Raw genomic sequence first — 56,456 nt, 5'->3', positions numbered from 1 at the left:
GCTGAGCATCCCGGTCGACAGGCCGAGATCGGCCCGGATGGCCGGCAGCGCCACGTTCAGCATCGCCACGTCGATGCCCTCCAGGAAGACTGCTCCCGCCAGGACGAACAGCACGCTCCAGGCGCGTGCGTCCATACGGGTCTGCGATGTGGACATCGTCGGTTTCCTCTCAGCAAGGAGGGACCGGAGCCTCGGTATTCAAAGTGCCTGCCAGTTCCCTCTTGTAACCAAGCAGCATGCTGGAGGATCCTGGGGGCATGGAAGACGGCACATCAGAATTCCCCGGTTACTGCGGGGATACCGGCGGCGACTACGACGTTCTTCAGTGGGACATACGGGAGGGCTGCGAGGTCCGGCAGATCCTCGACCGCGTCGCGGACAAGTGGTCGCTGCTCGTCATCGCGCTGCTCGACAAGCGCAGCCTCCGCTTCACCGAGCTCCGCCGCATGATCGACGGGGTCAGCCAGCGCATGCTCACCCGCACCCTGCGGCATCTGGAGCGCGACGGGCTGGTGAGCCGCACCGTGCACGCCACCGTGCCACCGCGGGTCGACTACGCGCTCACCCCGCTGGGCGCGACCCTGCACGAGACCATCCGCGCGCTGGTCACCTGGACCGAGGGCCACCAGAACGAGATCGCCGCCGCCCGTGCGGCCTACGACGTGCGCGTGGCGGCCGAGCAGCAGGCGACGGCGGAGGAGACGGCCCGGCGGGAGGCCGTCGCCAGGGGCGTGCTCACAGCCGGGCGCTGACCCTGTCGGCGGCGTCCGCGGCGTCCGTGGAGTCCGCGGCGAGATAGCCCGCGAGCAGGCTCTCGGCGACCGCCTCCACGCTGGAGTCGTCGGGCAGGAAGTCGGGGCTGTGCAGCCCGGCCTCGGTGTCGACGCCGACGAACATCATCAGCGACGGCACCACCGCGCCGTACTGGGCGAAGTCGTCCCCGCCGCACGAGCGCAGCTCCTCGCTGACCGTACGGCCCTGCTCCCGCAGCAGCTCCCCGGCCCGTACGGCCAGCGCAGCGTCGTTGACGAGCACCGGCTCGCCGGGGAAGACCTGCACGTCCGCCTCGCAGCCGTGTGCCGCGGCCACGTTCCGCACCTGCTCGGTGAACCGCGCGTGCAGGGTCTCGCGCCAGCTCCGCGACAGCGTCCGCAGCGTCCCCCTGGCCACGGCCTCGCCGGGGATGGCGTTGGGCGCGGTGCCGGCATGCACCGTGCCGAAGGTCACCACGGTCGGCACCATCGGGTCGGTCACCCGGCTGACGAGCTGCTGGGCGGCCACGATGACCTGCGCCATGGCGGCCACCGGGTCGCGGGCGAGGTGCGGGTAGGCGGCGTGCCCGTCCCTGCCCCTGATGGTCACCCGGAACTCGTCGGCGGAGGCGTTGACCGGGCCGGGCGTGCAGGCGATCACGCCCGGCTCCAGCACGGGCTGCACGTGGGCGCCGATCATGGCGTGCACCCGGTGGCGTTCGAGCGCGCCCGCCTTGACGATGTCCCGGGCGCCCGACGGGAAGCTCTCCTCGCGCGGCTGCAGCACCACCATCAGCGGCGCGACCCGGCCGGTGCCGTCCGCGACGGATTCCAGGCCGCCGTCACGGGTCCCCCGCCTGCCCCGCAGGATGGCCCCGACCCGGTCGACCGCCCGGGCCAGCGCCACCACGGCGGCCAGGTGGACGTCATGGCCGCAGGCGTGCATGGCGCCGTTCGTGGCGGCCCACGCGACGCCGGTCCGCTCGACGATGGGCAGCGCGTCGAGCTCGCCGCGCACGCCGACCGCCGGGCCGCTGCCGCCCACGCGCAGCATCGCGCCCGTGCCCGCCACGTACTCCACCTGCCCGTCGGGGAGCGCTTCGAGCACGCGCTTGAGCGTCGGCCCCTCCTTGCCCGAGACTCGTGGCTGGGCGTGCAGCTCCCGCCTGAGCTCCTGGGCGGCGTGCAGCTCCCCGCGGAGCACCTCGCGCAGGAGCACGTCCCTGTGATGCGATCCCGTCACGCGGCAGCCTCCAGGCCGTAGACGCGGCGCGCGTTGCCGGCGCCGACCATGGTGACGACGCGCACCGCCTGCTCGGAGGAGAAGTCGCCGTCGGCGACGAAACGGCCCAGCACCCGGGCCATCGCCCGCCGCCACAGCACCGCCCCGAGGTGGTGCAGCTCGGCCGGCCCCCATCCGTCGGAGGAGAACAGCAGCTTGGCGAAGGGCGCGACCTCCAGGCACTCCGCGACCACCGCGTCGCTCCTGGCGCCGGTGTAGTGCACGGCCAGGCCGGCGTCGAAGTAGACATGCGGGTACGCCTGCGCCAGGTAGCCGGCCTGGCGCTGGTAGGGGTAGCAGTGGAGCAGGACCATCGGCACGCCCGCCGGCTCGGCCAGCTCGATCAGGCCCCGCAGCAGCAGCGGGTCGGAGCGGCGCAGGTCCAGGTCCGGGTCGCCGTAGCCGATGTGGAACTGCAGCGGCAGCCCGCGGTCCAGGCCGGTCCAGATCAGGTGCCGCAGCAGCACCGGGTCGTCCAGGCGGGCACCGCCCGCGGCCAGCCAGCGGCCCGCCGCCTCGGTCACCTCGGCGGGCTCGGGCGGTGCGGGGTCGAAGTCGAGGCCGTGCCGGTAGGCGACGATGGTTTTGAGGCCGCGCGCCGACCTGGTGCGCTCCCACAGCACTTCGGCGAAGCGGGCGGCGAACCCGCCGGCCGCCACCCCTGCCGCGGCGACCTGCTCGGCGACGGTCTCCAGGCGCACCACCTCGTCGACGGGGACGCCGGTGACCTCGGCCATGCCGGAGGTGCCGAGGATCTCCTCGGCGCGGTAGCCGGTCTCGATCAGGTAGTGGCCGACGCCCGAGGCGCCGAGCAGCCGCCGGTTCACCTCGTCCGCGCCCAGTCTGGCGCGGCGGGCCAGATACGCCTCGGGCGGGACGTGCGGCTCCAGGCCGAGCACGGGGGCGCAGTGGCGCAGGATCGCGTAGCCCACCTGGGAGTCGAACTGGGTCATCCACTCCGGCACCGGCCGGTCCGACTCGGTGATCAGCTGCTCGAACGCGGTGCGCGAGAGGTCGTGCCCGCTCGCGCCGTGCGCGTGCTGGTCGACCAGCGGCAGCTCCTCGATGACCCGGAACAGGCCGGCGGGGATGTCGAGATCAGCGGACACGGGCGCCCTTCCGGTGGCTTCCCGCGCGCGCCGGATGGTTGAACACGTCGGTCATAGAGGAACGTCCTACCCCAGTGGAGAACAGCGGCATCACCCTGACCGTGCCCGCCACCGGGGCCGATGAACGTGGGGACGGGCACGAGATCCGCGCCCGCCCCCTCGCCTCAGGCGGCCGCCCTGGCCGCGATCGCCACGCCGGCCTGCCGGGTCTCGCCGCTCACCGTGACGGCCACGGTGACGTTCCCCGCACGCAGGGCGGTCAGCGTGCCGCTGCCGGGATCGAGCACGGCCACGTGCCAGGGCTTGGCCGTGGCGCGCGGCCCGACGTGCAGGTTGGGCGAGCCCGACCAGCGCGCCGACACCGGGTGGACCGCCGGGACCACGCGGGCGCCCTGCCGGACGGTGGCCGTCACCTTCGCCGGGGCGCCGACCGCGACCGTGGCGGGGACCGTCAGCGTGAGGTCGTCCACGTGCGGGCGGACCTGGGCGCCGATCCACGAGGGCGCGTCGGCGAACCAGTTGCGCCTGACGTGCTCGGCCTCCTTGGCCGTCACGGGGTCCACGCCCCACAGCGACCAGCCGGTGAAGCCGCCGTCGTCGGGCGGGGTGGCCGGGTTCTTACCGGAGTTGCCGTTGATGAAGTACGGCACCGCGTCCACGCGGGCGGCGTTGAACGTGCCGACGTGCGCGCCGATGTAGGCGGCGCCCTTGCCGGTCTCCCGCTGGAAGTCGGCCAGCCAGCCTTCGACCAGCGCCGCCTCCTTGCGGTCGCCGAGCTGGCTGCCCTTGCCGGGCGTCGGGTCGCGCGGCGGCACGTGGAACAGCACCGCCACCGAACCGACCGCGTCGTCCTCGGCCGCCTTGTCGAGCTCGGAGCGCAGCAGGGCGATCTGCTCGAAGCCACCGCCCCGCAGGTTGAGCCGGGAGGTGTCGAGGGTGATGAAGCGGGTGCCCTTGTGGTCGAAGCTCTTGTACGTCTCGCCGAAGGCGGCCTTGAAGTTGTCGATCTTGCCGCCCATCACCTCATGGTTACCCGGGATGTAGTGATATTTCAGCTCACCGCCGAGTTCCTCATCGAGGATCCTCTTCGCCAGCGCGAAGTCCTCCGGGGACGCCTCGTCCACCAGGTCACCGTTGATCAGCAGGAAGTCGGGCTTGGCGGCCTTGATCTCCCGCAGGGTGCGGCGGGCGTTGCGGACGATGTCGCTGTCGGGGTCCCTGGCCACGAACTGGGCGTCGGACATGACCGCGAACCGCCACGGCATGTCCGCCACCTGCGGCCTGACCACCGGGTCGGCCACCTTGGCCGGCTGCGGCGTCTCGACCGACGGCGGCACCTTGGCGACCAGCCCGTCGATCACGATCTCGTTGGTGTACTTCGCGTCGGCCTTGGTCTCCGCGACATAGAAGCGCCGCAGCTTGAGCGGGTAGCTCACACCGGGCGGCACCGCGAACTCGACGTACTTCCAGCCGGTCCACGTCATGTACGGCCCGCGCAGGATCTGCGACTGCCCGAGCGCGTCGTAGAACTCGAGGCTGGGCCACTCCCCCTTGCCGGTCGAGTGGATCCACAGCCCGAAGGCCTGCGGCTGCCCCTCCACCACGATCTGCTGCGGCGGGCTGGCGTAGGCGGCGCGGGTGGCGGTGGACTGGGTGAAGTCGTAGGCGAGCTTGAGCCCGCCGCCGTCCTGCCCCGGCGCGGCCGACAGCGAGCCGGTGGCGCGCGCGGCGGCGAAGGTCCACGAGGCGGCGTCGTCGAAGCCGGCGACCGCCCTGTCCTCGAAGCCGACCGTGACGGGCACGGCCGTGCTCAGCTTGCCGACCTTGGCGGTGATGAGTCCCGATCCGGTGGCCTTCTTGGCCTTGACGGTGAAGAAGCCCTGCTCGGCCGGGGTCACCTCGAACAGCTCGCGGTCGTAGTCGAGGGTGAGGTCGCCCGGTTCGATGGGGGCGGAGTTGCCGTTGCGGTCGTAGCCGACCACGCCGAACGCGGCCGTCCCGTCGGCGCCGGGCAGGCCGACGCGGTCGGTGGTGGCGCCGAGCCGCTGCAGGGGCTGCAGCACGGTCAGCTCCAGGGAGCCCTTGGCCTGGCCCTTGGAGGCGGTGACCTCCGCCTGGCCGGGCACCAGGGCATGGAACCTGCCGTCCCGGACGACGCCGTGCACGGCCGGGGTCGAGCGCCAGCTGGGCGTCCCGGCGGCCGGGCCGTACGTCTCGTCGTAGCCGGCCGCGGTCAGCCGGCGGGTGAGGCCGGGGAAGACGCGGTCGGGGCGGCCGCCACCGGCCGGGGAGACGCCCGGCGCCTTGGCCGGGTCGCTCGCGGTCTCCAGCCAGAAACCCTTGAGCTTGCCGCTGCCTTCGGGCGCGTAGAGGGCCAGGCCGTTCGGCACGTGCCGGAGGCCACCGTCGGACGGGGTGTTCTCCACCTGGGCGCCGGCCTGGCCGGGCTCGCGGGCGAGCATGGTGGACGAGCCGCCGCCGTCGAGGTTGAGAGCGTTGGCGGCGCCCAGCTCGACCATCATGGCGGCGAGCTCGTCGAGCGTGACGCCCCGGCTGTCGACCTGGCGGCCGTCCACGGTGAGCAGGTACATCTTCGTGCCGTCGGCGGAGAAGCCGACCGCGGTGCGCGGGTGGGCGGCCTGGTCGGTGGAGTGCTGCGCCTGGCCGTCCTTGACCAGCACGTAGTTGCCGCCGACGGCGGCCTTGACGTCGCTGCCGTCGGAGCTCTTGGGCCGGTAGGCCACCTCGACCGCGTCCCCGGGCTTCAGCGCCGCCAGGGCGGCGGCCCCGGCGTCGCGGCCGAGCAGGATCGTGGTGCCGGCCGGGATCGGGCCGCTGCCGGCCGCCTGTCGCACGGCGGCGACGACCCCGTCGACGAGCTCGACCTCGGTGACGGAGGTGGCGCCCTCGACGGCGCGGGCCCTGGTGTAGGAGCCCCACAGCGGCGTGAACAGCCCGACGCCGTCGTTCTGCACGATCTGGTTGAACTGGGTCAGCTTGACCGGCGAGCCGCCGCCCGGCGTGGCGGTGCCCTCGAAGTACATCTTCAGCACCCTGCCGACACCGTCACCGGTGATCGCGACGGCGTTCTCGTGGCCGGCGACGGGCGACTGGACGAGCGTGCCGTTCTGCACGCCGATGCCCTGGGCGGCACCGGAGTTGTTGATGTCGAAGAAGTCGCCGTTGACGGCCGCGACGGCGCGCGAGCGGGTGGCGGGCCCGGACAGGGGCTCGGTCTTGGACACCTCGCCGGAGAACACGTAGTCGGCCTTCGTACCGCCGCCGAGGTCGGCGGTGAGGGCGTCGGCCCTGAGCCAGCCGAGCGAGTCGTAGCGATCGAAGGAGGTCAGGGAGATGCCGGGGGCGACCGGCCTGGTCTTCTTCGCCGTGTCCAGGCCGTCGCCCGGCGCGGCGGCGGCGAGCAGCGTCGAGGGGGGCGGGTAGGACGACGCCTTCGGCGCGTCCTCTGCGGGGGGTGCGGGATCGGCCTGCGCGGGGGCTGCGGTCAGGGCCATGGGGCCTAACACGAGCGCCGCGGCGGCCAGTAAACGGAGGGTCTGCACGACCGAACTCAATCGCCCATGGATATAAGTTTCAAGGCTTGCGGATGAACTAAAAGAAAATTTCAGCCCTGAACGCCCGCCGTCCCGCCCCTACACCTTTTCGGCGACGACGCCGGCATGGCCGCCGCTCTCGTCCGCCACGTCCTCCTCCGGGTCGTCCGCCGGTTCGGCGGCCGTCGGCCGCGCCTCGTCCGGAGCCGAGTTGATCCCGGCGTAGAGGACCAGCGGCACGGCCAGCGCGACCACCATGGACAGCACGGCGGTGCCCGAGTCGTTGACCAGCATGCCCACGACACCGCTGACCAGCGCGCCGATCAGCCCGGCCCGCAGCATCGGGGCCCGGGCGAACGCCAGCGGCACCACCCCCGCGCTGATCTTGCCCGGCCGCATGATCGCGAAGATCAGGAACGCCAGGCCGGCGATCACGATCGGCATGAGGTTCGGCGAGAGCATGGTGTTGAGCATCGCGCCCAGCTTGCGGGCGATCATCGGCAGGAACGTCCCGTCGATCACCTGGCCGACGAACCTGCCCAGGTGCGTCTGAGACGCGGGAGGCCGCAGGAAGTCCAGCACCGCGATCACCGACACGGCCACCCCGCCGAGCGCGCAGAAGCCGATGAACTTCGCCACCGACACCCGCTGGCCCGCCACGAGCAGCGCGGTGACCGCGATACCCGGCACGAACGCGATCACGCCGCCGAAGTCGCTGCCGATCCCCGGCCAGCCCGCCAGCAGCATCGCCACCACGCCGAGCCCCGTCACCAGCCCGACCGCGACCCGCCTGCGCCCGGCCCGGACCAGATGGTCGGCGGCGACGGCCGTCGTCATCAGCACCGCGGTGGCGAGCAGCGCGAAGGGGATGTTGGCCAGCCCGTAGTAGCGGCCGCCCACCACGGCGGTGTAGCCCATGAGGCTGTTGAACTGCATCGTCGTCCCGCTCAGCAGGTCGGCCACGAGCACCGCGCCGGTGATCGCCGCCACCACCGCCGGCGGCCCGAGCGCGGTGCGCCGCCACGGACCGGCCATGGCCAGGCCCATGATGGCCGCGGCGATGGCGAGCACCCCGCCGACCAGCAGCGCCACCGGGTAGTCGCCGCGCACCCACGGCAGCAGGTTGACCAGGTAGGTGGAGACGGGGATGGCGGCGATGCCGAGCGCGGCCACCCCGACCGCGGTGGCCTTCCTGCGCCGCGACAGCACGTAGTAGGCGATCGAGTAGAAGGCCACCTGCAGGATCGCGAACCCGGTGAAGAACAGGCCGGTCGTGCTGCGCACGCTCGTGCCCATCAGGTCCGAGCGGCGCAGCTCGGCCACCGACTCCGCCAGGGACGCGGACTCGCCGGCCCGCCACGGCACGCCGATGACCGTCGGCGGGATCTCGATGCCCGCGGCGCTCAGCACGGTGGGTGTGATGTCGGTGAGGATCACGATGTCGTCGCGCCGGGTCGAGCTGGTGCCGAGATAGGCGCCCGTGGCCTCGGCCCTCTTCCACATCGCCACCCGCAGGTGCGGCGACGACCCGTGGTCGCCGATCCCGGCCAGCACCACCTGGGTGCCGGCGGGCAGCTTGGCGAGCACCGCGCCCACCTCGGCGTCGGCGGCGCGCACCGCCTCGCGGCGCGCGGCGGGAGCCAGCGCCTCCGGCTCCTTGGGCAGTCTGCCGTCGGCGAGGTACGGCGTGATCAGCTCGTCGACGTCCACGGCCAGCACCTGGCAGCGCGTCCAGTCGGCCAGGGCTGCGGGCTCCTCCGCGTACACGTCGACCTTGCCGTCACGGTCGGCCAGGGCGAGCGCCGCGCCCCTGCCCACCGCCGTGGTGCACTGGCCCGCGGCGTGCACGGCGGAGCCGAGCGTGCCCACGTACCCGCCGTCACGCTTGGCGAGCAACTCGGCGAAACCGGGCACCCGCGCTCCCTCGCCCTGCCTCTCGGGGACGGGCGGCAGGCCGCACTGCTGACCGTAGGCGGAGCGCATGCCCGCCGAGACGGTCATCCAGCCGTCGAACGGGCAGGCTACGGTGCCGAGGGTCTTGACCGAGACCGAGCCTCGGTCGCTCTGCCCGGCCAGCCGCCACAGGTTGGGCGTGAGCCGCTCGTCGACGTCGTCCCAGAGCAGCCCCGGCACGCCGACGAACGCCACCCTGCCGGCGGCTCCGGAGACCTCCGACGCGCTCGCGGCCGGGCCGACGGCCGCCGCGCTCCCGGCCGGCACCAGCCACCACAGCGTCGACGCGACCAGCAGGAACAGCGCCCACCTCACCGTTGGCCCCCATCCGGAGAAGGAGCCCGCGAGGCGGAGATGACCCCCCGGCCGTCCGCGGCGCTCATGTCAGGAAACGTGGGCAACCTAGCACGGGTCACCCGTGATTACCCCTCCTTCACGATCCCCGAACGCCTGACCAGGCCGCCGGATCGGATGGGTTAGGGTTCCGGAGTCCCTGTGGAGTGACCGGTGAAGTAGCTGGAGGTAACCTGCGTGGCCCCTCGATACCTGTACCTGGTCCGGCACGGTGAGGCACTGCCGGACGAGAGCGGGCTGAGCGCCGCGGGCCGCCGGCAGGCGGAACTGCTCGGCAGGCGGCTACGGGAGGTCCCGCTCTCGGCGATCCACCACGGCCCGCTGCCGCGGGCCGCGCAGACCGCCCGGTTGATCGCCGCCCAGTTGGACGGGCCGGACGCGCAGGTGTCGGACCTCGCCGGAGACTACGTCCCGTACGTGCCCGAACCCGGGGAGCTGCCACCCGAGGCGGCCGGCCACCTGACGGCTTTCCTCAGCCACTTCGGCCAGGAGGAGCGCGAGCAGGGCCACGCGCTGGCGCAGGAGGCGCTCGAACGGTTCACCGGACCGGCGGCCGGCGACGAGGAGCGCCACGAGCTCGTCGTCACGCACAACTTCCTGGTCGGCTGGCTGATCAGGGACGCCTACGGCGCTCCCCCGTGGCGGTGGCTCGGGATCAACCACGCCAACGCGGCGCTGACCGTCATCCGCTACGCGCAAGGGCGCCTGCCTGCCGTGCTCGCGCACAACGACATGGCCCACCTGCCCGCCGAGTTGCGCTGGACCGGGTTCCCGCCCGAGCTGCGCGTCTGACACACCGCGCCCGTCACCCGCCTCACCAGAGGGCTCCTATCACGATGCCCGCCACGATCACGGCGACGACGGTGAAGCGGATCGCCGCCATGCGCGCCCGGCGCGCGAAGTCCCGCCCGGAGGTCCTCATCTGTCAGGCGTCGGGGTCGAGGCCGGCGCGCTCCTCCAGGCGGGCGATGCGCTGGAGCAGGGGCTGGAGCTGCTCGCGCACCGCCGCGGCCAGCACCTGGGCGGTGCCCGCGGCAGAGCCCGCAGCCGCGCCCGCAACCGCGCCCGCCGGCGGCTGGGCCTGCGCGCGCAGGTGGACGTACCCCGCCAGGGCCGCGACCACGGCGCGTCTCGTCAGCCGGGCGTCGGCGCCCACCCCGCGCAGGACCTGACCCGCCGTCCCTTCGGGCTCGGCGACCAGCCCCAGCAGGAGATGCTCGCAGCCGATGTAGTTGTGCCCGAGCGAGGTCGCCTCGGTGACCGCGAACTCCAGCGCGTTGGCCGCCGTCGCGTTGAACCGCCGCGCCTCCCCGGCCTCGGGCTGCCGCGCGGGCGCCTGCCGGGCGAGGTCGCGCCGCACCTGCTCGGGGTCGACGTCCATGGCGCGCAGCACGTGCAGCGCCAGGTTGCCGCCCTCGTCGAGCATGCCGGCGAGCAGGTGCGCGGTGCCGACGGCGGCGGCACCGTCCGCGCCGGCGCGCTCCGCGGCGAGCTTGAGCACGGTGCGCGTCCTGGCCGTCAGGTGGGTCAGCGCTCCGGTGGGCTGCTCGAGGTCGACGTCGGTCAGCACCGTCTCCCGGATGGCGGTCACCCGGCGCACCGCCTGCTCCAGCGCACGCTGGCAGACCGCCGACACCGGCACCCCCGCCTCCTTGACCGCCTCTGCCAGCTCGTCCGGCAGGTACACATTGATCTTCGGCATCGCTGCTCCTCCGCGTCGAAAAGTAACCCCACTATAACCCCAGTAGGGGTACGTTCAAACGGTAGAAAAGTCACTGGTATTGGTGCGAACGACAGCGCAAACTGAGAGGACGGCGATCCCGCGAACCAGTGGAGCACCCGTGGACAACCACTTCGATCACATGCCGGTTCTGTCACGTGGCAGGCATCGCAATCCGAAGCGCGGTGCGTGCTTCATGGAGCTGGCGTCCTACCTAGCCGGAGAGCGCTGGAGCGACCACCCGGCCTGCACGCACCCGCTGCTGGCCGCGCTCGCCCGCCTCGTCAACGACAACACCAGCGACGACAACCGGGGCCGGCTCGTCGGGCTCGTCCCCTCCATCATCGGCCTGTCCGGCGACGACCTGCGGATCGACGCCCGGATCGCGCTGCGATGCGCCAACACGGCGCTGCCGGTGTCGGCGGCCGAGCGCCAGCTGCCGCTGGCCGTCTCGGTGCTCGCGGCGGAGGAGATGCTGGCCAGGCTGGACGGCCTGCCGTCCGGCCGGCTGAGCGAGCCGAGCCAGGAGGCGATGGCGCAGGTCCCGCAGGCGGCGGCCCAGGCACGGAAGTTCAGCCGTGCGGCCCGCATCACCGAGAAGGGCTTCCGGCGCTACGCCGCGCCCAACGCGGTGCAACTGTCGGTGGTCGGCATCGTCCAGGCCTGCATTCCCGACCCGGACACGCTGCTGCGCGAGCTGCTGACGGGCGCGATCGCGGACTCCAGGGAGCTGATCCGCGGCACGGACACCCGGGCGACGACCTACCCGGTTCTGGACGTCCCGGCGTTCGCCGAGCCAGGAGCCTGACCTCTCGCGAGTGCGAACACGTACGAGATCTCCAATAGCATGATCTATCCGGTAGGTCCGTACGCGGTACCGCGAGAGGAAGCCGACATGTCCGAGACAGAGCGGGCCGAAGAGGTTCGCCTGGCGGTCTACACGGGGTTCGCCCGGATCGGCCGCCCTCCCGGAGCTGCCGAGCTCGCGGCCCGCACCGGGTTCGACAACCGCGAGGTGCGGCAGGCGCTGGAGCACCTGCACCGGACCCGCGCCCTGGTGATCGACACCGGCACCGGCGACGTCGTCATGGCGCACCCCTTCTCCTCGGTGCCGCTCGGTTTCTCCGTCATGGGCGCGCGCACCCTGTGGTGGGGCGGCTGCGCGTGGGACTCCTTCGCGATCCCGCACCTGCTCTCGGGCGAGCCCGACGTGCTGGTGGCCACCCGCTGTCCGGCCTGCGACGCCCCGCACGCCTGGGTCGCCCGCCGCGACACCCCTCCCCCGGGCGATCAGGTCGCCCACTTCCTGATCCCCGTCCGGCACATGTGGGACGACGTCGTGCACACCTGCGCCCACCAGCGCCTGTTCTGCTCCACCGGCTGCGTGGACGCCTGGCTGAAGCGCACCGGGCGCGAGCGCGGCTACGTGATGGACCTGCCCACGCTGTGGAGGCTCGCCCGCGGCTGGTACGACGGCCGCCTGGAGCGCGGTTACGTCCGCCGCGACCCCTCCTCGGCCGCCGCCCACCTCACCGCCGCCGGACTGCGCGGTCCCTTCTGGGGGCTGCCCTCGGAGCCCGCCGCAGGTTAGCGTCCGCCCTGGCGGCGTACTCCCTCGCTATTCGCCAACAGGTTCGGGATCTGGCCCGGCCAGAGGGTGGATGCGCTGGTCAGGCTAGCCTCTCCTTCGTTGCGGATCATGGGCAAATATGCCTAAATGTCGGACGAATAGCTGTTGTGGGGAGGGGTTTTCATGACCATCGAGCTCGACCGGACGCACGCGCCGGAGAAGCACCACAGCCATAGGGACGTGACCGGCGGCTGGCTGCGGCCGGCCGTCTTCGGGGCGATGGACGGGCTCGTCTCCAACTTCGCGTTGATCGCCGGAGTGGTGGGCGCCGCGGGGGCGGGGCGCGGGGCCGTGCTGGCCGGATGCGCGGGTCTGGTGGCGGGGGCCTGCTCGATGGCGGCGGGCGAGTACACGTCGGTGAAGTCGCAGACCGAGCTGATGCGCGCCGAGATCGCCGTCGAACGCGGCGAGCTCGCCCGCGACCCCGAAGGCGAGCAGGCCGAGCTCGCCGCCCTCTACCGCGCCCGGGGGCTCGACGCCGACCTGGCGGAGAGGGTGGCGGCCGAGCTGTCGGCCGACCCCGAGCAGGCTCTGCGCGTGCACGTGCGCGAGGAGCTCGGCGTGGACCCGGACGACCTGCCGTCCCCGCTGAAGGCGGCGGCGGCGTCGTTCTGCGCGTTCGCGGCCGGTGCGCTGGTGCCCCTCGTGCCGTTCCTGTTCGGAGCGTCGGGCCTGGTCGCGGCCCTGGTGCTGAGCGTGCTGGGACTGTTCGTCTTCGGGGCGGTGGTGGCCGGGATGACCGCCCGGCCGTGGTGGCTGGGCGGCCTGCGGCAGCTCGGGCTCGGAGTGGGCGCCGCCACGGTGACGTTCGGCCTCGGACACCTGCTGGGCGTGACGGTGTCCTGAGCCGGCCGTACGTGGAAGATCAGGGCCGGCCGGACGCGGCGAGGTTAACGCCGAGGGCCACCAGGGTGGCGCCGGTGAGGCCGTCGACGGCGCGGCGCACGGCCGGCCTGGCGAACACCTTTCGCAGCGCGCTCACCACGTTGGCCACGACCAGGAACCACAGGACGGTCCCCGCCAGCGCGATCAGCGACAGCATGAGCGTGTCGGCGAGGAAGGCGCCCGCCGAGACGAACTGCGGCACCAGCGCCACGAAGAACAGCGCCGCCTTGGGATTGAGCACGTTGGTGAGCAGTCCTTCGGCGAACGCCGCCCACGCGCTCTTCCCGGACGGGTCCGCCACGTCCAGGCGGAGGCCGCCGTCGCCGCGCAGGGCCGAGCGCAGCGCCTTGACTCCCAGATAGAGCAGATAGGCGGCGCCGACGACCTTGACCACGGTGAAGGCCATGGCCGAGGCCGCCAGCAGGGCGGCGACGCCGGTCGCCGCCGCGACGACCCAGACGAACACACCGATCGAGATCCCCGCCGCGGCCGCCATGCCGTGCGCGCGCCCGGAGGCGGCGGAGCGCCGTACGACCACCGCGAAGTCGGGGCCGGGAGACATGGCCCCGAGCATCACAACGCCGCCAAAAGCCACGATCTGCGTCATAGAGGCCATGGCCCCACTTTAGCGGTGCAGAAGTCAACGCTTGCGGCGCCTGCGCTTGAGGATGGTCCGCAGGGTCAGCAGCAGGACGATGCCGACGACCTGGCCGCCGAGCACGATGCGGTTGACGTCGACGGCGGGATGCCACCGGACGTCGCCGTCCTTGACGACGAACACCCCGGCGGGCGTCGCGGCGACGCCGTAGCCACCGCCGCTGCCGCTGCCGTCGGCCTCGTGCTCCCCCTTCTTCCCTTCCCCGGTGCCGCCTCCGCCACCGTGGCCCACCCTGGCGACGGGGATCACCAGGACGTCGCCGTGCTGGATCGGGTCGCCGAAGACGCGCTTGACCGTCGCGGCGTCCTTGGACTGCTCAGCCAGTTTCAAGATGTCCATCTCCCCATGGAACCCCGAGGAGGCCGCTCAGTCGAACTTTGTGGAGATCTCATGCCAGCCGCCGGGGGCGATCCGCGCCGCGGGCTCCGGGCCCCAGCTGCCCTTCGGATAGGGCAGGGGCCGGTCACGCAGGTCGAGGATGGGCTGGACGATCCGCCACGACTCCTCCACCAGGTCGAAGCGGGCGAAGCGGCGGGGGTCGCCGTTGATGGCGTCGGTCAGGATGCGCTCGTAGGCGGCGTCCATCGGGCCGAGCTCCTTGGTGAAGTCGACGCTGACCGGCACCTGCACGGTGCGCTGCCGGCCGGGCTCCTTGGCCAGCAGGTCGAACGACACTCCGGCGTCCGGCTGGAGCCTGAACCTGATCAGGTTGGGCTTCGGCCGGCCGCCGAAGAGCGACACGGGCGGGGTGCGCAACTCGGCGACGACCTCCAGGTCGGTGACGGGCAGCGCCTTGCCCGAGCGGATGCAGAAGGGCACGCCCGCCCACCGCCAGTTGTCGATGACGGCCCGCAGCGCGACGAACGTCTCGGTGGTCGAGTCGGGCCTGACGCCGTCGGTGCCGAGGTAGCCGTCGTACTGGCCGCGCACCACGTCGCCCGGCTGGACCGCCTTGACCGAGCGCAGCACCCGCCACTTCTCGTCGAGCTGGGCGCGGGCGTCGTCGGACGGCGGAGGGTCCATCGCCAGGATGGCCAGGAGCTGGAGCAGGTGGTTCTGCACCACGTCGCGGATGGTGCCGTTGGCGTCGTAGAAGGCGCCCCGGTCGGAGACGTCGAAGTCCTCGGCCATGGTGATCTGCACGCTGCGGACGTAGTTGCGGTTCCAGATGGGCTCCAGCAGCATGTTGGCGAACCTGAACACCATCAGGTCCTCGACCGGCTCCTTGGCCAGGAAGTGGTCGACCCGGCGCAGGTGGTCCTCGTCGAAGTGGTGCAGCAGCTCCTCGTTGAGCCGGCGGGCCGACTCCAGGTCGTGGCCGAACGGCTTCTCCACGACGAGCGTGGCGTCCCGGTTGAGGCCGACGCCCGCCAGCCCGCCGGCGACCGGGGCGAACAGCGACGGCGGCACGGCCAGGTAGTGGACCAGGGCGCCCAGGTCCCGCACCTCGTCGTGGAGGCGGGCGAAGGTGGCGGGATCCTGATAGTCGCCCGCCACCAGCCGCAGGCGGCCCGCCAGCTTGTCGAAAGCGGCGTCGCGCACGCCGCCGCAGGCCTCGCGGGCGTGCTCGCGCAGGCCGTCGAGGTCCAGACCGGTCCTGGCGACGCCGATGACCGGCAGGTCGAACCCGTCCCGCGCGAAGAGGCGATAGAGCGCCGGCAGCAGCATCTTGCGCGCGAGATCCCCCGTGACGCCGAACAGGACCAATGCCCCCGCTGGTCCCATCTCAGGCTCGCCTGCCCCTCAGCCGGCGGTAGCGACGGACGAGGCGCTCGGTGGACGGGTCGGGGAAGGACGCCGGCGGCTCCTCGGCGGTGAGCGCGGGGGCCAGGTCCATCGCCATCTTCTTGCCGAGCTCGACGCCCCACTGGTCGAAGGAGTCGACGCCCCAGATCGTCCCCTCGACGAACACGATGTGCTCGTAGAGCGCGACGAGCTGGCCGAGCGTGGCGGGGGTCAGCTTGGAGCCGAGGATGGTGGTGGTGGGCCGGTTGCCGGGCATCACCTTGTGCGGCACGAGCTCGGCGGGCGTGCCCTCGGCGGCGATCTCCTCGGCCGTCTTGCCGAACGCCAGCGCCGAGGTCTGCGCGAGCATGTTGGCCATGAGCAGGTCGTGCATGCCCTCGCGGTCTTCGAACGGCTCGGCGAAGCCGATGAAGTCGGCGGGCACGAGCCGGGTGCCCTGATGCAGGAGCTGGTAGAAGGCGTGCTGCCCGTTGGTGCCCGGCTCGCCCCAGAAGATCTCGCCGGTGTCGGCGGTCACGGGGGTGCCGTCGGCGCGCACGGACTTGCCGTTGGACTCCATGGTGAGCTGCTGGAGATAGGCGGGGAAGCGGTGCAGCCGCTGGCTGTAGGGCAGGACGGCGCGGGTCTGGGCGTCGAAGAAGTCGGTGTACCAGACCCCGAGCAGGCCGAGCAGCACCGGCATGTTCGCCTCGAAGGGGGCGGTGCGGAAGTGCTGGTCCATGGTGTGGAAGCCGGCCAGCATCTCCCGGAACCGCTCCGGCCCGATGGCGATCATCAGGGACAGGCCGATCGCGCCGTCGTAGGAGTAGCGGCCGCCGACCCAGTCCCAGAAGCCGAACATGTTGTCGGTGTCGATGCCGAACTCGGCGACCTTGGCGGCGTTGGTGGAGACCGCGACGAAGTGCTTGGCGACCGCGTCCTCGCCGAGCTCGCCGGCCAGCCACTGGCGGGCGACCTTGGCGTTGGTGAGGGTCTCCAGAGTGGTGAACGTCTTGGAGCTGACCACGATGAGCGTGGTCGCCGGGTCGAGGTCGGCGAGGTTGCCGGTGATGTCGGCGGGGTCGATGTTGGAGACGAACCTGGCCTCGATGCCGGCGTCGGCGTAGTCGCGCAGCGCCTCGTAGGCCATCGCGGGGCCGAGGTCGCTGCCGCCGATGCCGATGTTGACGACGGTGGCGATCGGCTGCCCGGTGGCGCCCTTCCACTCCTTGGCGCGCACGCGGTCGGCGAAGGCGCTCATCTTGTCGAGCACGGCGTGCACGTCGCGGGTCACGTCCTGGCCGTCGACGACGAGGTCGGTGCCGGCGGGGGCGCGCAGCGCGGTGTGCAGCACCGCCCGGTCCTCGCTGACGTTGATGTGCTGCCCGCCGAACATGGCCTCGACGCGGTCGCGCAGCCCGGCGCGCTCGGCGAGCGCCACGAGCAGGGCGATGGTCTCGCCGGTGGCGCGGTGCTTGGAGTAGTCGAGGTAGAGGTCACCGGCGGTCACCGTCATCCGGGCGGCCCGCTCGGGGTCCTCGGCGAACAGCTCCCGAAGCTGCCTGCCCGCCAGCTCCCCCTGGTGCTTCTCCAGTGCCGCCCACTCCTGGCTCTGGGTGATGTCGCTGCTCACGTTTCCTCCTCGCGCCGTCAAATCGATCACATCGTCCCGTAACCCCGTACCCGGCAGGCTTGATTCCGCGCATGGCGGAGCGGACTCTTTGCCGACCCCAGGCGGTCAGTGAGACTCGCGGCCGACGGCGTCTCCGCTGGAGCCGGTGAGGAAGTCGAGGTCGGCGCCCCGGTGAGCCTGCGTGACATGGTCGATGTAGAGGCGCTCCCAGCCGCGGGCGGGCATGGCGTGGCCGTCGACGGCGGGCTTCCTTGCGGCCAGCTCGGCATCGGGCAGGTCGACGTCGAGCCGCCTGGCCGCAACGTCGAGCACGATCGGGTCGCCGGTGCGCACCCGGGCGAGCGGCCCGTCGGCCGCGGCCTCGGGTGAGGTGTGCAGCACGACGGTGCCGTAGGCGGTGCCGCTCATCCGCGCGTCGCTGATGCGCACCATGTCGCGCACGCCCCGGGCCAGCAGCTTGGCGGGCAGCGGCAGGTTGCCGACCTCCGGCATGCCCGGGTAGCCCTTGGGCCCGCAGCCGCGCAGGACGAGGACCGACGTCTCGTCGACGTCCAGGTCCGGGGAGTCGAGCCGGGCGTAGACGTCCTCGACGCTGTCGAAGACGACGGCCCTGCCGCGGTGGCGCAGCAGCTCGGGCGAGGCGGCGGCGGGCTTGATCACCGCACCGTCGGGCGCGAGGTTGCCCCGCAGCACCGCGATGCCCGCGTCGGACAGCAGCGGGTCGGCGCGCCGCCTGATGACGCTCTCGTCCCAGATGTCCGCGCCGGCCAGATGGTCGACGAGCGGGCGGCCGGTGACGGTCGGCGCCGCCGGGTCGAGCAGGTCGGCGACCTCGTTGAGCACGGCCAGCAGCCCGCCCGCCCTGAACAGGTCGTCCATCAGGTGCCGCCCGGCCGGTTGGAGGTCCACCAGCAGCGGCACCCCGGACCCGGTGCGGTCGAAGTCGTCCAGGTCGAGCTCGACGCCCAGGCGGCCGGCGATGGCCAGCAGGTGGATGACGGCGTTGGTGGAGCCGCCGATCGCGGCGAGCGTGACGATCGCGTTGAGGAAGGAGCCGCGGGTCATCACCTGGCTGGGGCGGCGCCCCTCCCGCACCAGGTCGACGGCGAGGCGACCGGTCTCGTGGGAGCGTTCGAGCAGCCTGCTGTCGGGGGCCGGGGTGCCGGACGTGCCGGGGAGGGTCATGCCGAGGGCCTCGGCCATGCAGGCCATGGTGGAGGCGGTGCCCATCGTGTTGCAGTGGCCGCGGCTGCGGATCATCGTGGACTCGGAGTCGAGGAACGCCTCCCGGGACAGCGTGCCCGCGCGCACCTCCTCGCTGAGACGCCACACGTCGGTGCCGCAGCCGAGCGGGACGCCGCGGAAGTGGCCGGTCAGCATCGGGCCGCCGGGCATCACCACCGCGGGCAGGTCCACGGAGGCGGCGGCCATCAGCAGCGACGGGATCGTCTTGTCGCAGCCGCCGAGCAGCACCACGCCGTCGATCGGGTTGGCGCGCAGCATCTCCTCGATGGACATGGCGGCGAGGTTGCGCCAGAGCATGGCGGTCGGTCTGACGTTCGTCTCGCCCAGGGACATGACCGGCAGGTTGAGCGGGATGCCGCCGGCCGCCCAGATGCCCTGCTCGACGCTCTTGCCCACCTCGTTCAGATGGGAGTTGCAGGGGGTGAGGTCCGAGGCGGTGTTGGCGATCGCGATGTGCGGCCGCTCCCCCTCGAACGCCTCACGTGGCAGGCCCCGCCGCATCCAGGCACGGTGCATGTAGGAGTTTCTGTCGTCGCCGGAATACCACTGCGAACTGCGGAGGCCCATATCGGCACCCTAACCAGCCAGGCGGGCCAGCTGGTAGTCCACGATGGCGGTGGCCTCGGTGGCCTCGGTGGCCCGGCCGACCCCCTCGTGGACGTCGGCGGCCGGCTCGGGCTCGCGCAGGGCCCGGAAGAAGAAGGCGATGCCGACGAGCGCCCCGGTGCGCGCGAACTGCCGGCGTTCGAGAGCGAGGTCGTGCCACAGGCTGCCCGTTGTCTGCCGCCCGAGTTCGTCGGCGATCGCGTGCCGGCCTTCGCGGCGCGCCACGCGGCACGGTGACGTCTACGCGTGCCTTCCAGCGGGCAGGTGCCACGATATGGAACAAATCGATGCCTACTGGCGTGCGGCCAACTATCTGTCCGTGGGTCAGATCTACTTGCTGGACAACCCGCTGCTCACCGAACCCCTGCGGCCGGAGCACATCAAGCCGCGCCTGCTCGGGCACTGGGGCACCACCCCCGGCCTGAACTTCTGCTTCGCCCACCTCAACCGGATCATCCGCGAGCGCGACCAGGACATGATCTACATCGCCGGCCCCGGCCACGGCGGCCCGGCGGCGGTGGCGCACTCCTGGCTGGAAGGCTCCTACACCGAGCGCTACCCCGACGTCACCCAGGACGCACCGGGCATGCAGCGGCTGTTCCGCCAGTTCTCCTTCCCCGGCGGCATCCCCAGCCACGTCGCCCCCGAGACGCCCGGCTCCGTCCACGAGGGCGGCGAGCTCGGCTATGCCCTGGCCCACGCCTACGGTGCCGCCTTCGACAACCCCGACCTGGTGGTGTCGTGCGTGATCGGCGACGGTGAGGCGGAGACGGGCCCGCTGGCGGCGAGCTGGCACTCCAACAAGCTGCTCGACCGCGAGCGTGACGGCGTGGTGCTGCCGATCCTGGCCCTGAACGGCTACAAGATCGCCAACCCGACCATTCTCGCCCGCATCCCCGAGACGGAGCTGTTCAAGCTCCTGGAGGGCTACGGCTACCGGCCGCACCTGGTCGGCCCGGACCACGCCGAGATGTCCGGCACGCTGGACGAGGTGTTCGACGAGATCGCCGCCTACCGCGCGGGCGACGCCGAACGCCTGCCCATGATCATTCTGCGCACGCCGAAGGGCTGGACCGGGCCGCGCGTGGTCGACGGCCTGGCGGTCGAGGGCACCTGGCGGGCCCATCAGGTGCCGCTGGCGGGGGTCCGCGACAATGCCGAGCACCTGGCCATGCTGGAGGAGTGGATGCGCTCCTACCGGCCGGAGGAGCTGTTCGACGAGCAGGGCAGGCCGGTCGCGCGGATCCTGGAGACCGTGCCGCAGGGCACGCGCAGGATGAGCGCCAACCCGCACGCCAACGGCGGCGAGCTGCTGTCCCCGCTGCGCCTGCCCGACTTCCGCGTCCACGCCGTGGAGGTCAAGTCGCCCGCCGCCCAGTTCAGTGAGCCCACCAAGGTGCTCGGCACGCTGCTGCGCGACGTGATCGCCGCGAATCCGCGCACCTTCCGGCTGATGGGCCCCGACGAGACCGCCTCCAACCGGCTCACCCCGGTCTTCGAGGCCACCGACCGGGCCTGGAACGCCGAGCTGCTGCCCACCGACGAGCACCTGGCCCCCGGCGGCCGGGTCATGGAGGTGCTCAGCGAGCACCTGTGCCAGGGCTGGCTGGAGGGCTATCTGCTGACCGGCAGGCACGGCCTGTTCAACTGCTACGAGGCCTTCATCCACATCATCGACTCGATGTTCAACCAGCACGCCAAGTGGCTGGAGTCATCGCAGAAGATCTCGTGGCGGCGGCCGGTGGCCTCGCTCACCTACCTGCTGTCCTCGCACGTGTGGCGCCAGGACCACAACGGCTTCAGCCACCAGGATCCGGGCTTCCTCGACGTGGTGGTCAACAAGAAGGCGTCCGTGGTGCGCGTCTATCTGCCGCCGGACGCCAACACGCTGCTCTCCGTCGCCGACCACTGCCTGCGCTCGCGCGACTACGTCAACGTCATCGTGGCCGGCAAGCAGCCCATCCTCGATCTTTTCACCATGGACGAGGCCATCGCGCACTGCACCCGCGGGCTGGGCATCCTGCCCTGGGCCTCCACCGACGCCGGCGTCGAGCCCGACGTCGTGCTGGCCTGCGCGGGCGACGTGCCGACCCTGGAGATCCTGGCCGCCGCCGCGATCCTGCGCGAGGAGCTGCCCGAGCTGAAGGTGCGCGTCGTCAACGTGGTCGACCTGATGCGCCTGCAGCCCACCTCCGAGCACCCGCACGGCATGGCCGACACCGAGTTCGACACCCTGTTCACCACCGACAAGCCGATCATCTTCAACTTCCACGGCTACCCCACCCTGATCCACCAGCTGACCTACCGCCGCCACGGCCACCCGAACCTGCACGTGCGCGGCTACAAGGAGGAGGGCACCACCACCACGCCCTTCGACATGGTCATGCTCAACGACATCGACCGCTTCCACCTGGTCATGGACGTGATCGACCGCGTCCCCGGCCTCGGCAGCAAGGCCGCCCACCTGCGCCAGCGCATGTCCGACGCCCGGCTGCAGGCCCGCGCCTACACCCGGCTCAACGGCGAGGACGCACCCGAGATCAGGTCGTGGACATGGCCGAGCGCATACTCGTCCTGAACACCGGCTCCTCCTCCATCAAGTACGAGCTGATCGACGCGGCCTCGCGGGCCCGTCCCGCCAGGGGCGTGATCGAGCGCATCGGCGACGGCGAGGGCCTGCTGACGCACCACCTCGCCGAAGGACCGCCGTACGAGAGGAAGGGGCGCTTCGCCGACCACGCGCAGGGGTTGCGGGCCGTGCTGGAGGCGTTCGGCACGGCGGGGCCGGAGCTCGACCCGGTCGCGGTCGGGCACCGGGTGGTGCACGGCGGGTCCCGCTTCCGCGAGGCGGTGCTGGTCGACGAGGAGGTGATCGCCGCCATCGAGGAGCTGGCGCCGCTCGCCCCGCTGCACAACCACGTGAACGTCACCGGCATCCGGGTGGCGCAGCAGGCCTTCCCCGGCGTGCCGCAGGTGGCGGTGTTCGACACAGCCTTCCAGCTCTCGCTGCCGCCCGAGGCCTACACCTACGCGGTGCCGCGCGAGTGGCGCGAACGGTACGGCGTGCGGCGCTTCGGCTTCCACGGCACCTCGTGCGCGTACGTGTCCCGCCAGGCGGCCGCGTTCCTCGGCCGCGACCCGCACGAGGTGAACCTGATCGTGCTGCACCTCGGCAACGGCGCCAGCGCCACCGCGATCGAGGCCGGCCGCAGCGTCGACACCTCGATGGGGATGACGCCTCTGGAGGGGCTGGTCATGGGCACCCGGTCGGGGGACGTCGACCCGGCCCTGCCCGGCTATCTGGCCAGGGTCGCCGGCCTGGACGCGCGGAGCGTGGAGGAGTCTCTCGGCCGCCACGGCGGCCTGCTCGCGCTCGCCGGCACAGGCGACATGCGGGAGGTACGGCAGCGCGCCGCGGACGGTGACGCCGAGTCGCGACTGGCCCTCGACGTCTACTGCCGGCGGATCCGCAAGTACGTGGGGGCCTACTACGCGCTGCTGGGCCGGGTGGACGCCATCGTGTTCGCCGGCGGCGTGGGCGAGCACGACGCCGCCACCCGCGCCTCCTCGCTCGCCGGGCTCGACCGGCTCGGCGTCACCGTCGATCCGGGGCGCAACGGGGCGGAGCAGGACGGCGAGCGGGCGGTCTCACCGGACGGCGCGGCGGTAGCCGTGCTCGTCATCCCCACCGACGAGGAGTGGGAGATCGCACGGCAGGCGCTGGAGCTGATCCGCTGATCCGGTCACACCCTGGCGACCCGCCGAACCGCGGCCACGATGTCGGTGTTGGGCATGCCCTTCAGCAGATACTCCTGGACGCCGACGCGCCGCATCTCGTCGACCGACCTGGAGTCGCCGTACGCGGAGAAGGCCATGACGCGGGTCGTGGGCGACAGGCGGCGGATCTCGCGGGCCGCCCAGGCCCCGCCGCCCGGCATCCGCACGTCCAGGATGGCGACCGTGGGCGTGTGGCGCACCGCGAGCCGGATGGCCTCGTCGGCGTCGCACGCGGTCGCGACCACGTCCAGGTCCGGCTCGGCCGCCAGCACCTCGCTCAGCACCTCGCGGATCAGCGGCTCGTCGTCGCCGATGAGCACGGTGAGCCGCTCCGGCCGTTCGCTCATGGCGCCTCGCGCGGCACGGCCGGCACCCAGAACTCGACCGTGGCGCCGGCTCCCGGCCTGCTGTGCAGGCTCCACCAGCCCCCCGCGACCTCGGCGCGCTGGCGCATCTCGATGAGGCCGAAGTGGTCGTGCCTGGCCAGGGACTCCGGCGGCTGGTCGAAGCCGACGCCGTCGTCGCCGACGCGGACGTGCACCCCTTGGTCCACCGAGACGAGCGAGACGGTCACCACACTCGCCCTGGCGTGCTTGCGCACGTTGGTGAGGGCTTCCTGGCAGATGCGGAAGACGGTGATCGCCGTCTCGGTCGGCGGCTCGGCGGTGAGGTCGTGGGTGAGGGAGTAGGTCAGCCCTGCGCCCGCGACCACCTGGTCGAGATAGCTGGACAGGCCCTCGACCAGGCCGCCGCTGTCGACGCCCGGCGGGTGGAGCCTGAAGGTGAGGTTGCGCAGGCGGCCGATGGAGGCGTTGACCGTCTCGTTGAGCCGCAGCATCGCGTCGGCGTGCTCGCCGGGCATCCTGGTGGCCAGTAACTGCAGGCGCATGCCGACGGCGACCATGGACTGGATGGTGTCGTCGTGCACGTCCCAGGCGATGCGCCGGCGCTCCATCTCCTGGGCCCGCACCAGATGGGCCAGCAACTGTCCGCGCTCGTCCAGGGCGCGTTCGACGGTCCGCCGCTCGGTCATGTCGCGGGTCACCTTGCCGAACCCGCGCAGCCGCCCCTCGGAGTCGTGAAGCGCGGTGATGACGACGTTGGCCCAGAACCGGGTGCCGTCCCTGCGCACCCGCCAGCCCTCGTCCTCCAGCCGCCCGTCCGCCACCGCCGTGGCGAGCTCCCACTCCGGCTTGCCCGCCGCCACGTCCTCCGGCGGGTAGAACACCGAGAAGTGCCTGCCGATGACCTCGTCGGCCTGGTAACCCTTGATCCGCTCCGCGCCGGTGTTCCAGCTCGCGATGCGGCCGCCGGGATCCAGCATGAAGATGGCGTAGTCGACGACGCTCTGGACGAGCAGGCGGAAGCGGTCCTCGCTCTCGCGCATGGACCACTCGTTCACCCGGCGCTCGGTCATGTCGCGGGTCACCTTGCCGAACCCGCGCAGCCGCCCCTCGGAGTCGTGAAGCGCGGTGATGACGACGTTGGCCCAGAACCGGGTGCCGTCCCTGCGCACCCGCCAGCCCTCGTCCTCCAGCCGCCCGTCCGCCACCGCCGTGGCGAGCTCCCACTCCGGCTTGCCCGCCGCCACGTCCTCCGGCGGGTAGAACACCGAGAAGTGCCTGCCGATGACCTCGTCGGCCTGGTAACCCTTGATCCGCTCCGCGCCGGTGTTCCAGCTCGCGATGCGGCCGCCGGGATCCAGCATGAAGATGGCGTAGTCGACGACGCTCTGGACCAGCAGCTCGAGGTCGACGGGCTCGTGCTCGGGCATACCGCAGCTTCGCACGGACGCGCGGTCCTGCGGTAACGCGGTGGATTCAGACCCGGGAACCGCTGAGGTCGGGGGCCAGAGCGGCGAGAGGCGCCGCGAGCTCACACCAGACCGCCTTTCCGGCTTCGCGGTGCGATGTCCCCCAGCGGGTGCACAGCTGTTGGATGACGTGCAGGCCCCATCCGTCGGCGGGGCCGGGCTCGCGCGCCTTCGGCCACTCCTTGCCAGCGTCGTGCACCTCGATCCGGATCTGCGCCGGCCCTCCGGCCAGGCGGAGCACGGGGGCGCCGGCGCCGTGCACCAGCGCGTTGGTCACCAGCTCCGAGACCACCAGCAGCACGTCCTCGCGATGTCCGCGGTAGTCCCACGCGTTGAGGGCGTCGCGCGCGATCCGCCGCGCCACGGTGATGCTGCCCATCTCCTCGCCCAGGTGACGCTCCACCGTGAACGATTCAACATCGGTGCCCATCTTCCCACCTTCGGACAACCGGAGCCCGGCAACGAGACGCAACCGCGCTGTCATATCTGATGTATCCGCCGAGCTGTCTCTAGTGCACATGCACTAGTCCAGGAATCCCTCGCGCCTGGCGATCGCCACCGCCTCCAGCTGCGACCGGGCGCCCAGCTTCTCCAGCACGCGCTGGACGTGGTTGCGCGCCGTGTTGCGCGCCACCCCGAGCCGCTCGCTGATCTGATCGGTGCTCACGCCCTCCGCCAGCAACAGCAACGTCTCCCGCTCGCGTCCCGTCAGAACCCCGCCCGCGTGCCGCTCACGGCCGGTCAGCCGGTCCAGCACCCCCGACAGCAGGCTGGGCGCGAACACCACTCCGCCCGCGGCCACCTCCCGCACCGCCGACTCCAGCTCCTGCAAGCCCGACGACTTCACCACCAGGCCGGCGCCACCCTCCTCCACCACCCGTACGGCCACCGAGGCGGTGGCCTCACCCGTGAGCACCAGCACGCGCGCCTCGGGAGCCACCGCCGAGATCCGGCCGATCGCCGAGATCCCGTCACCGTCGGGCAGGCGGCGATCCAGCACCACCACATCCGGCTGCCAGCGGCCGGCGTCGGCCACCGCCGCCGCGATCGACTTGGACCTGGCCACGACGTCTATGCCCGGAGCGTGGTTGAGCGCCATGCCGATGGCCTCGGCGACCATGTCGTGGTCCTCCACCAGCACCAGCCGGACGGTGGCGGGCGCCAGTGGGTCAGATAAGGGCGACATGGCGGGACTCTCCTGTTCCGGACTGCTGGCCATGTCATTCTCCCGCCTCCCGCGCCCCGTCGCCCCCGCCCCTCTCCCCTTCGCGCCGAAGAAGAAACGCAGCCGGGTCGGGCAGCGACTTCTCCAAGAAATGGTCATCAGAGAGGATTGGTAGGGTTGGTCGCGTTGTTCCGGATTCGGATGGGTGGGGTACAGCGGTGGAGGTCGAACAGACGGCGCTGCCGGGGATAGGGCTGCGTCATGATTTCACCACCCAGTCCGGCAAGCGGATCGGTGTCGTGTCACACCGTATCGGACGGCGCGATCTCGTGATCTACGACCGCGAGGACCCCGATCGGGCGTGCGAGGTCGTCAAGCTCAACGACGAGGAAGCCGACGCCCTGGTGGAGCTGCTCGGCGCCCCCCGCATCGTGCAGCGGCTGAACCAGGCGCACCAGGAGGTCGAAGGACTGGTCAGCCTCCAGCTGCCGATCCCGGCCACTTCCCGCTACGTGGACCGGCCGATGGGGGACGCGCGCGTGCGGACCCGCACCAGCGCCTCGATCGTGGCCATCGTCCGCTCCGGTCAGGTGTTCGCCAGTCCAGGCCCGGACTTCGTGTTCGCGGCGGGCGACATCGTAGTCGTCGTGGGCAGTGCCGACAGCACCTCCGAAGTCGCCGACATCCTGGCTGAGGGTTAGGGCCGCGGGTGCACCACACGGCAATACTTTTCCTCGAGTTCGGGGCCGTACTTCTTGGTTTGGGTGTCCTTGGCGCGCTCGCACTGCGTGCCGGCATCTCGCCCATCCCGCTCTATCTGATCGCCGGGCTCGCCTTCGGCACCGGTGGCGTGCTGCCGCTGGCCACCAGCGAGGAGTTCATCTCCGTCGGCGCGGAGCTGGGCGTCGTCCTGCTGCTGCTGACGCTGGGCCTGGAATACAACGCCGACGAGCTGGTGACCAGCTTGAAGAGCAACGCCCGTGCGGGCATCGTGGACCTGGTGCTCAACGCCGCGCCGGGGGCCATCTGCGCCCTGCTGCTCGGCTGGGGGCCGGTCGCGGCGGTGGCCATGGCGGGCGTCACCTACGCCACGTCTTCGGGCATCACCGCCAAGGTGCTGACCGACCTCGGGTGGATCGGTAACCGCGAGACGCCCACCGTGCTGTCCCTGCTGGTGTTCGAAGACCTCACCATGGCCGTCTACCTGCCGGTCCTCACCGCCATGCTGGCGGGGCTGAGCCTGGTCAGCGGGGCGATCACGGTGGCCATCGCGCTGGCCACCGTGAGCGTGGTGCTGCTCGTCGCGCTCAAGTTCGGGCGCTACATCGAGGCGTTCGTGTCCAGCCCCAACTCCGAGGTGTTACTCCTCAAGGTGGTCGGGCTGGCGCTGCTGGTCGCCGGGCTGGCGCAGCAGCTGCAGGTGTCGGCCGCGGTGGGCGCGTTCCTGGTCGGGATCGCGCTGTCCGGGCAGCTCGCGCACGACGCGCAGGCGCTGCTGGCGCCGCTGCGGGACCTGTTCGCCGCCGTCTTCTTCGTCTTCTTCGGCCTGCAGACCGACCCCACGAAGATCCTCCCCGTCGCCGGGCTCGCCGCCGCGCTCGCCGTGGTCAGCATGCTCACCAAGCTGGCGACCGGCATCTACGCCGCCAGAAGGGCCGGGATCGCCAAGGCCGGCCAGGCTCGCGCGGGCATCGCGCTGATCCCCCGCGGCGAGTTCAACATCGTCATCGCCGGACTGGCCGTGGCGGCCGGGGCCCATCCGGATCTCGGGCCGCTGGCCGCGGCGTACGTCCTCATCCTGGCGGCGTTCGGACCACTGGCGGCCAAACTGGTCCAGCCCCTGTTCGAGGCCATCGCCAAACGCGCCTGACCGGTTTCCTGTCGGTGGCGGGTGTCAGACTCTCCTCGGCGTTCATCCCGTGACGCCGGGGAGGCAGGCATGGAGATCACCGACAGCCCGGTCGCCTGGGTCGCCGACCACATCAGGTCCTACGTCGCCAGCGACGGCGAGTCCGGCCATCGCTACCAGGGCAAGGACGCCCTGCTGCTCACCACCCGCGGCCGCCGGACCGGCACGCTGCGCCGCACCGCCCTGTTCTACGGCGCCGACGGCGACCGGCTCGTCGTCGTCGGCTCCAACGGCGGGTCGGCCCACCACCCGGCCTGGGTCCTCAACGTGCGGGCGGACCCGGAGGTCGCGGTGCAGGTGGGCGCCGAGCGGTTCGCCGCCCGCGCCCGCGTGACCGAGGGAGACGAGCGCGAGCGGCTGTGGGCGCTGATGCTCGAGATCTTCCCCTCCTACGGCGGCATGCAGAAGAAGACGTCCCGCGAGCTGCCCGTGATGGTGATCGAGCGAGCGGAAGCGGCCGGCTGACACCATGGCCGACCGCAAACACGGGGTCCCCGCGCCGCCGACCGAGACGACCGTCAGATCCGCCGACTGGGACGGGCGTGACCTGACCGGCGAGACCTACCATCGCGTCCTGTTCGTCGACGTGGACATGACCGAGCTGGTCAACCACGGCTCGGCGTTCGAGGAGTGCACGTTCCGCAATGTGCGCTTCAACGTCTCCGAGCACGAGGACGCCCTCTTCCTCAACTGCACCTTCTCCCGGTGCTCGTTCTTCGACGCGACGTTCAGGGGCTGCAAGCTGACCGGCAGCATGTTCGACGGCTGCTCCTACGGGCTGCTCAAGGTCGACGGCGGCGACTGGTCCTTCGTCGGCCTGCCGGGCGCCGACCTGCGCGGCAGCGCCTTTCACGGGGTGCGGCTGCGTGAGGCCGACCTGATGGGGGCCAGGCTGGAGGGCGCCGAGATCCGGCGGTCGGACCTGTCGGGGGCTTCGCTGCACAGCGCCGACCTCACGGGCTGCGACCTGCGCGGCAGCGACCTGGGCGATCTCGACCCGCTCACGGTCAAGCTCAACAGGGCCGTCATCGACCCTTACCAGGCGACGGTCATCGCCTCCGCCCTGGGGCTGGAGGTGCGCGAGTAGAGCGTCGGTCGCGTCCCCCTCCGGACCTTCAGCCCGCGCCGCCCCGCAGGAGGACAACGACCGGCGGCACCCGCGTCATGGTCAGGGTGCGAGCCGTGGCGGCGGCCCGGCGATCACCGGTCAGCCGTTCACGGCGCGGAGGGCGCCGGGGCGGCGGCCGGTGAGGCGGTCGAGCGCCGCTGCCGTGACCTGGTCGGCCGGGAGATAGACGATGAGCCGCTGCTCGGCCTGGGCCACCTCGAGGGTTTCGGGGATCAGGCGGAGCTCGCCGGCCTCCGGGTGCACCAGGTGTTCCGGGCGGGCGGACGTGCGGGGGCCGAACGAGACCGGCGAGCGGTCGCTGAATGCGGCGCCTGCCGTGATGGTCAGCTCGTGCGCGAAGTTCACGGCACGCTCGTCGGCGAGCGCGGCCGCCTGGTTGAGCGCGGTGGCGTGCTCGTCGGCGAGGCGCTCCCAGTCCGGGTAGGCGGCCCTGGCGCGCGGATCGGCGAACAGGAACCGGATGAGGTTGGGCGAGTCGCCGTCCAGGAGGCCCAGCGGGCGGGCGAGGCGGTCGTAGCCGCTCGTGTGCGCCAGCACGTCGGACATGCGGTTGAGCAGCACGGCCGGCGCGGGTTCGAGGCGTTCGAGCAGGGCCCGGACCGACGGGCGGATCGCGTGGTCGGGGAGCTCGGCCGCCGCGGCGCACAGGAGGAAGTCGCCGCTGTTGATTTTGATCAGGTGGTGCAGGTGGAGCCGCTCCTCGGGCCCGAGGCGGAGGGCGTCGGCGAGGGCGCCGGCCACCTGCGCCGACGGGTTGCGGTCGCGACCCTGTTCGAGCCGGGTGAGGTATTCGACGCTGACGCCCGCCAGCGTGGCCAGCTCCGACCGGCGCAGGCCCGGGGTGCGCCGCCGGGGGCTGCCGGGCAGCCCGACGTCGTCGGGTTTGGTGGCCTCGCGGCGGGAGCGGAGGTATTTGCCCAGTTCGTTGTCGGCCACGTGAGAAGTGTATGGGGCGGGGGGCGCCCTCATCGTGGCCCTCGCGGGGCCAGCCTTCAGCCGGTCTCCCTGGCGCCCGGCGGTCCCGGCAGGGTGAAGGGGCGCGCCGATCTCGGTCGGCGCGCTACGTAACGCCAGGCGTGCGGATACGTACAAGGCATGACACCGACTGATACACGGCATAGGTTCGGGCTATTCGTCCGAGAAAGGCATGGGGAATCGTGCGTTATCGTCTGCTCGGCCAGACCGGGCTACGGGTGTCGGAGTTGTTCCTGGGCGCGATGACCTTCCGCTCGTCGTCGCCCGAGGTCCGCAAGATGCTCGACATGTACGCGGACGCCGGAGGGAACGTCGTCGACACGGCCTCCGCCTACGGCGAGAGCGAGGACGTGGTCGGCGAGCTCCTCGACGGGCGCCGTGACCGGTTCGTTCTCGCCAGCAAGTACACCCTGAGCCGCGACGACAGCGACCTGAACGCCTCCGGCAACCACCGCAAGAACCTCGTCCTGTCCCTGGAGCGCAGCCTGCGGAGGCTGCGTACGGACTACATCGACCTGTTCTGGGTGCATCTGTGGGATCGGCACACGCCGATCGAGGAGACGATGCGGGCTCTCGACGACGCGGTTCGGGCCGGAAAAATCCTCTATGTCGGCATATCGGATGCTCCTGCCTGGATCGTGAGCCGGGCCAACACGCTGGCCGAGTGGCGCGGCTGGACACCTTTCGCCGGGCTGCAGGTGCCGTACAACCTGCTGCGGCGCGACATCGAGCGGGAGCTGCTGCCGATGGCGGAGGCGCTGGAGCTGAGCGTGGCCGTGTGGGGACCGCTCGCCGGCGGGGTGCTGTCCGGGAAGTTCAGCGGCGGCGCCGCGCCCGCGTCGGGCACCCGGATCGCGCCCGGATCCGTCAGCGAGCGCGACCACGCGGCGGCGAGCGCGGCGCTGGAGGTGGCGGCGGAGCTGGGCGTCACGGCCTCGCAGGTGGCGATCGCCTGGACCCGGGCCCGCTCGCGGGCGGTGCATCCGATCCTCGGCGCGAGCAGCGCCGAGCAGCTCAAGGACAACCTGGGGGCGGTCGACGTCGTCCTGCCTGAGGAGGCCGTCCAGCGTCTGGAGGCGGCGGTGCCGTTCTCCCTGGGGTTCCCCCTCGACTTCATCGGCGAGGTCGGCGAGGCCGTGCTCGGCGACCAGTACGGCCGTCTCGACGGTCGCTGACGGGGGCCAGGGACTCGGCGGTGTGCAGGAGACCGGGGAGCGCGGCGAGCACCCGGTCACCGCGGCGGCGGCGATCGGCGGAGGTTTCGGCGCCCAGGTCGGCGAGGACTGACCGCAAGCCGTCGTCCGAGGCGGCCATCCCGGCCGAGGCCAGCTTGGCCAGGCACCGGGCGTAGGTCGCCACCAGCCAGAAGACGGCCTCCCTGTGCAGGCCACGGTCGACGAGCTCGTGGCCGCCCCCGATGGCGACGGGCTTGGCCGGGCCGCTGATGTCGGAGGCGAAACGGTAGGACGGGGCGGGCACGTCCTTGGCCACGTCGAAGACCCGCTCCAGCTCGCGCAGGTGGTGGCGCACCCGCGCCGGGCCCAGGTCGGCGCAGCCCAGCAGGTCGAGCAGGTGCTCGTGGTGACCCGGCAGGCCGCGTTCGGCGAGCAGCTCGCCCACGGCTTCGTACCGGCGGCGGACGGTCGGGTTGCGCAGCCCGGCCACCAGCAGGACATGCGCCGTCACCCCGGTCCCGAAGAGCCACGCGGTGACCTGGTCGGGCAGCGACGCCGGCTCGTCCATGCCGGCGATCCGGTCGCGCACCGTCTCCGCCGCGTGCGCGCAGCGTGCCAGGACCCAGTGCCGCTCGGCGAAGCGATGGGACACGGCCCGCTGGATCGCGGTGAGGCGGCCTGACGGGTCGGCCAGCACGCCGTCCCGGTGGAACGCGCCCGCGAGGTGGTAGTGGCCGAGGACGGTCCCGGCCGGATCCGCCGGCGGGCCGAGCGCCTCCCAGGAAAGCAGGGAGACCTCCAGCAGGACGCCGCCGTACCGGAACTTCCCGGGAGGGACGACCCGGAGGTCGTCCAGGACGAGCATCACGTCCACGTCCGAGCTGGGCGGCAGCGCCGAGCCCGGCCGAGCCCACAGGGCGGATCCGGTGAGGAAGGCGCCGGCGAAACCCGGCAGCCGTGCCCCCTCCTCCCGCGCCCATCGCCGGGCGACCTGCCTGGCCTGCTCGATCAGCATCGCCCTGTCCCCCTGACGCTCGACCGGCGTCGAGCCTACCTCTGCCCGAATCCGGGCAGAAAGGTTCGCGACGACCGTGCGAGGGCAGCGGGGACCAATGGACACCGCCTCGAGCGCGCAACCGGAGCTGGAGCACCTCGTCCGCCGGATGCTCATCGACGCGGGCTTCGTGGTCGAGCCGTCGACGACCCCCGCCGACGGCGGCCTCAGCGTCTGGCCCGACCCCGGCCGCGGTGTCGTGATCCGCTGGGGCGTGCCTGGCGAGCTGCCCGTCAAGGACCGGGGCAGGTACGACACCATCCGCACCGCCGTGCGGCTGGCGTTACGGACGATCCTCGCCGCGGCGGGTTTCGTGGTGGAGGAGGAGTACGGGCGCCCGGAGCTGGTCGTGGTCTCGCGGAACGGGTCCGTACGGTCAGCCGACGGAGGCGTGCGACCTGCCGCCACGTAGCGACCGGCCCGCTTCGTGCAGGTGCCGCATGGCCTGTGACCAGGAGGCGATGAGCCCGGTCTCGACGTACTTGACGCCGAGCGAGGCGCAGTGCTCGCGCACGATGGGCTGTGCCCTGCGCAGGTTGGGCGTCGGCATGCTGGGAAACAGGTGGTGCTCGATCTGGTAGTTGAGCCCGCCCAGCGCCGTGTTGATCAGGTGACCGCCACGCACGTTGCGGGAGGTGAGGACCTGGCGGCGCAGGAAGTCCAGCCGGTCCTCGCCCGTGAGCACCGGCATGCCCTTGTGGTTGGGGGCGAACGTGCAGCCGAGATAGACGCCGAAGAGTGCCTGGTGGACGGCGAGGAAGACCAGCGCCTTGCCGAACGGCAGCACCGCGAAGACGGCGAAGAGGTAGGCGAGGTCGTGGGCGATCAGCAGCGTCGCCTCGGTACGCCGGTGCTTCAGGGTGGGACGGCGCAGCGAACGCAGGCTGGAGACGTGCAGGTTCAGGCCCTCCAGCGTGAGCAGCGGGAAGAACAGGAACGCCTGCCAGCGCCCGATGAAGCGCGGCAGCCCCCGGCTGGCCTCGGCCTGCTTGGCGGACCAGATCAGCACGTCGGGCGCCACGTCGGGATCGTGGTCCTCGTGGTTGGGGTTGGCGTGGTGGCGGGTGTGCTTGTCGGTCCACCAGCCGTAGCCGAGCCCGATGCCGAGGTTGCCCACGAAGTGGCCGGCGATCCGGCTGGAGCGGCGGGAGCGGAACACCTGCCCGTGGGCCAGGTCGTGGGCCAGCAGCGCGACCTGCGCGAACACGATGGCGAGGAAGGCGGCGACGAGGATCTGAAACCAGGAGTCGCCGACGAGGACGAAGGCGGCCCAGCCTCCGGCGAAGGAGATCGCCAGCACGGTCATCCTGGCCGCGTAGTAGCCGGGCCGGCGCTCCAGCAGGCCCGCCTGGGTGATGCGGCGAGACAGCCGGGCGAAGTCGCTGCCTGTCCGCTCCGAAGGCGGCGGGGCATGTTCGATCGTCATGTCTGCCAAGGTCTCTCCGATGCTCGCGGGTGGTCCTGCCAGCATCGCGAGACAGCCGGTCGGGCGGACTGCCGCTGCCACCCTTGTTCGTGGTAGTGCACGCCCTACCATCCGGCAGCGGAAAGGCCCGCCCGAGACAGGCGGCAGAAAGGCCGCGACAGGCCGCGGACCTGCCGCGGCCTGTCGCGGACCGCCCAGGACGAGCCGAGGAGCCCCCTTGGACTCACCCTGGACCGGTCGGATCGGCGGGTGTTCAGCCCATCACCTTGACGAACTCCTCCCCGATGGGCTCGGTGTCGCCGAAGACGTGCAGGTCCTGGCGGAAGGACCGCAGGTAGGCGCCCCTGTCGGGGAAGGTGCTGGACAGGGCGTCGCCGTAGTCGATGAGCTCGCCGTGCATCCGCCTGCGCGGCTCGTACCCCGTCTCGAGCATCTTCTCCAGCAGCTTCGGGTCGCCCTCCGCCGTGCAGATGATCTCGGCGAGGATCTCCGCGTCGTGCAGGGTGTAGCTCATCCCCATGCCCGTCATCGGGTGGCAGGCGAACGCGGCGGACCCGAGGAGGGCCGCGTTGCCCTTGTGGTAGGCGGACACCCGCATGGCCGCGATGGGGATCGCGTGCCAGGAGGCGGAGCCCAGCACGTCGTAGGCGTCGGGGCTGTCGGTGACGAACCCTCTGAGCGCGTCCAGCAGCGCCGGCGCGCCGGCTCCGAACGTCGCGCCGTCCTCGCCCGCGGGCAGGCCGACGAACACCCGGGCCTGGTCGTGGTTGACCGGATACAGGTAGCTGAACCAGCCTCCGGAGCTGAAGTAGAGCCGGTTGAGCTGGGCGATGCTGGCGGTCAGCGGCACGGTGGCGACCCGCAGCAGGTGCGGGTACGACGTGCTCTCCTTGTCGATGCCGAGCGCCTGGCGGACGGCCGATCGGGTGCCGTCGGCCCCGATGACCACGCCTGCCCGCAGCTCGCGGCCGTCGGCGAGCGACAGGTGCTCGACGTGCTCGCCGTCGCCGGCCAGGTGGTCGATCTGGGAGTCGAACCAGAACTCGACGCCCTGCATGGCGCAGGAGGAGTAGATGACCTCGACCAGCTCACGGTAGGGGCGGATGAGGAACCCGTCGGGGTAGCGGCACTCCTGGATCGGCTCGCCGTCGTGGTAGTAGCGGACGATGTCGCGTTTGAGCGCGTGCCGTTCGACGAGGCCCACGAGCCCGTGCCGGGCGAGCACCTGCATGCCGGGGCGCTTGACGAAGTCGGCGCCGGCAGTGGGGACGGTCGGTCCCTGCTCCACGACGACGACGTGCCTGCCGCTGCGGCCCAGCAGGAGTGCCAGGAAGCAGCCGCCGAGCCCGGCGCCGACGATCGCTACGTCGCAGGTTGTCATTGCCATGACGAGAGCCCTTCTGATGATCGAACTAGCGTGCCCCCGAGGGTGCGGGTGGGCGAGCCGGCGTTGGCCCTCATGGCGGGGGCCGTGGCTCGCCGCTGTGTGGGAATAGCGGTGGCGTGGCTGTTCGCGGGGCGTTCTCCGGTCTGGTGGGCCGGCAGCAGCGCGTCCGCCTCCGCGGCGACGGTGGCGAGCGTGGTGCGCAGTTCCAGCAGCATCCGGCGGGGCACCAGGACCATGACCTCGCCGGTGGCGTACGGCATCCGCAGCATCTTGACCAGGGCGAGGCTGCCGATGAGCACCGAGACGGCCACGCAGACCGCGAGCGCGCTGGCGAGCCCGCCCATCGGCCCGGTCATGAACGGGTGGTCGATGATGACCGACACGGTGGCGACGCCGACGGCGCCGCCGACCATCCGCGACATCACCGCGGCGCCGACCGCCGAGGCGTACTGGTGCGGCTGCGCCGTCAGAGTGGTGGCCATGGAGGTGCCGGGTGCGAGCGCGCCCACGCCGATCCCGACGCCGACGCTGGCGGCCAGGCCCCACAGGGTCGGCGACGTCTGCGCCAGCGCCACCACGCAGGAGCCGCCGCACACCGCGGCGCCGAGGTAGATCAGTCCGTACGGGCCCAGCTTGCGTACGACCTTGCCGCCGAGCCAGGCCGTGACGGCCACGGCCACCGAGGTGGGGGTCAGCCACAGGGCCACCTCGAGCATGGGGAAGCCGAGCTGGAGCAGGTAGAGCGGCTGGAGGGTCAGCAGGCCGTACGACAGGACGCCGAATCCCCAGGTGGCCAGCCATCCCCAGGAGAACCCCGGCCGTCGCCACAGCGTCAGGTCGATGGCGGGTACGCGGTGGCGGCGGGCCTGCCCCAGCGCGGCGACGAGCAGGACGAGGGCGGCACAGGCGAGCCAGGCCGAGTTGACGCCCCATGCGGTGATCTTGGAGATGGCCAGCACGATGGTCGCGATCGAGGCGGCCAGCAGCCAGGCGCCGAGCATGTCCGGCCGGGTGCGCGCGGGGACGCGGCTGGTGCCCGGAGGCAGCCAGACGCAGGCGACGAGCAGGAGAGCGCCGGTCACGACGACCGGCGCGAACAGGGCGCGCCAGCCGAACGCGGTCGCCAGCCAGCCGCCGCCGGCCTGCATGAGCAGGCAGCCGAGGCCGGAGGCTGAGCTCCACAGCGCGATGGCGCCGCGCCGCTGCTGCTCCGGCAGCTCGCCGAGCAGGACGGCCAGGCTCGCCGGGATCATCGCCGCGGCGCCGGCTCCCTGTACGGCCCGGGCCGCCAGCACCATCGGCCAGGACGGCAGGGTGAGGGTCGCGATCCCGCCCGCGACGAACACGAGCAGGCCGATGACCAGCACTCTGCGGCGCCCGAACAGGTCGGCCCACCGGCCCGCCGTCGCCAGCAGCGACGCGATCGGCACGAAGGCCGCGCTCGTCAGCCAGACCAGGTCGTTGAGCGGCATGCCGTTGCCGGCATCGGTGTGCCGCAGCAGGCCCACCGCCAGGGTGGTGGCCGTGGTGTCGGCCATGACCGTGAGCATGACGCCCGCACCGACCAGTCGCAGCAACCATGCGCGCCGGGGGGCGTCGCGTCGCGGGACCGAACCTAGCTGCACGGCCGAGGGGGACGAAGGCACGTGGCCACCTCCAGGAGAGCCCTATGTGGTCCGCCTGCTGGCGCGGTTTCCGGCCGGGCGCCAGCAGGCTGGGATGAGGAGACTTGCTCAGGCGCTGATGCTGTAGCGTCCGGGCGACAGCAGGCCGCCCGGGTCGAACGTGCCCTTGAGCCGGTGAAGCATGCTGAGCGTGCCGGGGCTGCTCTGTGCGTAGAGGTCCGCGGCCGAGTTGTCGATGTCGGAGCGGTAGATGACGCAGCCGTAGCCGCGCAGCAGGCCGCCCGCGTCCTGGCGGAACCGGTGCGCGCGCGCCGGGGCGTCCGGCACGTCGCGGTCGAAGAAGATCTGGATGACGCCGTTGGCGAGGTTCCTGCTGACCAGGTTCCACTCCATCATGGAGGCGGTGCCGTTGCACTCCGCGGCGGCCCTGAGCACCTGCAGGATGTTCTCGGTCGAGCGGACGTCCATGGGCAGCTGCGGCAGCAGCGCGAGGAAGCCCATCTTGCCGGCGTCGACCTGGTCGCAGGAGCTCACGCCGAGCGCGTTGTGCACGCCGCGGCAGGTGGGGATGCCCTGGGCCATGAGCGCCCGAGTGTACAACGGGTCGTCGGGCATGACGGCGGTGGCGTCCAGGACGCGCAGGGCTTCGGCGCCCTCCACTTCCAGCAGCGCCTTGCGCAGGAGTTCCTCGGCCAGACGCACCGTCTCACCGCTGCCGAGCAGCGGTCCGAGAATGGTGAACAGGTCGGGGTCGACGCCGTCCGGCAGGGTCCAGTCGCCTCTGCTCGGCACCAGCGACAGCTCTCGCACGCGCAGCAGGCCCTCGGCCGGGTTGCCGCGGCGCAGGAACGCTCCCATGCCGCTGACCGCCCGCTCGATCTGGTCGCGCGGGATGCGGGCGTGGACCAGCCCGAAGCTCTGCGGCCGCGGCACCAGTGCGATGGCCATAGCGGTGACGATGCCGAGGTTGTGCTGGACGAACGCGCCGGTCAGATCGGGGCCCGCGACGCGGCCGCGGTAGCGGCCCCAGGTGTCCAGCCCGCCGGTGGTGATCACGCTGCCGTCGGGCAGCACGGCTTCGATGCCGGCCACGTCGTGCACGCGTGAGCGGACCGAGCCGTCACCGCGCTCGAGGGCGTTGCCGACGACGGAGGTGTCGGCGCACGAGGCGGTGACGTTCAGCAGCCACGGCGTCTCGCGCAACTCCTCGGCGAGCTGCGCCTGCGTCACACCCGGCTCGACGACGGCGAAGCCGTTCTCGAGGTCCAGGCTGCGGATGCGGTTCATGCCGCCGAGGTCGACGACGATGTTCTCATCGGTGGCGGGGACTCCTGAGCCCATGCCCCAGTTGCGTCCGGTGCTGAGCGGATAGAGGCGGCGCCCGTCCGCGGCGGCGCATCGTACGACGGCGCATACCTCGGCGACGGTCTGCGGCCGTGCGACACCCGCGATGGCTCGCGGGCGGTGAGCTCCGACGTCGCGCACTGCCGGCGCCTGTCGCGATTGACCCTGCATGACACTCCTCTTGGCTGAGATGTCGTCTCGTGTGGTTCCCGGCGCGGATCCGCCGGGTTCCCCCCGCTGGTCCCTCGATCAGGCGGTGCGCTGGAGTAGGTCGTCTATCGAGCCGATGGCGCGGTTGGATATCTCCCGGATCTGCTGAAGGCGCTGGTTGACGTGCGCCTCCGGCTCCTGCGGCGCGGGCGCGGCGGCCTCGTCCGGGGCTTCGAGCACGGCGAAGCGCGCCCTGTGCGGCACCTCGTGCCGGTCTCCGCTGTAGGGGTGGCGGTAGGCCTCTCCGGCGGGTACGCGATGTGGAGAGGGAGGGGGCACGGGATCTTGGGACGCTCGCCGCGCGAGGTTGTCGGATTGGACGTGCATGACGGGGCTCCTACCGAACAGTGATCTTGGTGCGGTTAGCCGTGCTACGTGTAAACCCTGACTAATTGCGTGCACCCCGATAGTGGCAGGTGCTCTCTATCTGTCAACTGGCACTTTACGTATGGCCCCGGCTGACCCCACCTCGGACGTCGGGATTCCCGCCTGTCGCAGGGCGGCACGCCCGCCGCTCCAGCCGCGCGAGTCCGCCGTTTCGGCAGGACTCGGAAGGTGAATGCGGCTCAGCGGACCCCTCATGATCTACAGTCCGCGATATGGCGCAAAGGCAAGATGGACGTCCCCTGAGGTCGACAAAAGCCGACTCCAGGGATACAGCCGCGGGTGCGCGTCGCACCGCTCCGGTGGCCGCGCTCGCCGCGGCGTGCCTCCTGCCCGTGCTGCACGCCTCCCCCGGCGCGGCCGGTGTCGCATACTGCCCGATGCCGCAGGACGAGCCGGCGGGACCCGGCACGGTGTCCTGGATCTACCCCAACCCGGCTCCACAGGAGGCCGAGCCCACCGCCGAGCAGCGGCAGGACTACACGGGCTTCCCGAACGCGACCGCCCTCGACACGGTGCGGCCGGACGGCTCACCGAGCCGGCACGTGATCGTCACCTACTCCAAGAACATCGACGTGGTCATGCCGTACGTGAGCGCCGCGGCCACCTCCGGCGACGACGGCGGCACCTTCGGCCCGCCCGCCTGGACACCGCTGCGCGAGTCGCCCGTCCAGCTCCACGACGGCAGCCTGTTCGCCACCGAGTACTACCTGACCGGCGTGGACGCCCACACCGCCAGGCTCGGCATCTTCACCTCGACCGGCACCGGCGAGACCTGGGCCCGGACCGAAGCCCTGTTCACCACCCCGGACGAGCTGGAGAGCGGCGGCGTGGCGCACGGCCGGCCGATCCAGCTGGCCGACGGCACCATCCTGGTGTCGGCGTACGCCCGCTACGCCGCCACCGGCCTGGACCAGGCGGAGGTGTACGGCAGCGCGGACGGCGGCAGGAGCTTCACCCGGCGCGGCGTCATCGCCCGGCCGGACGGCCAGTACGCCTACAACGAGGCCGCGATCGAGCAGACGGCCGACGGGAGCCTGCTGGCGGTGCTGCGCCGCGAGGGCGGCACCTACGCCACCCTGGCCTACAGCCGCTCCACCGACGCCGGGGTGACCTGGTCGCCTCCGCAGGATCTGGCGCTGTCCGGCCAGGACTGCGTGGTGCGCGGCGTGGCCCCGCGGCTGCTGCTGATGCCGGGCGGCACCCTCGTGCTCAGCGCGGGACGCCCGGACGTCTGGGTCGCGCTGTCCCCGGACGGGCTGGGTCACACGTGGGAACGGCAGCGGGTGACCTACCACAACCGGGACGGGGTCTACGACGCGCACGGCACCTCCGGCTACACCGGCCTGGCGGCGGTCGGACCGTACCGGCTGCTCCAGGTCTTCGACAACTGCAAGCTGCCGGGCTCCCGCCGGGACGGCACGCTCAACGAGACCGCCTGCCCTGCCAGTGGCCTGTTCGAGCACGGGAGCTGGTACGCCATCAAACGCCGCCATCTCGACATCCCGCCTCCGGGCCCCGGCAGGCTCGACCTCGCCGAGCTGCACAGGGACGGCCGGCTCACGGTCGACACCACGATGACGTGGGCGAGCGCGCGCCGTCCGCGCACCCGGCCGGGCGGCGCCTTCGACGGCAGCACCGGCTACTGGTCCAGCGCCGTCGCCGCGGGTCCCGGCGAGTACGTCCTGCATCTGGACCGCGTGCACGCCTTCACCCGGATCGGGCTCAGCCTGCGCCCGGGGCACGCCGCGGGCGCCCGCGTGTACGTCTCGCGGGACGGGGGCGCCTGGGGATCGCCGGTCCTGCGCGTGACCGGCCGCACCGACTACGCGCTGCGCCACCTGACCTTCGACACGCCGGTCGAAGGGCGCCATGTCAAGATCGAAATCGACGCGACCGCCGGCTGTGACCGCGAAATCGGATCCACCTGCGCGATGCTGAACGAAGTGGAACTTTATTCCGCGAGCAAGGCCTGATAAACACCGAAAATATGCCACAGATCGCATTCCGGCGCCCATCTTGACATGTCATCTTGACTCGCTCTGACATTGCCTAACTAGCTTGTTTGATGGCACAAATGGTTGAAATTTCGATGTGCGCCTGGAACCACCTATATTGTTCTGCGAAGGCCACTCCGATGCGAACGGGTGATCCCTGTGAACGGTGCCAGCGTCCGCTACCTCGTCGACGACGTCGACATGGCCGTCACCTTCTACACCGAGCTGCTCGGTTTCGCCAAGGAGGCTCAGATGGGCGACGGCTTCGCCATCGTCTCCCGTGACGGGCTGCGGCTCCTGCTCACCGGCACCGGCGGGCCCGGCGGCGCCGCCCAGCCGACGCCCGACGGGCGCTTTCCCGAACCCGGCGGCTGGAACCGCATCCAGCTCGAGGTGGCGGACGCCGCCGCCGAGACCGAACGGCTGCGCGCCGCGGGCGCGACCTTCCGCGGCGACCTGATCAAGGGCCGAGGCGGCACGCAGATCGTCCTGGAGGACCCGGCGGGCAACCCCATCGAGCTGTTCGAGCCCGCCGGATGACCCCCCACCGCCCTGCACCGACGGACGGTTCACGGCGCCGGCCGTAGCGGCCGGCGCGCTCCTGGTGAGCCGTCAGCGCCGGCCTGTCGACGAGGCCACGCCCACACCGCGCCCCAGGGGTCACGCGGGGCACGGCGCCTCCTCGGGCGGTCACACGGCCATGGCGGAGCACATTGCCGCCGCTCACGACGGCCTCAGGCCACGCATCGCACGCACCCGCGACGAGCGATGCGCCGGCCGCCACCGCGGCCACGCAGGTCCGCGGCCACGCGGGTCGGCCGTGGCCTCGTCGTCGTTCGCGGACGACGGGGTCGTGTCGTCAGCGCTCGCGCCGCCCGTCGCGGCCGTCGTGCCCCTCGCGGCCGTTGCGGCCGTCGCGTTCGTCGGTGCCGCGGCGGTCGTCCACGGTCCGGCCGTCCTGGTCCACCTCGAACCGCTCCTTGCGGACCTTGCCCCGGACCGTCTCGTCCTGGCTCACCCTCTCCTTGCGCATGTGCACGCGCTCGACGGGGGTGGTCTCGGTGCTGATGACCGGGCGCTCCTCGTACAGGGTCATCGCCTCTTCGTCCTCGCCGAGGTCGTGTCCGGCGGACTCGCCACCCACGATGACCTCGCGCTCGATCACGACCTCGTCGTGTTCGAGCGGGACGATCTCCTCGACGTCCTCGCTCTCCACGTACTTGCGCAGCCTTACGTGCCCCGTTTCCCTGCTCTCCTTGCCGACGTGCATGCGCTCTTCCGAGCGCGTCATGTCGATGTCGTGCTCCTGCTCACGCATCCCCCGCGACTTCTGACCGGCGGCTCCGGTCAGCCCGGCTCCCGTCCCGGTTTCCGCGCCCGTCCCGGTTTCGGTGCCCATCCCGGTTTCGGTGCCCGGGCCCGTTCCGGTTCCCGTTCCGATGCCGGCGCCCGTTCCGGTACCAGTGCCCGTTCCGGTGCCGGCGCCGGTCGCCGGGCCGGGCCGGTCGGTCGTCTGGCGGCCGGTGGTCGTCCCGGCCTGCCCCTTCGTCCCCTCCGCCTTCGGCACATCCGCCTTCGTCACATCCGCCTTGCGCTGAGAGGGGATGTTCGACGGCTGCATGCCGTAGTAGCGGTAGAGGTTCGCCTCCTCCTCCAGGGTCAGGCGGTCGTCCACGTCGATGTTGGGCGCGCCCTTGATGGTCTCCTTGTCGAAGGGGACGCGGAGCTCCCCCGAACTGCGGCGTGCACCGGTCAGCGGCACGAAGGTCTGCCTCATGCCGAACAACCCCGTCCGCACGGTGACCCACTCGGGTTCGCCCGAGCGGTCGCCGAGGTAGACCTGTCCCACCTTGCCTACCTGCTGGCCGTCCGAACCCACCACCTGACACTCGAGCAGGCTCCGGATCTCTGTTTGCATGGCCACGACGATCCCCCGAATTCTTGTTCCGCCGGCCGGCTGTAGGCCGGCAGATGGCTCAAGCGGGACAAATACCCCAAGCGACCACAAGCGCACACCTATTAGGACAAATTTTGCCTTAACGCGAGGCGTCCACGAGCATCGCCCAAGGCGGCATCAATTACCACCCATGGCCTTCTTGATTTCGTCCAGGTGGCGCTGCAGTGCCGGAAGGGCGCTCTCGGCCAGCGCCTTCACCTCGGGCGACCTCCCCCGCTTGATCTCGGTCTGCGTTTCGGCGATCGCGGTCCTGTGCTCCTTGCGCATCGCGGAGAGAAAGGCCTGGTCGAAGTCCTCGCGGGAGGAGTCCTCCAGCGTCTTGCGAGCTTTTTGCTGCTCGGCCGACGGCGAGGTCGGCAGCTCGACACCCAGGCGGGTCGCCGCCTGGGTGACCTTGGTGTCGAGCGCGGTGTGGTCCTTGATCAACATCGCGCCCAGCTCCTTGACGGCGGCTGCGGTCCCCTTGCGCTCGGCCATGCCGCCGGCCCCGGTCTCGGCCATGTTGCCCTGGTGGATCTTCTTCATCCAGATCCTGTCCTGATCGGACGGCACGGCCTGGCCCGTGCCCGGGGTCTGCGGCGCCGGACTGGCCGGCGCCAGCCCGGCGCCGGTGGTCGCGCCGCCGCATCCCGCGACGGCGGTCAGAGCGGCCGCGGCGAGCGCGAGCGGAGCGAGATACGAACGCTGAATTGTCATGACTGTCCCCCGAATGAGCTTGCCTACCGTCAGTGGCAGGTCATTGACGTACAGTAATGAAGCCGGATCGGTTTCGCGGCTCGCCATGCCGCGCCGGGGGCCATGCCACGGTCGGCAAAGAATTCCGCCGAGGGTGGTTGGGCCGGACAGATGCGGGAATGGCAGGCAATTCATGTAAGCGAACTCGAGGAGGAGCACTAGTGCTCACCCTGACGACCAACGCAGCCCAGGCCATCCGAGACCTGACCGCGGCGGCGCCGGAACCGGCGCAGAGTGGCATCCGCATCTCGTCCCAGGGGGAAGGCGCGAGCTCGCTCACCCTCTCCCTGGCCACGGCTCCCGAGCCGGCCGACGAGGTCGTGGAGGCCGAAGGCGCGCGCGTCTACCTTGACCCGGTGGCGGCGACGGTGCTGGAGGACAAGTCCCTCGACGCCGGAGCCGACGACCAGGGGGCCGTGTCCTTCCTGGTCACCGACCGCACGGTCTGACTCGCCGGCGCCGGTCCGCTGCGGACTCCGCACCGGACCGGCGGCACGTCAGGCGGCGGCGAGCAGCTTGCTCAGGTAGCGCAGCTGCTCCTCACGCTGGTAGCCGCTGCCGCCCTCGTGGCCGTTCCACGGCCACACCGTGATCTTCTTGGGCCCCTGCCAGTGGTTGTAGGCGGCGAAGACCGTCGACGGCGGGCAGGTGAAGTCCATCAGCGCCACCGAGTACAGCGCCGGCACCTGGGCTCGGGCGGCGAAGTTCAGCCCGTCGAAGTACGACAGGGTGCGGAACACCTGCTCACCGCTGTCCCTGCGGGTCGCGAGGAAGCGGACGATCTCCTGGTACGGGTCCCGGTCGGTGATCTCCACCGCGCGGCGGAAGTGTGTCATGAACGGCACGTCGATGAGCGCGGCCGTCACCTCGGGTCGCAGGGCCGCGGTCGCCTGGGCGATGCCGCCCCCCTGGCTGCCGCCGGAGACCACGATGCGACCCGCGTCGACGGCGGGGTGCGCGGCCGCGGCGTCGACCGCCCGGACCGCGTCGGTGAAGACCCGCCGGTAGTAGTAGCCGTCGGGGTCCAGGATGCCGCGGGTCATCATGCCGGGGGCCTGGGGGTGGTCGGCGCCGTAGGGGTCGCCGGTCATGCCGGGGCTCTGCGTGTTGGCGCCGCCATGGCCGCGCGTCTCCATCACGAACACCGCGTAACCGGCCGCCGGCCAGATCAGATGGTCGTGGGGGAAGCCGCGCCCGCCGCTGTAGCCGATGTAGTGCATGACGCAGGGCAGCGGCCCCGTCGCGCCGCGCGGCACCAGGAACCAGCCGTTGATCCGGTGCCCGCCCCACCCGGCGAAGGAGACGTCATACACCTCGACGTTGGCGTACGGGGCTTCGTACGGGGTGAACTGCGCGTCCAGGGCGAACTCGCCGGCCTCGGCGAGCGTACGGGACCAGAATTCGTCGAAGTCGGCGGGTTCGTCGCGGTCGGGGCGGTAGTCGCGGAGCCGCTCAAGTGGCAGATCGAACAGGGGCACAGGTAACTCCAGCATCTAGGGGATGGTGATATTTCACCGTATTGACTGAGGGCGATGCCATCCCACCCCCGCGAATAGCACGATTCTCCGGAATCCGGGTAGAGGGCACCGCATGAACGTGCACCTGGTCCAGACCTCCCGCACCCACCTCGCTCCCGGCATGGTCCTCGACGCCCCCGTGGACTTCGACGACTTCCTCCTGGACTTCGGCGACGACACCGAGTCACGGGCGCAGCTGCTCCGCGACGACAGCGGACGCCCCCTGATCAGGGTCGGCGGCTACATGACCATGGACGGCACCGTCGTCGCCGAGCGCGTGTGGACGGTGGTGGAGCTGCTCGAACGCGACGGGCGACGCCTGGTACGGCTGGGCGACCCCCTGGACTGAGCCCCTGGACCGAGCCCCTCGACCGAGCCCCCCGACCGAGCCCTGGACCGAGGCCTGTGGACCGAGGCCTGTGGTCTTGCGGCCACGAAGGTGGCCGCCGAGGCTCAGGCCGGGTTCGCGCAGCCGCCCGCCCGCACGCCGGCGACCTTCCAGTCCGGGTGCGGGAACGGCGACATGAAGTGCGTCAGCAGGTCGACGGCGTAGTCGGGCACCTGGCCGCCGGGGTCGAGCAGCGAGATCAGCTGCGGGCCGCCGGAGCCGCGCAGGGTGATCGAGTTGGCCGTCCCCTTCGCGGCGAACCCCGGCTTGGCGCTGACGGTCAGGCAGGCCAGCCGCACTCCGGCGGCGCTGATCTGCTGCTTGGCGCCGATACGCCGCATCCGCTGGTCGTAGCGGCGCAGGGCGAGCGAGGTGGTGGGCCCGAGCCGCACCGAGTCGCGGAAGACGTCGCCGCCGATGTCCCTGCTCAGCCTGATGGCCAAGGTGACGTCCGGGCGCAGCCGCACGCCCCGCGCGCCGACGTCGAGGCGGGCGTAGTCACCCTCGAAGCCGGGCGTGAGGTAGCCGAGCGCGGGCGGCGCCTTCATGCCGAACGGGATCCGGCCCGGTCTGATCTTGAGCCAGGACAGGCCGCGCACGGCCAGCGACAGGTCGTCGATCGTGCTCGTGCCCAGCGCGAAGGCGCCGTCCACCCGGTAGGCCAGGAAACCGGTGGTGTAGGGGACGTCCTGGCCGGCCGTGATCCGCTGGCGCGCGACCGGATCGACGTTCAGCCCGGCGCGCACCTCGATGCGGCCCGTCGGCACCGGCCTCGACGCCAGGTCGAGCGACAGGTCGGGGTTGAGCCTGACCGTGGTGTCCGCGGCCAGGTCGGTGACCGCGAGCGACACGGCGCCGAGCCGGCCCAACGGGTCCACCAGGCCGCCCTCCACACCCAGGTAGCCGTCGAGTGTGCTGGCGCCGCCCTCGGCCTTGTAGGTGACGGCGGGCACGCGCAGCCCGCCGCCGGTCGCGTCGGCGTCCACGCCGAACCTGGCCGGCACGTCCCCGAAGCGCAGCTCGCCGGTGCCCGCCCCGGCCATGGTGACCTTCGCGGTCAGCCGGTCGACGGCCGCGGAGTTCTGCACGCGGACGCGGGTCTTCGCGCCGTAGGTCCCGTGTACGGCCACGACGGCCGGCACCGGTTCGACCGTCAGCCGCCCGCGCAGGTCGCCCGCCTGGGCGTGCACGGACAGGGTGCCGAGGGTGGCCGCGGGCTCGATGCGGTAACCGGCCTGCACGGTGTCGCCCCCGGTCACGTCGAACGGCCCGAGCGACATCCGGGTGATCTTCGAGGGCAGGCCGGTGAGCCTGGCCGCGGCCTTGATCGGCACCGGCGCCAGGACCGTGCTGGCCAGGTAGACGCCGAGGCCGCGGCTGCCCGGCCGGAAGCCGTCGAAGGTGAACGTCTTCCTGGCCAGATCGACGGTGACCTGGTCCGGCAGGCCGCGGACATCGAGGTGACCCTGGATGCCGAAGCAGCCCCTGGGCGTGCAGAACGGGCCCGGCGCGCACCCCTGGGAGCCCGCCTCGCAACCGCCGTCCACCAGCGAGAGCCCGCCCGCCACCGCGGGGGCCGCCTGCATGTGGCGCAGAGCGCCCGCCTTGCCGGCCCAGGCGCGGGCACGCACGTCGAGGCGGGTGCCCGCGTACGTCAGCGTCGACTCGCCGGCCGTGACCGTGAGGCTCCCCGGCAGTGGCCCGAGCCTGCCGAGCATGCCGAAGCGCAGGTCGCCCCGGGTGATGTCGGCGTCGAGCGCGAGGCTCTGCCTGGCCGCGCGGAAGTCGGCGACGAACCCCCGGTCCGCCGGGCTGAACCGGACCGACGACAGGCCCCTGATCCGCACGCTGGCGTCCAGGTTCCCCGAGGCCTCGTCGTAGTGGGCGGCCAGGTGCGGTCCCGCGGGGACCTTGGCGCCGTCGTGGTTGGTGAAGGCCAGCTCCGCCGTGCCGACCGGGCCCGACAGGCCGCGGAAGCGATAGTCGCCCGGATTCCAGGAGGCGTCGAATCGGGCGGGCACGCCGGTGACCCGGGCGGCCGCCCTCACCTCGCGGCCCTGGAGTCCGGTGCGGGCGAGCGCGGTCACCGAGCGGACGGGGGCGTCAGCCGTCCAGGTCAGGGTCCTGGCCGAGCTGTCGGCCACCAGTTCGGCCCGCCTCCCCACGCCCTCGACGGTGGCCTGGACGTCCTCGCCACCGGGCGCGGTGACGTACTTCCTGTTCGCGTAGATCTGGATCTTTCGTAGCCTGGCGGAGCTGGTGATCTCGACCGTCGACCGCTCGCCCAGCGTCCACGAGGCCCTGACGTGGTCGCGCACGCCGAGGACGGTCGCGTCGAGCGTGGGGCCGTCGCGCGTGTTCGCGTAGGCGGCGCGGAGCTCGCCGATGACACCGCTCGCCGTGTAGACGGCCCTCCTGGCCGCGGGGTCGAGCGCCACGTCGACCTCGGCGGGGGTGTTCGAGATCTCCAGCCTGGCAAGGTGGACGCCGTCGATGCTGGCCGCGCCGATGAAGGACCGGCCGCTGGAGCCGACTTTCAGCCGGGCGCGGGGCGTGGCGCCGTAGGTGACGTCGAAGCCGGACAGCCCCGACAGCAGCGCGGAGACGCCGACCGCCGGCCCCTTCTTGATCATCGTGACGTGACCGCCCGGCGGGGTGGCGATCGCGCCCTCGCCCCGCTGCATCACCACCGCGAACCTGCCGACGGCCGAGCTGGCCGAGTGCCGCACCCGGTGCCCGGCCAGGTCGCTCGTCAGGCGGAGGCGGGCAGGCAGACCGCTCAGCTCGGCCCGGAGCACGGTCTTGGCCGCGGCCCTGTCGAAGTAGAGCACGCGGGCGGCGCCGGCCCGGCGTGCTCGCGTGTCGACGGCCAGCCTCTGCCCGCCGCCGGTGGAGCCGTACGTGACCGTGAAGGAGTGCGGCACCCGCTCCAGCGCCACGCTCGCCAGCCTGGACAGGTGCCCGTCGCCGTAGGTGTGGTCGTGCAGTTCGGCTCGCCCGATGGCGGACGGGGCGGTGAAGCGGATCTCGGCGGCGCCGTCCCCGCCGCGTTTCAGCGTCACCCGGGCGCGCGTGGGCATGCGATCGAGCACGGCCTGGGTGAACCGGCTGCCGGTGACGACCAGCGCGTCCAGCCTGGCGGGGGCCGAGGTGGTGACGTCCAGCCTGGTCGCGTCGAGGGCGGCGTCGACGGAGAGCGTCTCGGTGGCGGGCGTCTGACGCAGGCTCACCATGGTGCGCCCGGTCAGGCCGGCCACGGCGGCGGCGGACGCGCCGGGGTCGGTGCGCTCGATGGTCGCCCTCACCCGTTTGCCCGCGAGGTCGACGGTGAACGTGCCCCGGTCCGCGGCCGACAGCGCGGAGCCGGCGCGCAGGCCGTCGAAGCCGACGGACACGCGCCCGCCGTACTCGGCCCACACCCGCGCCCGCAGGGCGGGACGACCGGGGAGGCGCTTGACCGAGAAGTCGAGCCCGACGGCGGAGTCCTGCGGCCTGGCGGTGGGCAGCACGGTGGCCGCGAGGTCGGCGACGCCGTCGCCGGTGACGTCGGCGGCGACGGGCTTGGCCATGGGCTGGCCGCCCGAGCAGGAGACGGGCACGTCGGCGCTCTCCACGCAGAGGCGGTAGGACAGGCGCGACAGGTTCGCGGGCACGCGGAGCCGGTTGAACAGCCCGGCCACGGGGGTGCTCAGCTTGAGCGGCGCCGCCTGGGCGGTGTCCGGCAGGACCGTCCGCACGTCCGGCCGCCGCCCGCCCGCCCGCTTGCTCGCCTCGGCGACGATCCGGTCGACCAGCGCGGGGCCCGCGGGCGTCGTCACCTCGGGCGCCTCGGGTCCGACCTGACGATCGGGGACGGAGCCGGTGGCCGCCGGTGAGGGCTGCGTCGGGAGGTCGATCCGCGCGGGCTCCGGCTGCCGCACCGGAGGCACGGGCTTGACGGCGACACCGGCCGTGCCGGCGCGGAGTGGCTGAGCCGCGGCGGGTGCGACGGGCATCGCCACCAGGACGGCGCCTGCCATGGACGCGGAGGTGAGCACACGGACGAGGGCGTGCCGTAAAGGCATGAAGCGATCTCCCCCGAAGCGTTGTAAATCATCCCATCAGCAACACAGGCCACGAGCCGACCATATTTCCTGACTTGTCGTCAAACTGGCAGCCGACGTGGAGCCCCAGTTTCGGCGGGACGGCGCTCAGGGGCGGTACGGGCGCAGGCGCGGCAACCAGCCGGGCACGGCCGCCCGGTAGGCGTCGTAGTCGGCGCCGAACCTGCGGCGCAGCGCGGGCTCCTCGTACCAGCGGACGAAGGCGACCACCGGGACGGCGACGACCGCGGCGTAGGCGAGCAGCCCGGGCCGGCCGAACAGCATGGCCTGGCCGATGATGGCGGCGAGGAGCGCCACGTACATGGGGTTGCGGACGTGGCGGTACAGGCCGCCGACGACCAGCCGTTCGGGCGGGGCCACCGGGGCCGGGGTGCCGGCCCCCTCGCCCACGAACCGCGCGAACGCGTGCACCAGGACCGCGACACCGGCCAGGACCAGCACCGCTCCCCCGAGCCTGAGCGGGAGCATCAGCCCCGCGGGCAACGGGGTGCGGGCCTGCCAGCCGGAGATCCACCAGGGGCCGAGGACGGCGACGGTGCCCGGGGCGGCGGCGAAGAAGATCGTGCTGCCGATGGCAGCCGGCGTCCTGCGCATGCGCACCTTTCGCAGCATAATTCATTCTGTGATGAGTTTAGCCGGAGAGTCCGCGAACCGTCCACGATTTCCGAATAAAAGCTGCCCTAAAAGGACAAATGTCGCCCCCGTTCGACGGGGGCGACATTTGCTGTTACGGACCATTGATGACCCGACAGTCAGTCGTCCTGCTAGAAACCGCCTGCGAAGTCCGCCCACCAGGGCTGCCTGTTGCGGTGCTCCTTCACCGGCCCCACTGGCTCCTCCACTGGCTCCTCCACCACGGGCGGGGCGACCGGAGCAGCGGGACCCTGAGGTCCGGGCGGGCCCTGAGGACCGCGCGGGCCCTGCGGACCGCGCCTGCAGTGGCGGTGGTGGTGGCCGTGGCAGCGACGGTGGCAGCAGCCCCACCGGTGACCGCAACGGCGGTGACGGCAGCCCCAGCCCAGGAGCGGCTTCTCGTGCGCGGCGACGAGCGAGCTCATCTGGACGGCGGCGCCAGCCACCTGCGCCGTGCCGGTGGCGGCCTGCGCGACGGGAAAGAGCATGACGCTCGCCGCCGCGGTCGCCAGCGCCAGAGTGGCAGCTCGCTTGGAGAAGAGCGCGCGAGGCACTCGACTGTCAGTCTTCATGGGCGATCGTTTCCGTTCATGGGTTTATCGACCTGGAAGCGCGGCGCCGACTCGCACGCCTACGCAACAGCGCCAGACATACCCGTGACAGCGTTCCGGCTTATCCTGCATATCCGCAATGACTGCTCAAAGATTCGCCATTTGCGCAGTCGCAGAAAGACACAAATGCCTCATGCTCCTATTTCACTCAACAAATAGGCTCGGCACTCCTTTACGGAAATAGGCGTTTTAGTGGGGTGATCATTCCGCGTCGGAGGAAAAGAAGCGCTTGTGAGCAACGTCCACCGAACCCTGGTCCTCGCCCTCGGCCTTGGACTGCCGGTCGTTCCCTGCGTCGCCGTCGCCGACACGACGCAGCCGGAGACCGTCCTGCTTCCCGGCGACCGTGGCGAGAGCGTCGAGCGACTCCAGCGGCGGCTGCGCGACGGGGGCTATTTCTGGGGCCACGTCAGCGGCAAGTACGACCAGGCGACCAGCGCCGCCGTCCTGAGCTTCCAGAAGACCCAGGGCATCCGCCCGCACGTCGAGGTCGGCGCCGCCATGTGGCGGGCGCTCGAACATCCGAGAAGGCCGCGCCCGCTGCTGTCCGGAGGGGCACGCGACCGGGTCGAGATCGACCTGCGCCGCCAGCTCCTGGTCGTCTATCGCGACCGCCGCCCGGTGCTGATCACCCACATGTCCAGCGGCGCCGGCGTGCGCTTCTGCAACAGCGGCTACTGCCGGACGGCGACGACCCCGACAGGTGACTTCCGGGTCACGCACCGGACTCCCGGCTGGACGTCCGGGCCGCTCGGTTCCATGTACAACTCGCTGTACTTCGTCGGCGGGGTGGCGATGCACGGGTCGAGCAAGGTGCCGTTGCGGCCCTCCTCGCACGGGTGCGTCCGCGTCCCGATGTCGGCGGCCGACCGGCTCTACCACCTGGTCGGCGTCGGCGAGCCCGTGCACGTCCGGGGCAATCCACCCGCCCCGGTGCGGGCCGCCCGGAGGTATGCCCAGCGTCTATGACCCCCCTGACGACGTCCGGGGGCGTCTGCGATGATGATCACATGTCTGGACGAGCCGCGCTCCTGATCACGGGCACCGTGGGAGCGGGCAAGACCTCGACAGCCGACGCCGTGGGCGACCTGCTCGCCGACGCCGGGATCCCCCATGCGGTGCTCGATCTCGACTGGCTCCGCCGCTCCTGGCCGTGCCCGCCGGGCGACCCGTTCAACTCCGCGATGACGCTGCGCAACCTGCGCGACGTCGCCCGCAACTTCCTGGACGGCGGCGCCGCCCGCCTGGTCCTGGCGGGGGTCATCGAGAGCCGCGACGAGCGCCGGCTCCACGAGGAGGCGGTGGGCGTCGAGCTCGCGGTGTGCCGGCTCCGCGTCGCCCCGGCCGCACTCCACAGGCGTCTGGTGCGGCGGCACGACGGTGATGACGCCGGCCTGCGGTGGCATCTTGAGCGCTCCGGCGAGCTGGACCGCGTCCTGGACGCCGCCCGGGTCGCCGATACCGTGGTCGACGCCGGGGACCGTGACCCCGCGGAGGTCGCCGCCGCGGTGCTGGCGGCGGCAGGCTGGCGCTGAGGCCCGCCTGAGCGCCGGACCGCGCCGTCAGGCGACTCCGGTGTCCCTGCCGACGATCGTGTAGCGGTCGGCGGCCAGGCCCACGGTGGCGCCGGTGACCAGAGGGCGGCGGTGTTCGAAGGCCAGGTGCTCGCCGCCGGGCAGCTCGGCGATCGACTCGCGGGTGCTGCCCTGAAAACTGCTGCGCACCACCTTGCCGGTGAACTGCGCCTGACCGTCGTCGACGAGCCGCAGGTCCTCGGGGCGGAGTGCGACGTTCACGGTCGTGCCCGGACCGTCGAGCGGGCTGCCGAGGTCGATCTTGCCGCCGCTGTCGAGCGCGAGGGCGCCCGCCTCGGTGACGCGGCCCCGCAGGAGGGTGACGCTGCCGACGAAGGAGGCGACGAAGGTGGTCTCGGGCCGGTCGTAGATCTCCTCGGGTGCGCCGACCTGCTCGACGCGACCGCCGTTCATGACGGCGACGAGGTCGGAGATCTCCAGCGCCTCGTCCTGGTCGTGGGTGACGTAGACGGCGGTGATGCCGGTCTCCTGCTGGATGCGGCGGATCTCCCTGCGCATCTCGACCCGGAGCTTGGCGTCGAGGTTGGACAGCGGCTCGTCCATGAGCAGCACGTCGGGCTCCAGGGCGAGCGCGCGGGCCAGGGCGACGCGCTGCTGCTGGCCGCCGGAGAGCTGGCCCGGCCTGCGCTCCTCCCTGCCGGTCAGCCCGACCATGGCCAGGCCGGCGGCGACCTTCTCCGCGACCTCGTGCTTGGGCAGCTTGCGCAGGCGCAGGCCGTACGCGACGTTCTCGGCGACCGTCATGTGCGGCCAGAGCGCGTAGCTCTGGAAGACGAACCCGATGCGGCGCTTCCACACGGGCACCTTCGCGATGTCGCGGTCGCCGAAGCGGATGCCGCCGGTGTCGGAGGTCTCGAATCCGGCGATGATCCGCAGCAGCGTCGTCTTGCCGCAGCCGGAGGCGCCCAGCAGCGTGGCCAGCCGCCCGGACGGCACCCGCAGGTCGACCGACTCCAGGGCGGTGGTCTCGCCGAAGGTCTTGGAGACCCCTTCGATGCTGATGTCCATCATGAGCTCCGGATCACAGGGCCACCGTCTTGTAGCGACGGCGCAGCAGGTACAGCGGGACGTAGACGGAGACGAGCAGCACCGTGGTCATCGCCGAGGCGACGCCGAACGGGCTGCCGGGCTGCATCGCGTTGGTGAAGATGACCACGGTCATGGTCACCCATGGCACGGCGTAGAGCATGACGGTGGCCGACAGCTCGGTGATCATCTGCAGGAAGCCGACAGTGCCGCCGGAGATGACGGCCGGCCTGATGATCGGCACCACGATGTCGCGGAAGCTGCGCCTCGGCGGCGCCCCGACGCTCATCGCGGCCTCCTCCAGCGACGGGCTGACCTGCCCGAGCGCGGTCTCGATGGACTTCATCACATACGGCAGGCGGCGGATGAAGTACGCGACCACGATGATCAGCGCGGTGCCGGTGAGGATGACCGGCAGGTGGTTGAACGCCAGGATGAACCCGATGGCGAACACCGTGCCCGGCAGGATGTACGGCACCATGACGAGGTTGTTCAGCAGCGGCCCGGACAGGCGGAAGCGTTTGCGGGCCACGATGTAGGCGACGACCACGCCCATGACCAGGGCGAGCAGGCAGGCGATGCCGGCGAAGACGAAGCTCAGCACGATCGGCTGCAGCGACTCCTCGAACAGCCGGCGGTAGTTCTCCAGCGTCGGCTCCCACTGCAGGATGCCCGACTGCCAGCGCAGGAAGCTGGTGAAGACGACCACGATGTGCGGCACGAACCCGAGCAGCAGCGCCGTCCAGATCCCGGTCAGCACCAGCGCCTTGGGGGCGCCGCGCAGTTCGCGCAGCGGCTGTTGCCTGCCGCCGGTCACGGCGAACGACCGCCGCGCGACGACCATGCGCTGCGCCACCAGCGCCAGCCCGGACACCAGCACCATCATGATGCTGGCCGTGGCGGCGACGCCGGGGCTGGCGGCGACCTCGGACATGAAGTTCTGGTAGACGACGACGGGCAGCATCTGATAGCCGCCGCCGATCAGCATCGGGGTGCCGAAGTCGGCGAAGATCCGCATTCCGGCCAGGTAGCAGCCGGTGACCACCGCGGGCACGGCCAGCGGCAGCGTCACCTTCCAGTGCGCGCGCCACGGCCTGGAGCCCACCGAGAGCGCGGCCTCCTCCAGCGCCGGGTCCACCGCCCGGAACGCGTCGTACACCATGAGGAAGATCAGCGCGAAGGTGAACCACACGCCCACCCAGATGATGCCGCCCACGCCGAGGATCGAGTCGAACGGCAGCGGCAGGCCGGCTTCTCTGGCCGCCTTGGTGATGATGCCGCCGCTGCCGAGCAGCAGCAGCCACGCGTACGCGCCGAGGAACGGCGGCGAGGTGGTGGCCATCGTCAGCATGGTGAGCACGGCCTCGCGGCCGGGGACGCGGTAGCGGGCCATGACGAACGCGAACGGCACCGCCACCAGCGCCGCGCCCGCCGCCACGGCAAGGCTGACGACGACGCTGTGCAGCAGCGGCGTGGTGAAGCGGTCGTCGCCGACGAACGCGGCGAAACGGGCGAGCGTGAACTCTCCGGAGTCCCCGGTGAAGGCGGCGCGGACGATCCAGATCTGCGGGTAGACGATGAAGATCAGCAGGACGAGCAGGGCGGCCAGCCCGGCGAGCCGCCACGGGTCGCGCCAGTTCGTCCTGCGCCGCCTGGGACGCGCGGGCTCGGCGATCGTCATCAGCCCGCGCTCTTCACCGCGTCGTCGAACTTGGCGAGGATCTCGTCCTTCTGCTCGGCCGCCCACTTCGCGTCGATGTCGGCCCGCTTGAGCTGCTCGACGGGCGGCAGGCCGGTGGGCGCGGAGACGTCGGCGCGCGAGGAGCGGCGCTGTACCTGGTCCACCATGGTCTGCTGGGCCTGCTTCGACATGAGGAAGTCGACGAAGGTCTTGGCGGCGGCCTCGTGCTTGGCGCCCTTGATGATGCCCGCGGAGCCGATCTGGCTGGAGACGCCGTCGGTCGGGTAGATCAGCTTGATCTTCGCGCCGGCGGTGATCCACTTGGCGCCGAGGTCCTCGTTGATGAACGAGGTGCCGACCTCGCCGTCCTTGACCATGTTGAACATGGCGGTGGAGCCGTCGAGCATGCGGGCGTTCTTCGCGAACCGGGTGACGTACTCCCAGTCGTGCAGCGTGACCATGGTGGTGAGCAGGCTGTAGGAGGTGCCGGAGGACTTGGGGGTCGCGAAGGCGATCTCTCCGCCCGGGTAGTCCGGCTTGGCCAGGTCCTCGAACGTCTTGGGGTGCCTGCCCTCGTCGGGGAACTTGTCGGTGTTCACGGCGATGGCCTGGAACAGCAGGTCGGTGGCGTGCCAGACGTGGCCTGGGTCCTTGGCCACGGTGGCGGCGTCGTTGGGCAGCTCGACCGGGGCGATCAGGTCGGCGTTGGCGGAGTAGAGCTCGGACGAACCGCCCCACAGCACGTCGCCCAGCGGCCGATCCTTCTCGGCCCTGACCCTGGCGAACGCCTCGCCGGTGCCCGGCAGGCTGATCTTGTTGACGGTGATGTCGGGGTGCTCGGCCTTGAACGCGGCCAGGATCGGATCCGTCACCTCGGGACCGCTGACGGAGTACAGCGTCAGCGTGTTGGCCTCCCCCTGCCCGGTGCCGGCGTTGTTGTTGGTCAGCACGCCTGAGCAGCCCGTCAGTGCGAGCGCGAGCACTCCCGCGCCGAACGTGATCCCGTACCGCATGGTCTCTCTCCTGATCTGAGGGGGGTTTCAGCGGACCCACACGGGATTGCCCGCGGCCCGCAACGAGCTGTGGTCCCGCAGCGAGCTGGCCCAGAACCGGGGGTCGTGCCGGCCCGGGTCGGCGTGGACCTCGGCCCGGTAGTAGCCGGGGCGGTCGATCCGGTCCTCGACGGCGATCCGCTGCCACGCGCCGGGCCGGTCCTCGGCCGGGACGACGTTGATCAGCAGGCCGTCACGCAGCACGAACACCACGACCGGCTCGTCGGCCCGCACGTCCACCTCGACGCGCACCGCGCCGTCCACGGCCTCGGCGGTCGCGCCCATGGGGGCGCCGTTGACGTGCATGTCCAGGTCGGCGCCTCGCCAGACCGACACGCGGCCGCCGCGGAGCCCCGCCACGACACCGGCCTGGCTGCCCTCCCGCGCGTGCACGACGGTGACCACCTGGCCGAGTGCCTGGCCGGGGTCGGCGGGGTCGTGGCAGTCGCTGCCGGCCACGCCGATGACCCGGTGGCCGGCGGTGAGCAGGCGGTCCCAGAGCCCGATCTGGGCGTCGTTGTTCGCGCCCTGCTGGAGGTGGGCGATCTCGATGAGGTCGATCCGGTCCCACGGCGTGTCGAAGCGGCGCCAGGCCTGGTCGCCGCTGAAGGCGTGGTTGACGCAGACCAGCCCGCCCTGCTCGTGCACGTCGTCGGCGACGTCGGTCATGGTGTGCTCGGGC

52 protein-coding genes (2 of these 52 running past the window's edge) are annotated in these 56,456 nt (G+C 71.7%); 19 read left to right on the top strand and 33 right to left on the bottom strand.

Going from position 1 to position 56,456, the window contains the following annotated elements:
• On the bottom strand, positions 1-156 hold the 5' portion of the coding sequence (locus tag V5E28_RS06175; protein WP_336205392.1) for an MFS transporter. 1,269 nt of this gene lie to the left of the window's left edge; 156 of the gene's 1,425 nt are visible here — the first part of the coding sequence; the start codon lies at positions 154-156; its stop codon lies off the left edge, out of view.
• Positions 157-257: 101 nt separating this feature from the next.
• Here V5E28_RS06175 and V5E28_RS06170 point away from each other — a divergent pair, with 101 nt between their 5' ends.
• Entirely contained in the window at positions 258-752 is a 495-nt protein-coding gene (locus V5E28_RS06170) for a winged helix-turn-helix transcriptional regulator (RefSeq protein WP_336205391.1), read from the top strand.
• Here V5E28_RS06170 and V5E28_RS06165 read toward each other — a convergent pair.
• The 4 genes from V5E28_RS06165 to V5E28_RS06150 all read right to left on the bottom strand — a co-directional run bounded on the left by V5E28_RS06165 (position 736) and on the right by V5E28_RS06150 (position 8,965).
• Positions 736-1,995: a M20 metallopeptidase family protein gene (locus tag V5E28_RS06165; RefSeq protein ID WP_336205390.1), complete on the bottom strand. Its 1,260-nt coding sequence runs from the start codon at positions 1,993-1,995 to the stop codon at positions 736-738. The genes V5E28_RS06170 and V5E28_RS06165 overlap by 17 nt on opposite strands.
• Positions 1,992-3,143 (bottom strand): amidohydrolase family protein, encoded by a 1,152-nt coding sequence (locus V5E28_RS06160; protein WP_336205389.1) that lies wholly within the window; start codon positions 3,141-3,143, stop codon positions 1,992-1,994. Before V5E28_RS06160 ends, V5E28_RS06165 begins: the two co-directional genes overlap by 4 nt.
• A 164-nt stretch (positions 3,144-3,307) precedes the next feature.
• On the bottom strand, positions 3,308-6,706 hold the full coding sequence (locus tag V5E28_RS06155; protein ID WP_336205388.1) for a phosphodiester glycosidase family protein: 3,399 nt from the start codon (positions 6,704-6,706) through the stop codon (positions 3,308-3,310).
• A gap of 90 nt (positions 6,707-6,796) precedes the next feature.
• Positions 6,797-8,965: a hypothetical protein gene (locus tag V5E28_RS06150; RefSeq protein WP_336205387.1), complete on the bottom strand. Its 2,169-nt coding sequence runs from the start codon at positions 8,963-8,965 to the stop codon at positions 6,797-6,799.
• A gap of 216 nt (positions 8,966-9,181) precedes the next feature.
• Here V5E28_RS06150 and V5E28_RS06145 point away from each other — a divergent pair, with 216 nt between their 5' ends.
• Complete coding sequence (locus V5E28_RS06145; protein WP_336205386.1) at positions 9,182-9,796, top strand: histidine phosphatase family protein; 615 nt, start codon at positions 9,182-9,184, stop codon at positions 9,794-9,796.
• A 133-nt stretch (positions 9,797-9,929) separates the two neighbouring features.
• Here the strand turns inward: V5E28_RS06145 and V5E28_RS06140 are convergent, their stop codons facing one another.
• Positions 9,930-10,706: a Clp protease N-terminal domain-containing protein gene (locus V5E28_RS06140; RefSeq protein ID WP_336205385.1), complete on the bottom strand. Its 777-nt coding sequence runs from the start codon at positions 10,704-10,706 to the stop codon at positions 9,930-9,932.
• A 214-nt stretch (positions 10,707-10,920) separates the two neighbouring features.
• Between V5E28_RS06140 and V5E28_RS06135 the strand changes: the two genes are divergently transcribed.
• From V5E28_RS06135 to V5E28_RS06125, 3 genes are all read left to right on the top strand, one after another.
• Positions 10,921-11,532, top strand: a complete 612-nt coding sequence (locus tag V5E28_RS06135) for a hypothetical protein (protein ID WP_336205384.1) — start codon at positions 10,921-10,923, stop codon at positions 11,530-11,532.
• Positions 11,533-11,619: 87 nt separating this feature from the next.
• On the top strand, positions 11,620-12,315 hold the full coding sequence (gene merB / locus V5E28_RS06130) for an organomercurial lyase (protein ID WP_336205383.1): 696 nt from the start codon (positions 11,620-11,622) through the stop codon (positions 12,313-12,315).
• A gap of 162 nt (positions 12,316-12,477) precedes the next feature.
• A complete protein-coding gene (locus tag V5E28_RS06125; RefSeq protein ID WP_336205382.1) occupies positions 12,478-13,200 on the top strand; it encodes a VIT1/CCC1 transporter family protein in 723 nt (240 codons plus the stop codon).
• Positions 13,201-13,219: 19 nt separating this feature from the next.
• Here V5E28_RS06125 and V5E28_RS06120 read toward each other — a convergent pair whose 3' ends face one another.
• The 6 genes from V5E28_RS06120 to V5E28_RS06095 all read right to left on the bottom strand — a co-directional run bounded on the left by V5E28_RS06120 (position 13,220) and on the right by V5E28_RS06095 (position 19,331).
• Positions 13,220-13,855: a LysE family translocator gene (locus tag V5E28_RS06120; protein ID WP_336205381.1), complete on the bottom strand. Its 636-nt coding sequence runs from the start codon at positions 13,853-13,855 to the stop codon at positions 13,220-13,222.
• A 24-nt stretch (positions 13,856-13,879) separates the two neighbouring features.
• The gene (locus V5E28_RS06115) at positions 13,880-14,236 is read right to left on the bottom strand and encodes a spore germination protein GerW family protein (RefSeq protein ID WP_336205380.1); all 357 of its coding nucleotides are present in this window, start codon (positions 14,234-14,236) and stop codon (positions 13,880-13,882) included.
• A gap of 27 nt (positions 14,237-14,263) precedes the next feature.
• Positions 14,264-15,622 (bottom strand): glucose-6-phosphate dehydrogenase, encoded by a 1,359-nt coding sequence (zwf, locus tag V5E28_RS06110; protein ID WP_336205379.1) that lies wholly within the window; start codon positions 15,620-15,622, stop codon positions 14,264-14,266.
• A 1-nt stretch (position 15,623) separates the two neighbouring features.
• Positions 15,624-17,255, bottom strand: coding sequence for a glucose-6-phosphate isomerase (pgi, locus tag V5E28_RS06105; RefSeq protein WP_336205378.1), 1,632 nt, complete (start codon positions 17,253-17,255; stop codon positions 15,624-15,626).
• Positions 17,256-17,360: 105 nt separating this feature from the next.
• Positions 17,361-19,067, bottom strand: a complete 1,707-nt coding sequence (locus V5E28_RS06100) for an IlvD/Edd family dehydratase (protein ID WP_336205377.1) — start codon at positions 19,065-19,067, stop codon at positions 17,361-17,363.
• A 9-nt stretch (positions 19,068-19,076) separates the two neighbouring features.
• Complete coding sequence (locus V5E28_RS06095) at positions 19,077-19,331, bottom strand: hypothetical protein (protein ID WP_336205376.1); 255 nt, start codon at positions 19,329-19,331, stop codon at positions 19,077-19,079.
• A gap of 49 nt (positions 19,332-19,380) precedes the next feature.
• Here V5E28_RS06095 and V5E28_RS06090 point away from each other — a divergent pair, with 49 nt between their 5' ends.
• Positions 19,381-21,684: a phosphoketolase family protein gene (locus V5E28_RS06090; protein ID WP_336205375.1), complete on the top strand. Its 2,304-nt coding sequence runs from the start codon at positions 19,381-19,383 to the stop codon at positions 21,682-21,684.
• Positions 21,660-22,844 carry an acetate/propionate family kinase gene (locus V5E28_RS06085; RefSeq protein ID WP_336205374.1) on the top strand — a complete coding sequence of 395 codons (1,185 nt, stop codon included), beginning with the start codon at positions 21,660-21,662 and terminating at the stop codon, positions 22,842-22,844. Before V5E28_RS06090 ends, V5E28_RS06085 begins: the two co-directional genes overlap by 25 nt.
• A gap of 5 nt (positions 22,845-22,849) precedes the next feature.
• Here V5E28_RS06085 and V5E28_RS06080 read toward each other — a convergent pair whose 3' ends face one another.
• The 4 genes from V5E28_RS06080 to V5E28_RS06065 all read right to left on the bottom strand — a co-directional run bounded on the left by V5E28_RS06080 (position 22,850) and on the right by V5E28_RS06065 (position 25,882).
• Positions 22,850-23,230 carry a response regulator gene (locus tag V5E28_RS06080; protein WP_336205373.1) on the bottom strand — a complete coding sequence of 127 codons (381 nt, stop codon included), beginning with the start codon at positions 23,228-23,230 and terminating at the stop codon, positions 22,850-22,852.
• The gene (locus V5E28_RS06075; protein WP_336205372.1) at positions 23,227-24,657 is read right to left on the bottom strand and encodes a PAS domain-containing sensor histidine kinase; all 1,431 of its coding nucleotides are present in this window, start codon (positions 24,655-24,657) and stop codon (positions 23,227-23,229) included. The genes V5E28_RS06080 and V5E28_RS06075 overlap by 4 nt, the downstream gene beginning before the upstream one ends.
• Before the next feature lie 46 nt (positions 24,658-24,703).
• Complete coding sequence (locus tag V5E28_RS06070) at positions 24,704-25,126, bottom strand: ATP-binding protein (protein WP_336205371.1); 423 nt, start codon at positions 25,124-25,126, stop codon at positions 24,704-24,706.
• A 93-nt stretch (positions 25,127-25,219) separates the two neighbouring features.
• The gene (locus tag V5E28_RS06065; RefSeq protein ID WP_336205370.1) at positions 25,220-25,882 is read right to left on the bottom strand and encodes a response regulator transcription factor; all 663 of its coding nucleotides are present in this window, start codon (positions 25,880-25,882) and stop codon (positions 25,220-25,222) included.
• 197 nt (positions 25,883-26,079) lie between these two features.
• Here V5E28_RS06065 and V5E28_RS06060 point away from each other — a divergent pair, with 197 nt between their 5' ends.
• The 4 genes from V5E28_RS06060 to V5E28_RS06045 all read left to right on the top strand — a co-directional run bounded on the left by V5E28_RS06060 (position 26,080) and on the right by V5E28_RS06045 (position 28,857).
• Positions 26,080-26,562, top strand: a complete 483-nt coding sequence (locus V5E28_RS06060; RefSeq protein ID WP_336205369.1) for a cation:proton antiporter regulatory subunit — start codon at positions 26,080-26,082, stop codon at positions 26,560-26,562.
• An 8-nt stretch (positions 26,563-26,570) separates the two neighbouring features.
• Entirely contained in the window at positions 26,571-27,731 is a 1,161-nt protein-coding gene (locus tag V5E28_RS06055) for a cation:proton antiporter (protein WP_336205368.1), read from the top strand.
• 69 nt (positions 27,732-27,800) lie between these two features.
• A complete protein-coding gene (locus V5E28_RS06050; RefSeq protein WP_336205367.1) occupies positions 27,801-28,235 on the top strand; it encodes a nitroreductase/quinone reductase family protein in 435 nt (144 codons plus the stop codon).
• Positions 28,236-28,239: 4 nt separating this feature from the next.
• Positions 28,240-28,857: a pentapeptide repeat-containing protein gene (locus tag V5E28_RS06045; RefSeq protein WP_336205366.1), complete on the top strand. Its 618-nt coding sequence runs from the start codon at positions 28,240-28,242 to the stop codon at positions 28,855-28,857.
• A gap of 120 nt (positions 28,858-28,977) precedes the next feature.
• On the opposite strand, the gene V5E28_RS06040 is transcribed toward V5E28_RS06045, so the two are convergent.
• Entirely contained in the window at positions 28,978-29,835 is an 858-nt protein-coding gene (locus tag V5E28_RS06040; protein WP_336205365.1) for a helix-turn-helix domain-containing protein, read from the bottom strand.
• 221 nt (positions 29,836-30,056) lie between these two features.
• Between V5E28_RS06040 and V5E28_RS06035 the strand changes: the two genes are divergently transcribed.
• A complete protein-coding gene (locus tag V5E28_RS06035; protein ID WP_336205364.1) occupies positions 30,057-31,049 on the top strand; it encodes an aldo/keto reductase in 993 nt (330 codons plus the stop codon).
• On the opposite strand, the gene V5E28_RS06030 is transcribed toward V5E28_RS06035, so the two are convergent.
• On the bottom strand, positions 30,988-32,064 hold the full coding sequence (locus tag V5E28_RS06030) for a hypothetical protein (protein WP_336205363.1): 1,077 nt from the start codon (positions 32,062-32,064) through the stop codon (positions 30,988-30,990). The two genes, V5E28_RS06035 and V5E28_RS06030, sit on opposite strands and share 62 nt — an antisense overlap.
• Positions 32,065-32,161: 97 nt before the next feature.
• Here V5E28_RS06030 and V5E28_RS06025 point away from each other — a divergent pair, with 97 nt between their 5' ends.
• The gene (locus V5E28_RS06025; RefSeq protein WP_336205362.1) at positions 32,162-32,515 is read left to right on the top strand and encodes a hypothetical protein; all 354 of its coding nucleotides are present in this window, start codon (positions 32,162-32,164) and stop codon (positions 32,513-32,515) included.
• Here the strand turns inward: V5E28_RS06025 and V5E28_RS06020 are convergent.
• From V5E28_RS06020 to V5E28_RS06000, 5 genes are all read right to left on the bottom strand, one after another.
• Entirely contained in the window at positions 32,480-33,529 is a 1,050-nt protein-coding gene (locus tag V5E28_RS06020; protein ID WP_336205361.1) for a fatty acid desaturase family protein, read from the bottom strand. The two genes, V5E28_RS06025 and V5E28_RS06020, sit on opposite strands and share 36 nt — an antisense overlap.
• 253 nt (positions 33,530-33,782) lie before the next feature.
• Positions 33,783-34,910, bottom strand: a complete 1,128-nt coding sequence (locus V5E28_RS06015; protein WP_336205360.1) for an FAD-dependent monooxygenase — start codon at positions 34,908-34,910, stop codon at positions 33,783-33,785.
• Positions 34,907-36,454, bottom strand: coding sequence for an MFS transporter (locus V5E28_RS06010; RefSeq protein ID WP_336205359.1), 1,548 nt, complete (start codon positions 36,452-36,454; stop codon positions 34,907-34,909). The genes V5E28_RS06015 and V5E28_RS06010 overlap by 4 nt, the downstream gene beginning before the upstream one ends.
• Positions 36,455-36,649: 195 nt before the next feature.
• Positions 36,650-38,026, bottom strand: a complete 1,377-nt coding sequence (locus V5E28_RS06005) for an FAD-binding oxidoreductase (RefSeq protein ID WP_336205358.1) — start codon at positions 38,024-38,026, stop codon at positions 36,650-36,652.
• 108 nt (positions 38,027-38,134) lie between these two features.
• Positions 38,135-38,422 (bottom strand): hypothetical protein, encoded by a 288-nt coding sequence (locus tag V5E28_RS06000; RefSeq protein ID WP_336205357.1) that lies wholly within the window; start codon positions 38,420-38,422, stop codon positions 38,135-38,137.
• Positions 38,423-38,781: 359 nt separating this feature from the next.
• Here V5E28_RS06000 and V5E28_RS05995 point away from each other — a divergent pair, with 359 nt between their 5' ends.
• Both V5E28_RS05995 and V5E28_RS05990 read left to right on the top strand, forming a co-directional pair.
• Positions 38,782-40,455 (top strand): exo-alpha-sialidase, encoded by a 1,674-nt coding sequence (locus V5E28_RS05995; RefSeq protein WP_336205356.1) that lies wholly within the window; start codon positions 38,782-38,784, stop codon positions 40,453-40,455.
• A 180-nt stretch (positions 40,456-40,635) separates the two neighbouring features.
• A complete protein-coding gene (locus tag V5E28_RS05990) occupies positions 40,636-41,016 on the top strand; it encodes a VOC family protein (protein ID WP_336205355.1) in 381 nt (126 codons plus the stop codon).
• Between the two features lie 319 nt (positions 41,017-41,335).
• Here V5E28_RS05990 and V5E28_RS05985 read toward each other — a convergent pair whose 3' ends face one another.
• Both V5E28_RS05985 and V5E28_RS05980 read right to left on the bottom strand, forming a co-directional pair.
• Positions 41,336-42,394 (bottom strand): PRC and DUF2382 domain-containing protein, encoded by a 1,059-nt coding sequence (locus tag V5E28_RS05985; protein ID WP_336205354.1) that lies wholly within the window; start codon positions 42,392-42,394, stop codon positions 41,336-41,338.
• Between the two features lie 156 nt (positions 42,395-42,550).
• Positions 42,551-43,327 carry a DUF4142 domain-containing protein gene (locus V5E28_RS05980; RefSeq protein ID WP_336205353.1) on the bottom strand — a complete coding sequence of 259 codons (777 nt, stop codon included), beginning with the start codon at positions 43,325-43,327 and terminating at the stop codon, positions 42,551-42,553.
• 2 nt (positions 43,328-43,329) lie between these two features.
• Between V5E28_RS05980 and V5E28_RS05975 the strand changes: the two genes are divergently transcribed.
• Complete coding sequence (locus tag V5E28_RS05975; RefSeq protein ID WP_336205352.1) at positions 43,330-43,617, top strand: HesB/IscA family protein; 288 nt, start codon at positions 43,330-43,332, stop codon at positions 43,615-43,617.
• A gap of 48 nt (positions 43,618-43,665) precedes the next feature.
• Here V5E28_RS05975 and V5E28_RS05970 read toward each other — a convergent pair whose 3' ends face one another.
• Positions 43,666-44,661 carry an acetylxylan esterase gene (locus V5E28_RS05970; protein ID WP_336205351.1) on the bottom strand — a complete coding sequence of 332 codons (996 nt, stop codon included), beginning with the start codon at positions 44,659-44,661 and terminating at the stop codon, positions 43,666-43,668.
• Positions 44,662-44,758: 97 nt separating this feature from the next.
• On the opposite strand from V5E28_RS05970, the gene V5E28_RS05965 reads away from it, so the two are divergent.
• Positions 44,759-45,034 carry a hypothetical protein gene (locus V5E28_RS05965; protein WP_336205350.1) on the top strand — a complete coding sequence of 92 codons (276 nt, stop codon included), beginning with the start codon at positions 44,759-44,761 and terminating at the stop codon, positions 45,032-45,034.
• A gap of 104 nt (positions 45,035-45,138) precedes the next feature.
• Here V5E28_RS05965 and V5E28_RS05960 read toward each other — a convergent pair whose 3' ends face one another.
• From V5E28_RS05960 to V5E28_RS05950, 3 genes are all read right to left on the bottom strand, one after another.
• Complete coding sequence (locus V5E28_RS05960; protein WP_336205349.1) at positions 45,139-49,137, bottom strand: hypothetical protein; 3,999 nt, start codon at positions 49,135-49,137, stop codon at positions 45,139-45,141.
• 126 nt (positions 49,138-49,263) lie between these two features.
• Positions 49,264-49,770 (bottom strand): methyltransferase family protein, encoded by a 507-nt coding sequence (locus V5E28_RS05955; protein ID WP_336205428.1) that lies wholly within the window; start codon positions 49,768-49,770, stop codon positions 49,264-49,266.
• A 170-nt stretch (positions 49,771-49,940) separates the two neighbouring features.
• Positions 49,941-50,381 carry a hypothetical protein gene (locus V5E28_RS05950; protein WP_336205348.1) on the bottom strand — a complete coding sequence of 147 codons (441 nt, stop codon included), beginning with the start codon at positions 50,379-50,381 and terminating at the stop codon, positions 49,941-49,943.
• 270 nt (positions 50,382-50,651) lie between these two features.
• On the opposite strand from V5E28_RS05950, the gene V5E28_RS05945 reads away from it, so the two are divergent.
• Both V5E28_RS05945 and V5E28_RS05940 read left to right on the top strand, forming a co-directional pair.
• A complete protein-coding gene (locus V5E28_RS05945; RefSeq protein ID WP_336205347.1) occupies positions 50,652-51,389 on the top strand; it encodes a L,D-transpeptidase family protein in 738 nt (245 codons plus the stop codon).
• Positions 51,390-51,430: 41 nt separating this feature from the next.
• Positions 51,431-51,955, top strand: coding sequence for an adenylyl-sulfate kinase (locus V5E28_RS05940; RefSeq protein WP_336205346.1), 525 nt, complete (start codon positions 51,431-51,433; stop codon positions 51,953-51,955).
• A gap of 27 nt (positions 51,956-51,982) precedes the next feature.
• Here the strand turns inward: V5E28_RS05940 and V5E28_RS05935 are convergent, their stop codons facing one another.
• The 4 genes in view from V5E28_RS05935 to V5E28_RS05920 are tightly spaced (at most 27 nt apart) and all read right to left on the bottom strand, a layout consistent with a single transcriptional unit that may run on beyond the window.
• The gene (locus tag V5E28_RS05935; protein ID WP_336205345.1) at positions 51,983-53,026 is read right to left on the bottom strand and encodes an ABC transporter ATP-binding protein; all 1,044 of its coding nucleotides are present in this window, start codon (positions 53,024-53,026) and stop codon (positions 51,983-51,985) included.
• A 10-nt stretch (positions 53,027-53,036) separates the two neighbouring features.
• Positions 53,037-54,722 (bottom strand): ABC transporter permease, encoded by a 1,686-nt coding sequence (locus V5E28_RS05930; protein WP_336205344.1) that lies wholly within the window; start codon positions 54,720-54,722, stop codon positions 53,037-53,039.
• On the bottom strand, positions 54,722-55,735 hold the full coding sequence (locus V5E28_RS05925; protein ID WP_336205343.1) for an extracellular solute-binding protein: 1,014 nt from the start codon (positions 55,733-55,735) through the stop codon (positions 54,722-54,724). The genes V5E28_RS05930 and V5E28_RS05925 overlap by 1 nt, the downstream gene beginning before the upstream one ends.
• 27 nt (positions 55,736-55,762) lie before the next feature.
• Positions 55,763-56,456, bottom strand: partial view of a CehA/McbA family metallohydrolase gene (locus V5E28_RS05920; RefSeq protein WP_336205342.1) — the 3' portion only. Its footprint extends 683 nt past the window's final position; the window shows 694 of its 1,377 coding nt (coding positions 684-1,377); the start codon falls outside the window, past its right edge; the stop codon is at positions 55,763-55,765.

It is taken from the genome of Nonomuraea sp. LPB2021202275-12-8 (genome assembly GCF_037044575.1).
In the GTDB taxonomy this organism is placed as follows: domain Bacteria; phylum Actinomycetota; class Actinomycetes; order Streptosporangiales; family Streptosporangiaceae; genus Nonomuraea.
Note: the sequence above shows the minus strand (reverse complement) of the source record. Positions and strands in the feature narration are given on the sequence as shown.

Excerpts from the sequence above, each read along its gene's own strand:
- V5E28_RS05925 (WP_336205343.1), bottom strand. The coding sequence starts at position 55,735 with ATGCGGTACGGGATCACGTTCGGCGCGGGAGTGCTCGCGCTCGCACTG.
- V5E28_RS06045 (WP_336205366.1), top strand. The coding sequence starts at position 28,240 with ATGGCCGACCGCAAACACGGGGTCCCCGCGCCGCCGACCGAGACGACC.
- V5E28_RS06030 (WP_336205363.1), bottom strand. The coding sequence starts at position 32,064 with ATGCTGATCGAGCAGGCCAGGCAGGTCGCCCGGCGATGGGCGCGGGAG.
- V5E28_RS06020 (WP_336205361.1), bottom strand. The coding sequence starts at position 33,529 with ATGACGATCGAACATGCCCCGCCGCCTTCGGAGCGGACAGGCAGCGAC.
- V5E28_RS06080 (WP_336205373.1), bottom strand. The coding sequence starts at position 23,230 with ATGAGCGAACGGCCGGAGCGGCTCACCGTGCTCATCGGCGACGACGAG.
- V5E28_RS05950 (WP_336205348.1), bottom strand. The coding sequence starts at position 50,381 with ATGAAGACTGACAGTCGAGTGCCTCGCGCGCTCTTCTCCAAGCGAGCT.
- V5E28_RS06010 (WP_336205359.1), bottom strand. The coding sequence starts at position 36,454 with ATGGCCGACACCACGGCCACCACCCTGGCGGTGGGCCTGCTGCGGCAC.
- V5E28_RS05985 (WP_336205354.1), bottom strand. The coding sequence starts at position 42,394 with ATGCAAACAGAGATCCGGAGCCTGCTCGAGTGTCAGGTGGTGGGTTCG.
- zwf (WP_336205379.1), bottom strand. The coding sequence starts at position 15,622 with ATGGGACCAGCGGGGGCATTGGTCCTGTTCGGCGTCACGGGGGATCTC.
- V5E28_RS06075 (WP_336205372.1), bottom strand. The coding sequence starts at position 24,657 with ATGCCCGAGCACGAGCCCGTCGACCTCGAGCTGCTGGTCCAGAGCGTC.
- V5E28_RS05935 (WP_336205345.1), bottom strand. The coding sequence starts at position 53,026 with ATGATGGACATCAGCATCGAAGGGGTCTCCAAGACCTTCGGCGAGACC.
- V5E28_RS06065 (WP_336205370.1), bottom strand. The coding sequence starts at position 25,882 with ATGTCGCCCTTATCTGACCCACTGGCGCCCGCCACCGTCCGGCTGGTG.
- V5E28_RS06085 (WP_336205374.1), top strand. The coding sequence starts at position 21,660 with ATGGCCGAGCGCATACTCGTCCTGAACACCGGCTCCTCCTCCATCAAG.
- V5E28_RS05955 (WP_336205428.1), bottom strand. The coding sequence starts at position 49,770 with ATGCGCAGGACGCCGGCTGCCATCGGCAGCACGATCTTCTTCGCCGCC.
- V5E28_RS06100 (WP_336205377.1), bottom strand. The coding sequence starts at position 19,067 with ATGGGCCTCCGCAGTTCGCAGTGGTATTCCGGCGACGACAGAAACTCC.
- V5E28_RS05940 (WP_336205346.1), top strand. The coding sequence starts at position 51,431 with ATGTCTGGACGAGCCGCGCTCCTGATCACGGGCACCGTGGGAGCGGGC.
- V5E28_RS05930 (WP_336205344.1), bottom strand. The coding sequence starts at position 54,722 with ATGACGATCGCCGAGCCCGCGCGTCCCAGGCGGCGCAGGACGAACTGG.
- V5E28_RS06070 (WP_336205371.1), bottom strand. The coding sequence starts at position 25,126 with ATGGGCACCGATGTTGAATCGTTCACGGTGGAGCGTCACCTGGGCGAG.
- V5E28_RS06090 (WP_336205375.1), top strand. The coding sequence starts at position 19,381 with ATGGAACAAATCGATGCCTACTGGCGTGCGGCCAACTATCTGTCCGTG.
- V5E28_RS05970 (WP_336205351.1), bottom strand. The coding sequence starts at position 44,661 with ATGCTGGAGTTACCTGTGCCCCTGTTCGATCTGCCACTTGAGCGGCTC.
- V5E28_RS06050 (WP_336205367.1), top strand. The coding sequence starts at position 27,801 with ATGGAGATCACCGACAGCCCGGTCGCCTGGGTCGCCGACCACATCAGG.
- V5E28_RS05960 (WP_336205349.1), bottom strand. The coding sequence starts at position 49,137 with ATGCCTTTACGGCACGCCCTCGTCCGTGTGCTCACCTCCGCGTCCATG.
- V5E28_RS06140 (WP_336205385.1), bottom strand. The coding sequence starts at position 10,706 with ATGCCGAAGATCAATGTGTACCTGCCGGACGAGCTGGCAGAGGCGGTC.
- V5E28_RS06025 (WP_336205362.1), top strand. The coding sequence starts at position 32,162 with ATGGACACCGCCTCGAGCGCGCAACCGGAGCTGGAGCACCTCGTCCGC.
- V5E28_RS06170 (WP_336205391.1), top strand. The coding sequence starts at position 258 with ATGGAAGACGGCACATCAGAATTCCCCGGTTACTGCGGGGATACCGGC.
- merB (WP_336205383.1), top strand. The coding sequence starts at position 11,620 with ATGTCCGAGACAGAGCGGGCCGAAGAGGTTCGCCTGGCGGTCTACACG.
- V5E28_RS06135 (WP_336205384.1), top strand. The coding sequence starts at position 10,921 with ATGGAGCTGGCGTCCTACCTAGCCGGAGAGCGCTGGAGCGACCACCCG.
- V5E28_RS06125 (WP_336205382.1), top strand. The coding sequence starts at position 12,478 with ATGACCATCGAGCTCGACCGGACGCACGCGCCGGAGAAGCACCACAGC.
- V5E28_RS06115 (WP_336205380.1), bottom strand. The coding sequence starts at position 14,236 with ATGGACATCTTGAAACTGGCTGAGCAGTCCAAGGACGCCGCGACGGTC.
- V5E28_RS06120 (WP_336205381.1), bottom strand. The coding sequence starts at position 13,855 with ATGGCCTCTATGACGCAGATCGTGGCTTTTGGCGGCGTTGTGATGCTC.
- V5E28_RS06015 (WP_336205360.1), bottom strand. The coding sequence starts at position 34,910 with ATGACAACCTGCGACGTAGCGATCGTCGGCGCCGGGCTCGGCGGCTGC.
- V5E28_RS05965 (WP_336205350.1), top strand. The coding sequence starts at position 44,759 with ATGAACGTGCACCTGGTCCAGACCTCCCGCACCCACCTCGCTCCCGGC.
- V5E28_RS06000 (WP_336205357.1), bottom strand. The coding sequence starts at position 38,422 with ATGCACGTCCAATCCGACAACCTCGCGCGGCGAGCGTCCCAAGATCCC.